Below are 57,671 nucleotides of genomic sequence, written 5' to 3' on the forward strand. Positions count from 1 at the left end.
GAACTTGGCCGCAAGCCGATCGACCTCAGCGAAGTCGAACCTGCCGAACAGCTGGTCAAGCGCTTCGTTACGGGCGCCATGTCGTTCGGCTCCATCTCGCGTGAAGCCCATACGTCCCTGGCGATTGCGATGAATGCGATCGGCGGAAAGTCGAACACAGGTGAAGGCGGCGAAGAGCCGGAGCGTTTCAACCCGCTCCCGGATGGTTCGTCGAACCCGCAGCGCTCTGCGATCAAGCAGGTTGCATCCGGTCGTTTCGGCGTTACCACCGAGTATCTCGTCAACTCCGACATGATCCAGATCAAGGTTGCCCAGGGTGCAAAGCCCGGCGAAGGCGGCCAGCTGCCGGGTCACAAGGTAGACGCGGTCATTGCAAAGGTTCGCCATTCGACCCCGGGCGTCGGCCTGATTTCGCCACCGCCGCACCACGACATCTATTCGATCGAGGATCTGGCGCAGCTGATCTACGATCTGAAGAACGTCAACCCGACTGCCGATATCTCGGTCAAGCTGGTATCAGAAGTAGGCGTTGGTACGGTTGCGGCAGGCGTTGCCAAGGCCCGCGCAGACCATATCACCGTTTCCGGCTACGACGGCGGCACCGGCGCATCGCCGCTGACCTCCATAAAGCACGCCGGTAGCCCCTGGGAAATCGGCCTCGCCGAGACCCAGCAGACACTGGTTCTGAACGGACTTCGTTCGCGCATCGCACTGCAGGTAGACGGCGGTCTTCGCACCGGTCGTGACGTGCTGGTCGGCGCCCTTCTCGGCGCAGACGAGTTCGGCTTCTCGACCGCTCCGCTGATTGCCGCAGGCTGCCTGATGATGCGCAAGTGTCACCTCAACACCTGCCCGGTCGGCATCGCGACCCAGGACCCGGTCCTGCGGAAGCGCTTCAAGGGCACCCCGGAACACGTCATCAACTACTTCTTCTTCGTTGCTGAAGAACTGCGTGAGCTGATGGCTGCCCTGGGTGTTGCCAAGCTCGACGACATCATTGGCCGCTCCGACTTCCTCGACAAGGACGCCGCGATCGACCACTGGAAGGCGTGTGGCCTCGACTTCAGCCGTATCTTCTTCCAGCCGGAGGCAACGCCGGAAGAGACCCGCTGGACTGAACGCCAGGAACATCCGATCGTCGATATCCTCGATCGTCGCCTGATCGCGGCTGCCAAGCCGGCGCTGGACGCCAAGGAACCGACCATCATCGACGAGACCATCTGCTCCGTCGACCGCTCGGTCGGTGCCATGCTCTCCGGTGAGATCGCCAAGCGCTACGGCGCAAAGGCTCTTCCGGACGACACGCTGAAGATCAACCTCAAGGGAACCGCGGGTCAGGCATTCGGTGCATTTGTCGCAAAGGGCGTGACCATCGATCTCGAGGGCGATGCCAACGACTATGTCGGCAAGGGACTGTCGGGTGGTCGGATCATCGTCCGCCCGCCGGCGAACACCCGGATCATTCCGGAAGATTCCATCATCGTCGGTAACACCGTTCTTTACGGCGCGACCACCGGTGAATGTTACTTCCGCGGTGTTGCAGGCGAACGCTTCGCCGTCCGCAACTCCGGTGCTCTTGCCGTTGTTGAAGGCGTCGGCGACCACGGTTGCGAATACATGACCGGAGGCGTCATCGTCGTCATCGGTCAGACCGGACGCAACTTTGCCGCCGGCATGTCTGGCGGTATCGCCTACGTCCTGGACGAGGACGGCACCTTCCGGGACCGCTGTAACCTGGCCATGGTGGATATCGAACCGGTCCAGGAAGAGGACGACCTTCTCGAAAAGCTGCACCACCATGGCGGTGACATCGAGCACAAGGGCCGCGTCGACATCAGCGGCGACATGACCCGTCACGACGATGAACGGCTTCGTCAGCTTCTGACAAAGCACGTTCAGTACACCGGCTCGTCCCGAGCGCAGGCAATTCTGGATGATTGGGCGACCTTCCGTCCGAAATTCGTCAAGGTGATGCCGGTCGAGTACCGTCGTGCGCTGCGCGAAATGGAAGAGAAGCGGCTCGGCATGGTCGCGGCGGAGTAACGCCGAAATCTGGAACTGAACTGGCTCTCGGGCGCTCCGGCGCCCGGTCGCAGCCGACAATGTGACAAGAGATTATTGAGGAGGTCACCTTGGGCAAGGTAACCGGATTTTTGGAAATCGACCGGCAGGAACAGAAGTACGCTCCTGCCTCGGACCGTATTCGCCATTTCCGCGAGTTCACGATTCCGCTTGCGGAGAATGAAATCGAGCGTCAGGCGGCGCGCTGCATGGATTGCGGTATCCCGTTCTGCCATGGACCGACCGGCTGTCCCGTCAACAACCAGATTCCCGACTGGAACGACCTGGTTTATGGCGGTGACTGGGACTTGGCGCTGCGCAACCTGCACTCCACCAACAACTTCCCGGAATTCACGGGCCGCATCTGCCCCGCTCCATGCGAGGAAGCCTGCACCCTGAACCTTGAAGACATTCCGGTGAATATCAAGTCCGTGGAACAGGCTATTGCCGACAAGGGCTGGGCCGAGGGCTGGATCGTACCGGAACCGGCCGCGACCAAGACCGGCAAGGCCGTTGCCATCATCGGTGCCGGCCCGGCGGGCATGGCAGCTGCCCAGCAGCTCGCACGTGCCGGTCACACGGTTCATGTCTATGAGCGCGAGAGCAAGGCCGGTGGCCTGCTGCGCTACGGCATCCCCGATTTCAAGATGGAAAAGCACTACATCGATCGCCGTGTCGAGCAGATGGAAGCTGAAGGTGTAACGTTCCATTACAACGTCAATGTCGGCGTCACCGTCACCATGGACGAGCTGACCGAGCGCCATGACGCCGTAATCCTTTGCGCAGGCGCCGAGCGTCCGCGCGACCCGGGTGTCGGCGGGATGGAACTCGAGGGCTGCCATTGGGCGATGGACTACCTCGTCCAGCAGAACCGCCGCGTCGGTGGCGAACCGGAGCTTGGGCCATATGCAACCGTCGGTCCGATCTGGGCAGCCGGCAAGCACGTTGTCGTCATCGGCGGCGGCGACACCGCTTCTGACTGCGTCGGAACGGCTTTCCGCCAGGGTGCCTTGTCCGTGACTCAGCTCGACATCCGCCCGATTCCGCCTCTCAAGGAAGACAAGATGACCGTCTGGCCGTATTGGCCGACCAAGTTCCGCACGTCTTCCTCGCAGGCTGAAGGCGCGGAGCGCGAATTCTCTGCAGCGACCCTTGCCCTTGTAGGCGAAGATGGGCATGTCACCGGCGTCAAATGCGCCCGCGTTGATGAGAAGCGCCGTCCCATCGAAGGCACCGAGTTCATCCTGCGTGCAGATCTCGTCCTGGCAGCAATCGGCTTCTCAGGCCCGCGCCTCGACACCTACGTTGCCCAGGCTGATGAAAAGCTCGAGCTTGACGGTCGTACGAACGTCAAGGCGAATACCGAGGACTACAAGACGAGTCTCGACAAGGTTTTCGCAGCGGGTGATGTTCGCCGCGGTCAGTCGCTGGTCGTCTGGGCAATCCGTGAAGGCCGCCAGGCGGCCCGTTCTGTCGATGAATTCCTGACGGGAACGACCGACTTGCCGCTCTGAGGCCATCGCAGACCGAAGAAAGAAAAAGGGCTGTCCATCGGACAGCCCTTTTTCTTTCCCAACGTGGCAGTCGCGAATTGAACTGTTCAAGACCCGTCGGCTGGTGATGCAAATCCGGTGTAATCGACGCGCCCGGGGAAAGACTTCAATGGATCGCCTTGCACCAGGAAACGATTGACGGGATCTTCATCCCCTGCTTCGACCACGGGGGCATCGGCCCCAAGAAGTTCGTCTTCCGGGGAGGTCGTCCGCCCTGTCAGGACAATGAAATTAGGATCATCCTCGACACCTTCGAAGGCCAGACCTCCGTAGCCTCCAAGAATACGCGACAACTGCCGTTCGGCGAAGAACGCGACCTTTCGGTATCCGTCCCAGGTAAAGCCGATCTTGTCAGAAGTTCTGAGCCGCTGACGTTTCCCGTCAACATCCGGCCCGAACGAGGAATAATCGCCGGCCTCCGAGAGGAACACTTCCCAAATATCGACAAAGCGGCCACGTTCAGCGTCGGCGACATCGGAAAATAGAGCGTTGAGGCGGGTAAAATCCTGGTTCATCAATTCCGAACCGGTCGGAGCGAGGCCGACCCATAGTAAAGGCTTTCGCTCGCCTCGTACCGCCGCCAGGAGCCTCTCGGCGCGTTGCTGATAAGTTGCCCACCACTGGTCTGTTGCGAATTCGACCGGAGGTTCGCCCGGGAGCGCACTGCCAACGTCATTTGCGCCCATCATCACAACAACGGCCTTGACGTTTCCTCCTCGAATTCGAGCCAGAACCCTGGCCTCCCAGTCGAGCTCGTCGCCACCGATCAAACCAGCATCATCCTCGGTCAAGGCCTCGACCATCACCATCGGTTTGTCTGCAAGAGTGAAGGACAGTCCATCAGAGACACCCCGCGCCATACGATCGCCAACCACCAGAATGACCCCAGCGTCCGGGTCTTTTGGCACCTGCTCGAACCGTGGCGGACTTCCTGCCGGACGGCTGGCCTGCCGCGGTTCGTTCGACTGTCGAGCCGGACGTCGCTTGCGGGTGTCTGCGCCAAACAGCTTCAGAAGTGGTTGAAAAGGGTTGAAACTCTTGGAATTTCCAGGCGCTGGTCGCACGAGATCACTGCCCGACTGCGCATAGGCTACTCCGGACAGATCGTGAGCGAAGCCGGCGAGTACAAGCGCCAGCAGCAACACACCAACCGCCTTCAGGTCAATCGAGTATTTGCGAACGATCCGCACCCAGGCATCCCTTTCAGTGGCTTTCCGGCGCGCCAGTCTAACCGTCGAGTTTGATCCTTGCCAGCAAAACGACCGAGGCGTACCCGTCCGGGATCATGCCCCGTGCCCGCTGATAGGCTCGGATACCTCGTCTCGTGGCTGGGCCGATCAACCCGTCCGGGGTGCCCACATCATATCCGCGCCGGTTCAGTTCGGCCTGAAGCTCAATTGTTTCGCTTCGGGAAAGCGGCATGTATTCGCGTGACCAATCCCCCTCCAGGTCGCCCCCACCGATGATGCGATCTGCAAGATGCCCGACGGCAAGAGCGTAGGCCGTAGCGTTATTGTAGCGCTTGATGACATAGAAATTGCGCAGCATCAGGAACGCCGGTCCTGAAGCGCCTGCAGGCATGACCAAGATCGCGTTGTCATCCTGGCGCGGGAAGTCCCGGCCATTTGCACGGCGAACGCCCTGCCGTGTCCAATCCCGTAGACTGAGCGTCGTTTCCTCGTCAGCGAGACGATAGTCAAAACCGTTGGGAAGGACGACCTCGTATCCCCAGGTCTTGCCGGTTTGCCAGCCATGTTTCTGAAGATAGTTGGCTGTCGATGCCAACGCATCCGGGATGGATGTCCAGATGTCACGGCGCCCGTCGCCATCATAGTCTGCAGCATAGGATTCCCAGCTGGAAGGCATGAACTGGGTATGACCCATCGCACCCGCCCAAGAGCCCTCCATGTCGGCAAACCGGACATGACCAGCCTGTACGATCGATAGCGCCTTGGTCAGTTCCTTTTCCCAAAACGCGGTCCGGCGGGGAGCGGCATAGGCAAGCGTGGCCAGAGCACGAATGACGTTGTGCTTGCCCATGAAGCCACCGTAGTTTGTCTCCATTCCCCAAATGGCGAGGATCGCTTCACGGTCGACGCCATATCGGGCCTCCACACGGCGGAGCACCTGGTCGTATTCCTTGAGGAGTTCCCGTCCCTTTTCGACGCGTGTATCCGAGACGGCACTGTCCAGATAGTCCCATACCGGCTTTACGAATTCGGACTGCTTGGACATGAGACGGATCGTGTCAGGGTCCGGCTCCATTCCTGAAAAAACACCTCGATAAGTTGCCGCGGAAATTCCGGCAGACTTTGCCTTCGGCCAGAAGGAGTCCACGAAGCGGTCAAACCCGGCGTCTGCTTGCACAGCGGCAGGAGACAGCGCTATCCCCGTTGTGATCAATACGCGCGCGATCACTTTACCCAGACTGGCCTTCACCGAAATACCCGTCAAAAGCCCACGCGCTGCATCGATGACAAAAATCATACAAACCTCCTCAGTCAGGTTTCCCGGACTGCCTCGCCACTTAAGTGATAAATGCTATAAGCGGCGACTTCATGTCGGTGACGGAACTAGGCGATCTTCCTAGTGGCGAAATCTCACGCCTGCTTCGATCGTGCTCTGGTCGTAGTCCGAACCGGAACTTTCTCCCTCGAATCTACGATAGGTGTAGCGCGTCTGAAGCGCTGCATTTCGCGTCAAGGCAAATGTCGCTCCCAAGAGCCCGGTCAAGGTTTTCTCCTCGATCGAAGCTCCCTGATAGGTGCGGTAGCTATAGCCCGCCCCCGCCTCGCCCACCAACCGGTCGGTAAATTCATGGGCGATTCGTACGTCGCCAGAATAGATGATCGATCCGGAGGCCCCGTCGATATCGGTGGTCTCGAAGCGGGTCCCCAAACCTCCGGTGACGGTTGTCAGTCGTGTCGGCGACCAAACCAGAGAAGCATCGACCACGACGCCGGAAAGGGCATCCAGCCGTTCATCCTCCAGATCCTCGACACGCCAGCCTGCACCCACCTCGCCGGCAAGTTTCGGGCCCGATGAAATCGCAATGCCACCCCGCATTTGATATCCGTTGGCATCACGTTTCTCGCAAATAGCGTCACTGCAACTGCGATCGTACCGGCGCAGCAACAACGCGCCTTCCGCAAATGGCGAGAAGACGGCTCCCGGATTGGCATCAACCCTGAGCGCTGCCGAATAGAGCGTGTTGTCTCGGCTGCTGGAGGAACTGCCACCGTTGTCCGCAGAATAGATGTTGCGATCCAGACCGCCTCGCAACGTCACTGCAACAATCCCGGCATCTCTCGTAATACCAAGACTTCCCGAAACCTGGTGAATATCATCACTGGAGCCTCCGGCCTCGGCGCTCGATGCGTCTTCCTGGGAAAATGTATAGGCAAGGGCACCGTTCGCCGTGGTGCGGCTGTTGAGGTCCAGCCTCAGCGCTGTCGACGCGGAGACGCTCTGATCATCGTCCGACCTGTCGTCCGGATAGGCGACGTAGCTTCCGCGCAATGCAAAACCGAGTTGATGCCTCGACCAGTCGGATGTCGCGGTTATACTTGGCGCGATTCGATACAACGTCCCGGACGTCCCCCCGACAGATTGAGCTGTGTTATCAGTCCAACCACCGGTTACGGTCAGCTCGGGCAATATCGTAAAGGTGCCGACCCGAATACCGGAGGCCTCATCGAAACGGGTATCGCCAGCAAAAGCCCCGTCGGATGACAACACACTTCCCGCACCTCCAAGTGCACGGACAGCCTGAACCCTGTCGGAAAATGGCCTGACGGGCTCTACACGCCCGGCGGAACCAAGTCCGGTTGAGCCTTCTTCAGCAACAGCTTCATTTGAAAGTCCGCGCAAGGAATAGACGGGTGAGGATGTAGGGTTCCGCCGCGCGTTGGCCGGTTCCTCCGCAACAACAGAGGTATCCTCCGCGTCATATACCCCTCCACGCAAATCATCGCCCAGATCCTGAGACCAAGATGGTACACTCAAGACCGAAAGCGCGCCGGCGAGAAAGAACGTATGGCGAAACATGAGACCCTTGGACGATTTACAGGCATTTGGTTTTAACCTCGCTCTACATGGTTAATTCTTGGTTGATTTTCGCAAACTGCGACGGTCGTGAGACATGGAAACTGTTTTGCGATTGAGGGGCGCATATCAACTTGCACCACGATCCGGACTGGCTTAGACACGGCTCGCTGGGCTGTGATGACAACGGAAAAAAACATGTCGAATAACGAGAACAACGACACGACAGCAGTTGATCACGCTCGCTCCTTCATGACCTCGGCGGAACGAACGTTGGAAACCGAGATTGCCGGACTGAGTGCGCTCCGCGCAGCTCTCCAGAATGGGCTGTCGGAATCCTTCCTACGGGCCGGCACGCTTTTGGCCAGTATTTCCGGTCGTGTTATCGTTACAGGAATCGGCAAGAGCGGTCATATCGGGGTCAAACTTGCCGCCACACTGGCATCCACCGGAACGCCAGCCTTTTTCGTTCATTGCGCAGAAGCCAGCCACGGTGACCTCGGCATGGTGACGGAGAATGATGCCGTCATTGCCTTGTCCTGGTCCGGAGAAACCCAGGAACTGGCGAGTATTGTAGCCTATACGCGTCGCTTCAAGGTGCCGCTCATCGCAATCACCTCACGCGATGACAGCACTCTCGGCAAGGCAGCAGACATAGTCCTGAAAATGCCCGGTGTAACCGAGGCCTGTCCGCATGGGCTAGCGCCGACGACCTCCGCCCTCGTTCAGATGGCGACTGGTGATGCCCTGGCTATTGCCTTGCTGGAGAACCGTGGCTTCACGGCCCAGGACTTCCGGATCTTCCACCCCGGTGGACGGCTTGGCGCTACTTTGAAGTCTGCTCGCGACATCATGCACAAGGGAGACGCCTTGCCGCTGGTCAAGTCAGGAACCTTGATGCGTGAGGCTATTATCGAGATGTCCCAGAAAGGCTTCGGCGTGCTCGGCGTTGTGGATGCCAACGGCATACTCCTGGGCATCATCACCGATGGCGACCTTCGCCGTCACATCAGCACGGACTTTCTCGATCATCCGGTTGAGGACATCATGACACACAATCCCAAAACGATTGCACCTTCATTGATGTCCGGCGCCGTCCTCGAATTCATCAACACATCCAAGATCACTGCCGTTTTCGTTGTCGAGGAAGAAAAGCCCGTCGGGATCATCCATATGCACGACCTGCTTCGGATAGGCGCCGCCTGAACTTCCTACCGGCACTTTCATATCGCAATTCTTTATGAAAGCTGGCAATTCGCCCCTGCCGGTTAGGAATTGATTAGCCTTGTCGCACCTAAGATGAAGCCCGAATTGTGGTGGGCAATGTGCCCGATCGGTCTTGGTGTACGTAATGGATCTGGCAACGCTGGTTGGAATGTTGGGTGCCTTCGGCATCGTGGTAACGGCCATTTTCCTGGGCGGAAGTTTTGGCCAATTCATCGACGTTCCGTCAATGCTGATTGTGATAGGCGGCGGCCTCATGGCGACGCTGATCCGCTTCCAGCTTTCTGACGTTGGGAGTGCGTTTGGCACCGGCTTCAAGGTTGCAATCGCAGGCAAGGGCGCCAGCCCCCGCGACCTGATATCCGAAATCACCAACCTGGGCGAAATCGTTCGCAAATCCGGCCCGCTCGGACTTGAAAATGTCGACGTTTCGGATCCGGTGCTGGCCAAGGGCGTCCAATATATCGCAGACGGCTATGAACTGGAATTCATCAAGGAAGCGATGGAACGCGAACGCGACCTCCAGCTCACACGCCTGTCGGAAGGCAAACGCATTTTCAAGGCTCTCGGCGACTCTGCCCCGGCGTTCGGGATGATCGGAACGCTTGTTGGTCTTGTCCAGATGCTTGCCAACATGGATGACCCTGCTGCCATCGGCCCGTCTATGGCGGTCGCACTTCTGACGACCCTCTATGGCGCGCTGATCTCCAACATCATTTGCATTCCGCTCGTTGAGAAGCTTGACGCAAAGTTCGATGTCGACGAACTGAGCCAGACCCTCATCATCGACGGGGTCCTTCAGATCCGCGAGAACAAGAGTCCGGCCCTGATCAAGGAGATGCTGATCGCGTATCTGCCGGAAAAAGTCCGGGCGGAACTGGCGGAAGCGGCCTAACTCGGGCAATAGCGCAAGGATCGACGGGATGGCCAAGAAGAAACAACAAGGCGGGGGCGGCGCACCGGACTGGCTCGTGACATTCGCCGACTTGATGTCGCTGCTCGTTTGCTTCTTCGTTCTCATCATTTCCTTCTCCATCCAGGACAAGGAAAAGCTTCAGGTTGTTGCTGGATCCATGCGAGAGGCCTTCGGCGTCAAGGAAACGTCGAAACGAACCGGTATCATTGAGATCGAGGGCATCCCGATCCGGGAGTACATGAAGGATATCAGTCAGGTACCACAGGAAGTGGATTCCGACTTTGCCCAGGAGCGTCACGACAACCGCAGCAAACAGGGTCCTGAAGCCAATACCCACGACACGATGGAAGCGGACATCGAGAAGCCGAGGCAGTTTGCCACGGCCGCTGCTTCCCTACGTCAGGCTTGGCAGGAAATGCCGGAAATCACCGAGATCTCCAGCAATATCATTTTGCAGGAAACCGAGGACGGCCTGAATATTCTGCTTGTCGATCAGGACGGGCGGTCAATGTTCAGAGAAGGCTCCAAATACCCTTACGAGACGACGCGCCGCCTTCTGGCAAAAATGGCACCGGTCCTTTCACGCATGCCGAACCGGATCGAAATTACCGGTCATACGACCAGCGGCCGCCAGTCACCTGATCCCTCCTACACAGGATGGGACCTGTCAACGGAACGGGCGAACGTCGCGCGACAGATCCTGAACGAATACGGCGTTCCCGACGATCAGTTCTTTGCAGTTATCGGCAAGGCCGACACCGAGCCGATGTTCCCGAATGATCCGTACCTGGCCGCGAACCGCCGGATCGGGATCCTGCTCAAGGCGGAGGCTCCGCCTATCCCGCCGGGTCACAAACTCTGATTTCGTTTGAAGGCGAACGTCTCATTCAGCCGCTTGGCTGACAACGAGACGCGCGCCCTCCACCTGCGTTACCTGTACGTGGGTTCCCGCTGGTAGATCCGGTCCGGAGACTCTCCAGACAGTGTCATCAATCGAGAGTTTTCCAGTCCCTTCGGAAATCGGATCCTTCAACACGAACGTCCGGCCAATATAGCGACTTCCCCGTTTGTTGAGGCCTGGATCCCCTTCTTCGGACTTCAGCTGAGCCATCAGTTTGCGACCCACGATCAGGCTGACAAACGAGAGGCCAAGAAAGATCACGAGGGAAACCTGCCACGACAGGTCGACGAATAGGGCAAGCGTTCCAACGAGAATTGCCGACACCCCGAACCAGAGGAAAATCGTTCCCGGCGCAAGTATCTCAAGACCGAGCAGAAGTAGTCCAAGAATCCACCAGTTCCAGGGTCCCAGCTCGAATATCAACCGTTCCACGAGGTTCACTGACGGTCTCCTTCGCTACGTCCTGTCGTCGGCACCCGGCCGGAAGGGGAAGCCTCTTTCTCCTTTTCAAAAGCGGCCTTTGCGATCTCGCCGATACCGCTCAGTGATCCGAGCAGTGCTGTCGCTTCCATCGGGAGAATAAGAGTCTTCTGGTTCCGCGATGTCGCCAGCTCCTTGAAAGCCTCAACATATTTATTCGCAACGAAGTAGTTGATGGCCTGGACGTCACCGGCGGCAATCGCCTCACTGACCATTCGCGTTGCCTTGGCCTCTGCTTCGGCCTCGCGCTCCCGCGCCTCCGCATCCCTGAACGCCGACTCCCGCCGGCCTTCGGCCTCGAGGATCAGCGACTGTTTCTCGCCTTCGGCCTTCAGGATTTCCGACTGGCGTTTGCCTTCCGCTTCGAGGATCGCCGCGCGCTTGTCGCGCTCCGCTTTCATCTGCCGTGCCATGGCGTCGACTAGATCCTTCGGCGGATTGATGTCCTTGATCTCGATGCGCGTGATCTTGACGCCCCAAGGCTCTGCTGCAGCATCGACTACGTTCAGAAGCCGGGCATTGATCTCGTCGCGGTTCGACAGAAGTTCATCCAGGTCCATCGACCCCATCACCGAACGGATATTGGTCATGGTCAGATTGAGGATCGCATTCTGCAATCCCAGCACTTCATAGGCGGCCCGGGCAGCGTCCAGCACCTGGTAGAAGGTGATGCCATCCGCCGTCACCGTCGCGTTGTCACGGGTAATGACTTCCTGTGAGGGAACATCCAGAACCTGCTCCATCATGTTCAGCTTGTGGCCGACGCGGTCGATGAAAGGGGTGATGAAGTTCAAGCCTGGCGCCAGTGTCCGCCGATACTTTCCGAAACGCTCAATCGTATAATTGTAGCCCTGCGGGACAGTCTTGACGCCGGCGAATATGACGAGGATGACGAGGATCAGCAGGACGATAAGAACGATATCGAAACCGAGTAATTCTTGAGGCATGAAACGCTCCCGGTTGTTTTCGCAATGCAATTTCACGCAAGTATGCTCCGGTTCGCCGCCCCGCACCAGAGCGTCTCGCCACAAATCGCGTGACTGAAAGCACACCACATCTGAAGGCACGCAGGGGGCACAAAAAAAGGAGGCCTAAGCCTCCCTTTCTAAACTTCGTCAAATCACTCACATCGACATCAGATCCATCCGCCAAGCTCGCGCCGGACGATGTGCTCCAGGACGTCCATCCCCAGGTCGCTGTCATTGAGGCAAGGAATGTGCGTGAAATTCTCGCCGCCATGCTCCTCGAAGATCTCACCGGCCTCGCCCGCGATTTCCTCGAGAGTCTCGAGACAGTCGGATACAAATCCTGGGTTCATTACGGCGATATTCTTCACGCCGTCCTTTGCCAGCTGTTCTACTGTCTTGTCGGTATAGGGCTGCAACCACTCTTCCGGACCGAAGCGCGACTGGAAGGTGAGGCGCAGTTTATCGGTGCCCCATCCGAGCACCTCACGCATCAGACGCGTCGTCTTATGGCAGTGACAATGATAGGGATCGCCGCGACGGAAATAGGATTGCGGGATGCCGTGATAGGAGGTCAGGACGAGCTCCGGCTCGAAGTCGAGTCCTTCAAGATGACGTTCTACGGATCGCGCCAAGGCTGATACGTAGACGGGATCATCGTGGTAGGGCGGAACCGTACGGATTGCTGGCTGCCAACGCATGTCGAGCAGCGCCTTGCACACCTCGTCATTCACCGTAGCGGTCGTCGTGGCGGAATATTGAGGATAGAGCGGAAAGACGAGAAGCCGATCGCAGCCATCGGCCTTGAGAGCTTCGAGGCGCGAACGGATCGACGGATTGCCGTAACGCATCGCCCAGTCGATCTTGAGGCGGCCTCCGCTATCGCCCATGATCTCAGCCAGCTTGTCGGATTGGCTGCGCGTTATCGTACGCAGCGGAGATTCATTCTTCTCGTGGTTCCAGATTTCCTCGTAGGCCTTGCCCGACTTCCCCGGACGGGTCATCAGAACAATACCATAGAGGATCGGATACCAGATGGCCCTCGGCCATTCGATGACGCGCTTGTCCGACAGGAATTCACGAAGATAACGCCGCATGGGCCAATAGTCGGTCCCATCCGGCGTTCCCAGGTTGACCAGCAGAACGCCAACCTTGCCAGTCTTTACGGTTGGGTGGTCGGCGGGAAGGCGAACCTTCCGCATCTCGGCAATCTGATCTTCGGATGCGGTCGGAATATCTTGAACGGTCATGGAGTGTCCGATGAAACCTGTTGAGTCGGATTATTCTGATCAAGCTAGCGCTTGGATATCGCCAGGGAGGCAGTTTTCCTTACGCGTTGTTTCAGCTTTTAGATCATAATTGTTCCAATTCAAACTCGCCACCGCGTCACAACGCCCCGGCGGCGTGAGAACCTCCCTAACCGTAGTCCCTTTCGTCGCTGATGACCTTGCCGTCATTCGGCAGGCTACCGACAGCAACGATCTCGACAGCACCCTTCATCTTGGTCACATCGCGGAGGGCCTGTGCTACCTGGTCCGGCAATGCCGTATCCTCGCGGCGGTCGGTTTCGACAGCCAGAACCATCGCATCGCTTTCGCCGTCACGCCGGACAGACAGGCGAGCCTTGGAGATCCCGTCGAAACGGTCGATGATTTCCGCCACCTGGGCCGGATCTACGAACATGCCTTTGACCTTGGTTCGCTGGTCGGCGCGTCCCATCCAGCCAGCGATACGCATGTTTGTCCGCCCACAGGGAGAGCTTCCTGGAAGCACCGCGGAAAGGTCACCCGTACCAAACCGGATAAGCGGGTAGGTTCTGTTGAAACTGGTCACGACCAGCTCGCCCACCTCTCCCTCTGCAACCGGAACGCCGGTTCCGGGGCGAACGATCTCAACGATGTAATCCTCGTTGACGATCATTCCCTGTCGCGCCGAACTCTCGTATGCGATCACGCCAAGGTCCGCTGTTGCATAGCACTGCAAGACCGAGATGCCCCGATTCTCATATTCCTCCCTGAGAGAGGGGAACAGTGCCCCTCCGGAAGCCAGGGCTCGCTTGATGGAGGAAACATCACGTCCCTGCTCTGCGGCACGATCCAGCAAAACCTTGAGATAGTCTGGCGTTCCGATGAACCCGACCGGTTTGAGGGTCTCGATCGCTTCAACTTGCAGATCGGTATTGCCGACCCCGGCTGGAAAGACGGTACAGCCGAGGGCGCGTGCACCGTGATCCAGGATGAAGCCGCCTGGCGTCAGATGATAGGAGAATGCGTTGAAAACGACGTCGCCCTTGCGGAAACCGGCAGCGTGAAGAGCGCGTGCCCCATTCCAGGGATCATCCCCCTGTGCCTGCGGCTCCCAGATCGGCCCCGGCGACATGAAAACACGTTCCACGCCATTGAGATCACCGGCGAGGAACCCGCCGAAGGGCGGATGCGCCTTCTGCTTTTCCAGCAGCGAAGATTTGCGCAAGATTGGTAGAGCACACAAGGCCGTCCGGCCGGTGACGGATTGCGGATCCACACCAGTCAATTGCTCGTCCCAACCCTTCGACTTGGCAATCGCATGGGCCAGAAATCCCGGCAACTTGGCAAAAAGCTCCGCCTCGCGCTGGTCCGGTGTCACCCGCTCGCGCGCATCAAACATGTCGTCGCTCATGATCCGCCTCCGCTCAGGCCCTCAGGCCAACCAGCGTTTCCTTCTCTTGTAATGCTTGACGTTTCTGAAGGACTTGCGCCCCTCGCCGCCAACTCCGAGATAGAATTCCTTCACGTCCTCGTTCTCACGCAGAGCCTTGGCGTCTCCATCCAGAACAATCCGCCCGGATTCCATGATGTAGCCGTAGGTCGCGTATCTCAGGGCGACGTTGGTGTTCTGTTCCGCGAGAAGGAAAGACACGCCCTCCCGCTCGTTGAGCTGCTTCACGATCTCGAAAATCTCTTCGACAAGCTGCGGCGCCAGTCCCATGGACGGCTCGTCCAGCAGAATCATCTTGGGTCGGCTCATCAACGCCCGGCCGATTGCGCACATCTGCTGCTCGCCACCCGACGTGTAGCCAGCCTGGCTCTGGCGGCGTTCACGAAGGCGCGGAAAATAATTGTAGACCATCTCCAGGTCGGAGCGGATGGCTGCCGCTCCATCCTTGCGCGTATAGGCACCGGTCAGAAGATTTTCCTCGATGGAAAGGTGGCCAAAACAATGGCGTCCTTCCATCACCTGGATGCAGCCCCGGCGCACAAGTTCATTGGGAGAAAGAGCCTGAACCTCATCGCCCTCGAAGACGATCTTGCCCTTGGTCACCTCACCGCGTTCCGCGCCAAGCAGGTTGGAAACCGCTTTGAGCGTCGTCGTCTTGCCCGCTCCGTTTGCACCGAGCAGGGCGACGATGCCGCCGCGTGGAATCGTCAGGGACACGCCCTTGAGGACAAGGATGACGTGATCATAGATCACTTCGATGTTGTTCACCGACAAGATTGTCTCGCCACCCGCTTGCGTCACGGCTGCCTGATCCGGTCTTGTCATCTCTAAGGTCGACATTCTCTCATCACTCCGGAAAGTGCCCCGCCGCATAATGCGGCGGGACTTTTGACCCTTGTGGCCGTGGACCCGGTCAGTTCGGGCAAGCCTCGGTCCGCTCCGGCCACGGAGCGTTCTTCTCGGCGTAGTCCTTCGCAGCTGCTTCGAGAAGCGGGCGCACCAGATCGGTCATCGGCTCGATCCAGTCACTCGCGACGGACCACTTTTCACCGTCCCACTGTTGGATGAACACCGGGTGGCTGCCGGCATGGTCATCACAGGTCACCTTCATCGGGTGGGCGAAGCCGGTCAGGCCGAGTTCAGCGAGACGCTCGTTCGTCAGGTTCAAGGTTTCAAGACCTGCGCGCATGTCTTCACCCGTGATCACTGACTTTCCGGTCAGCTTCTGCGCAGCACGGATACCTTCGGCGATGATGACCGAGTTCAGGACGCCGCGGTTGTAGAGCGTGCCACCAATGGACGCCGGGTCGGTCTGAGTCTTGCCAGGCTCGACGACGTGCTTGAGGATGTCCTGAATCGCCGGGTAGTCGGTGCCGACGCCGGAGAAATTCATGGCCTTGTAGCCCTTGGCATCAGCGCCGCCTGCCGCGGCATCGTCATCGCCGGCAGACCACCAGACACCGATGAACTTCTCCATCGGGTAGCGGATCTTAACTGCTTCCTTGATCGCGGTCGGGTTCATAGCGCCCCAGCCCCACATGATCATGTAGTCCGGACGGTCGCGGCGAACGTTCAGCCACTGCGATGACTGGTTCTGCATTTCCTTGCCGGGAACAGCATACTGCAGCAGTTCGAAGCCAAACTTTTCTGCCATCTGCTCCAGCAGCGGGATCGGCTCTCGGCCGTAACCGGCGTCGAGGAAGATGTACCCGATCTTCTTGCCCTTCAGGTTATCAAGGCCGCCTTCCTGCTCACCGATGTACTTGATCGCAACCGACGCGCCGTCCCAGTAGGTGTCCGGCACGTTGAAGATCCACGGGAAGGTGTTGCCGACCGCGGCAGCCGACAGGCCATAACCCATGGACAGAACCGGGATCTTGTCGACCGAGGCTTTCGGGATCAGCTGAAGCGTGATGCCGGTGGAATACGGATTGTAGACCACAGCGCCCTTGCCCTTGGTGGCTTCGTAGCACTCGACGCCCTTCTGAGCGTTGTAGCCGGTCTCGCATTCTTCGATCAGGATCTTGACGCCACCGATACCGCCGTCACGCTCGTTGAGCATCTGGAGGTAGTCGTTCATGCCGTTGGCGATCGGAATACCCGACCCTGCGTAAGGACCGGTGCGGTACGTCAGCAGCGGAACATAGTTGGCATCCTGCGCGGCAACTTCCGCAACATAGCCGGAAGCACCAATGGCAAGTGCGACGGCCGAACCGAACGCGAATTGCTTGAAGTTCTTCATTTATTTCCTCCCTTACGGCTCCATCCGACAAGGTTTCGAAGCCGCCGGACCGGTTTCACCATTCCTCGCCAGGCAGGTCCGATGCCCGGATGGTGTTTCCAATATGGCCAACCTCAGTAGGGGAACGGCCATACCCGAAGCTTCTGCTTCCCAATCTGCCATAGACGGGCGAACCCATGAGGTTCGACGATCAGGAAGAAAATGATGAGAGCACCGACGATCATGAAAGTCAGATGTTCGACCGTCTCAGCCCCGATTTCGATGCCGATCATGCCCGGAACGAACTTCAGGAACACCGGAAGGATCCAGATGAACGCGGCGCCCATGAACGATCCGGCGATGCTTCCGAGGCCTCCGAGAATCACCATGAACAGGATCTGGAACGAGAGATTGATCGCATAGGAAGACGGTTCGGCCGCATTCAGCCAGAAGAAAACCATCATCGCCCCGGCGACGCCGCAGATGTAGGAAGACACGGCGAAGGCCATGAGCTTTGTCTGCAGGGGCCGGATACCCATCAACTCCGCCGCAATGTCCATATCGCGGATCATCATCCAGGAGCGGCCGATGCGGCCACGCAGGACATTGGCGATCAGGAATGCGATCACGACAGTGATCGACAGAACCACGAAGTAGCGCGCAAGAGGCGTTGCCTCGGCTCCCGAGATCACCACTCCGAACATTTCACGCTTCGGGATCTCGATCGCACCCGAGGCGTTGTAGTTGTAGAGCCACGGAATCCGAATGAAGCACCATTCCAGAAAGAACTGGGCGGCAAGCGTCGTCACAGCGAGATACAGCCCCTTGATCCGCAGGCTCGGCAAGCCGAAAACTGCACCGATCGACGCGGAAAACACACCCGACACCAGCACGAGGAAAACGACATTCACGTCCGGAAAGATGGTCGTCAGCTTATAGGCCGCATAGGCTCCCACACCCATGAATGCCCCCGAGCCGAGCGACAACTGTCCTGCAAATCCGGTCAGGACATTAAGTCCGATCGCCGCCAGGGAGAAGACCAGGAACGGGATCATGATCGAGGTCAGGAAGAAGTCATTTGCCGTAAACGGGATGACCACAAAGGCGGCGAGCAGAATGAGGGCCAGGCCGATCCGGTCCTGCCGGATCGGAAAGAGCGACTGGTCGGCTTCGTAGCTCGTCTTGAATTGGCCAGCTTCGCGATAAAACATGTTGCTTACACCCGCTCGATAATCTTTTCGCCGAAGAGGCCCTGGGGACGGAACAAGAGGAACACGAGGGCGATGATGTAGGCGAGCCAGGATTCGATCCCGCCGCCGACAAGTCCGCCCCAGTAGATCTCGCCGATCTTTTCACCAAAGCCGATGATCAGACCACCGATGATTGCCCCCGGGATCGAGGTGAAGCCTCCGAGGATAAGCACCGGCAGAGCCTTGAACGCCACGATCTCGAGCGCGAAGGAAACGTCCGAGCGAGCCCCCCACATGATGCCTGTCGCGAGGGCAACGAGCCCGGCCGCGAACCACACGATGGCCCAGATCTGGTTGAGCGAGATGCCGACCGACAGCGCGGCCTGGTGGTCGTCGGCCACTGCGCGCAGCGCCCGGCCGATACGCGTCTTGTTGAAGAAGATCCCGAGAGCAGCCACCATGATGATGGCAATGACCGCCGCGGCAACGTCAATGTGCTGGAGAATGACCAGCCCGCGTTCACCGAATTCAAACGCCGTCGACCCCGTCGGAAGCCCAAGCTCCTCGGCAATCATGCGCTTCGGCTCACCGCCAAAGACAAACTCGCCGAAGCCAATGAGGAAATAGGTCAGCCCGATCGTCGCCATCAGCAGGATGATATCGGGCTGGTTGACCAATGGCCGCATCACGACACGTTCGATGCCATACGCCAGGATCCCCATCACGCCGATGGTAAGGATCAGCGCCAGGAACGCTGGAACGCCGTTCTCATGCAGACCGACAAGCGTCAGGCCCGCGAACACCACCATGATGCCCTGCGCGAAGTTGAACACGCCGGATGCCTTGAAGATGAGCACGAAGCCCAGGGCGATCAGAGCGTAAAGAATCCCGGCCACGAAGCCTTCCCACAGCACCTGCAGGAAGAAGTCTGGCATATCGACCATCTGGACGAAGGGATCGACAAAGATATCGTACAACATGACCTTACATTCCCCCGTCAGTGGCTCACGCCGAGATAAGCGTCAATAACGGCCTGGCTGGCCTGCACTTCCTCGGGGGGACCGTCGGCAATCTTTTTGCCATAGTCGAGGACGACGACCCGATCGGACAGATCCATGACCACGCCCATATCGTGCTCGATCAGGGCGATGGTGGTTCCGAACTCCTGGTTTACGTCCAGAATGAAGCGGCTCATGTCCTCTTTTTCTTCGAGGTTCATGCCGGCCATCGGCTCATCGAGCAGCAGGAGATCCGGCTCCATGGCGAGCGCGCGGCCAAGCTCGACGCGCTTTTGCAGACCGTAGGGCAGACGCCCGACCGGGGTCTTGCGGATCGCCTGGATCTCGAGGAAGTCGATGATGTCCTCGACCTTACGGCGATGCTCGATCTCCTCAGTCCGGGCCGGCCCCATCCAGGCCAGCTGCCAGAAGAAGTTCCGGTGCATCTTCAGCGACCGGCCGGACATGATGTTGTCGAGTGTCGTCATTCCCTTGAAGAGGGCAACATTCTGGAACGTACGGGCAATGCCCTGGCTCGCAGCTTCATAGGGCTTCATCTTCCGCCGCACTTTCCCCTGCCAGGTAATCGTGCCTTCCTGTGGGTGATAGAAGCCGTTGATGACATTGAGCATCGACGTCTTGCCTGCCCCGTTCGGCCCAATGATCGCCCGGATCTCTCCCTTCTTGATGTCGAAGGAAATGTCGGTGATGGCCTTCACACCACCGAAGGACAGGGACACGTTATCGACTCTCAGAAGGTCTTCACGTTCCACGGCTGCAGCTCCCCGGGGCAGTTCTTCACTCGTCACGATGGCGTTCATTCGGCGGCCTCCATTCGGCTTGTGTCAGCCGCGTGGGGCGCCATATCCCTGATCTCGACCGTCGCTTCGATCGCCCCGATACGGCCATCCTCGAAGGTCACTTCTGTCCGCACGTGCTTGCTCGTGGATCCGTCGTAAAGGGCTTCGATCAGCGGCGCGTAGCGTTCGGCGATGAACGACCGGCGGACCTTCTGCGTTCTCGTCAGCTCGCCATCATCGGCGTCGAGTTCCTTGTGAAGGATCAGGAACCGCTGGATCTGCGCGCCAGCCATCATCGGCTCGTTGGCCAGGTCGCGATTGACCTGATCGACATGGCTTTCGATCATCCCGTAGACGTCCGGGTGGGCGGCCAGCTCCTGATAGCTTGCGTAGTTGACGTTGTTCCGCTCTGCCCAGGACCCGACAGAGGTCAGGTCGATGTTGATGAACACCGAGACCTTGTCACGTTCATTGCCGAAGGCGACTGCTTCCTTGATGTTCGGGAAGAACTTGAGCTTGTTCTCGATGTATTTCGGAGCGAACAGGGAGCCGTCGGTCAGCTTGCCGACATCCTTGGCGCGGTCGATGATCTTGAGATGACCGTTCTCGGCTATGAAGCCGGCATCGCCCGTGTGGACCCAGCCATCTTCAGTCTTGGTCGAACGGGTGGCCTCATCATTCTTGTAGTAGCCGACAAAGACACCCGGTGAACGATAGAGAACCTCGCCGCTGTCGGCGATACGCAGTTCGACATCCGGAGCAGGCTTTCCGACCGTATCACCGTAGATCTCGCCATCCGGCTGGAGGGTGATATAGACGCTGGCCTCGGTCTGACCGTAGAGCTGCTTCAGATTCAACCCGAGCGCACGGTAAAATCGGAAGATCTCCGGACCGATCGCCTCGCCAGCCGTGTAGCCAACCTTGAGCCGGGTCAGACCCATGCGGTTCTTCAGCGGCCCATAGACGAAGAATTCGCCCAAACGGTAGAGAACCCGGTCTTTCAGCGAGACGCTTTCCCCGTTCAGGATCTTCTCACCGGCACGGCGCGCCACGGCCATGAAATAATCGAACATGCGCTTCTTTGTGCGTCCGGCATCTTCCATCTTCACGAGGATGCCGGTCAGCATGTTCTCGAAGACGCGCGGCGGTGCGAAGAAATATGTCGGCGCGATTTCGAGGCGGTCGACGTCGATCGTGTCCATGCTCTCCGGGCAGTTGACGCAGTAACCCGCGGTAAAAGCCTGGGCGAGCGAAAAGACGTGGTCACCGATCCAGGCCATGGGCAGGTAGGCAAGCACCTCTTCCGTTTCATCGAGACGGTCGAACTTGTTGCCGTTGCGCGCGGAGACAACGAGATTGGCGAAAGACAGCATGACGCCCTTCGGTCGACCCGTCGTGCCGGACGTGTAGAGCATGACCGCGATATCTGAGCCGGTAGCGCCGGCAAACCCGTCGATCCAGATCTGACCGGCACCGGCGTCGGCAGCCAGCACCCGCGCTCCACGCTCCTGCACGCCTTCGAATGAGTGAAGGTGGGTGTGATCGTAGTCGCGAAGTCCGCGGATCTGGTCGTAGACGATCTCGGTAAGGCTCGGTACTTCGTCTGACATGCTCAGGAGCTTGTCGACCTGCTCCTGGTCCTCGACGATCGCAAAGCGAACTTCTGCATGGCCAAGAACGTACGCCATTTCCTCTGCAACCGAGTCCGCGTAGACCGGCACCGGTACCGCGCCAAGCGCCTGCGCAGCAACCATCGACCAATAGAGGCGAGGCCGATTGGCGCCGACGATGGCAACCTTGTCGCCTGATTTCAGACCGAGTTGCTGCAGGCCGAGTGACAGGTTGCGAATCTCATCGTGGACGTTAGACCACGTCCAGCTCTGCCAGATGCCGAAGTCTTTTTCGCGAAAAGCGGTACGACCTCCGAAGTCTCTTGCATTGCGCAGCAAGATCTTCGGAAAGGTGTCCTCGCCGCCTCCCGCAGCGTGGGCCAACCCTGCCATTGCCTGTTCCATCCCTTTTAGGCTCGCCCCGTTTTCGGGGTCGATCTTGTGATCCCATCAAACAACCCATTGGCCGCACCGTTCAAGGCATTTTTGATTTTGGTATCGAACGGTGGGCCGGGTCGATGGGTTCTAGGTCAACGCTAGGGCCCGGCAGTTTCACCAATATGTTTGAATTGTTGCAAAATGTGTCACTCAGTCGAAAGGCTAGATCCGAGCGACTCAAATCCGCTGGTCATCACCCGATGCCCGTCATAGGTTTTGATCATGAACGACACGTCGACCTCCCAATCCCAGATCGATCTTCTACAAGCCGCACTTGATCACGTGAATCAGGGTTTTTCTGTTTTTGATCAAGATCTTAAGCTGCTCGCCTGGAACCGGGGCTTGTGGGAAATGCTCGACTTTCCGCAAACCTTGGCTAAGCGCGGAACACATCTCGAGGAATTCCTGCGGGTCAACGCCGAACGAGGCGAATATGGCCTGGGAGATATCGAGGGCAAGATCAAGCGCAGGCTGGAACGAGCCAAATTATTCGAGCCGCATTATTTCGAACGTGTCCGTCCAAATGGACAGGTCATTGCAGTGAGCGGAACGCCGCTCCCGCAAGGCGGGTTTGTAACAACCTATTCGGATGTGACCGAGAGCCGGCGCAAGCAGGAGAAACTGGAGCGCACGGTTGAAGAACGTACGAGAGCACTACGTCAGAGTGAAGACTGGCTCAGGCTGGTGACAGACAACATTCCGGCGTTGATAGCCTACATGGCGCCTGGTCCGGTCTACCGTTTCGCAAACCGCCGCTATGCGGAGTGGTTCGGGCAGTCCGTCACCTCCATTGTCGGCAAGTCAGGCGCGGAAGTGCTTGGATCGCAGCTGTTCGGCGAGATATCGGACCATATCGAGCATGCTTTCCGCGGCAATGCCGTTTCCTATGAGTATCAGCGTGAGCTGCCGGACGGCAGGACTGTGTCGATGCGTTCCACGGTTATCCCGGACATGACCGTCGACGGCCGAACACTTGGCGTTTTCGTCCTCTCACTCGACGCAACGGAACAAAAGCGCAGCGAAGCAACCCTGATGCAGTCGCAGCGCATGGACGCGGTGGGGAAGCTGACCGGAGGCCTCGCACACGACTTCAACAATCTCCTGACGATCCTGATGGGTAACCTTCTAGGCCTCAGCCGCCTTGATGGCACAATCGGCGCGGAGGCTCTCAAGTCGCGCATCTCGCCCATGCTGAAGGCCACGCAACGAGGTTCGGATCTGACCCAGCGACTGCTAGCCTTCAGCAGGGGGCGCCCGGTCGATCCTAAGGTCATACCGGTGACATCGGTTCTTGAAAACGTGGAAACCCTTCTGCGCGGCTCCTTGTCCTCGGCGATCGATCTGAAGGTCGGCGCTGCCGCTAGACATATCGCCGTACGAATCGATCCGACCCAGATGGAAACCGCGCTTATCAATCTCGCCTTCAACTCGCGCGATGCGATGCCCTCTGGCGGGACGATCGAGATCCAGCTGGAAGAGGTCGATCTCGACGGCCGGTCGGCGGCAGAATTGGGTGTGACGCCGGGCCGTTTTGCACGAGTTGCAGTGGCCGACAATGGAATTGGTATGAATGACGAAACCCGTCTGCGGGTATTCGAACCGTTTTTCACCACCAAGACCTTCGGAACCGGCAGCGGGCTTGGGCTTTCCATGGTCTATGGTTTCGCCCGCCAGTCCAGAGGAGCAGCCCACGTGACATCAGCTCTCGGCAAGGGAACCGAAATCGCGCTGTATCTCCCGTCAGTGACATTGAACAACAGTGATCTTGCGGCACTCGGTGCGGGCAACGACGATGGCGCCCCCCTTCCCCACGGCGATGGCGAGCTGGTTCTGCTCGTGGAAGACAACGCAGACGTCGCAAAGGTACTAGCAGAACAGATCAAGGATCTTGGTTATACGGTGCTCGTCGCCGAGAGCGCCGCCGATGGGCTGGCATTGGCAAGCGATCTTGGAGAAGTACGTGCAGTCATCACCGACATCGTGATGCCCGGCCAAATCAACGGCCTTGCGCTCGCGCGTCAGATAGCTCGTAACCGACCGAATATCGCGATTGCCCTCATGACAGGATATGCGGACTGGGGCAATCTTCAGCCGGATGGTCAGGACATAGGATTTCCCGTATTGACCAAACCGGTGCGAAATGATCGTCTTGCACACACCCTCAGCGAGATCTTGCGCAAAAAAACCGGCGCCCGTGACTGATGACTTCCATGTCCCCAAAAAGACAGCTTGCTTTCATCGTGGATGACGAGGCCGACATCCGGGCCCTTCTGGAAGATGCCATGGAACCCTTCGGCATCTCGACCCGCGGTTTTTCGAACGGCAGGAGCCTGCTCGACGGACTGTCACTGGAAACGCCAGACGTCTGTATTCTCGACCTCGGCCTGCCAGACATCGATGGAATGAGCCTCATCAACGAGATCCGCAGGATTTCGTCGATCCCGATCATTGTTCTCTCCGCAAGAACACACTCGTCCGACCGCGTCATGGGACTGGAGATGGGAGCCGACGATTATGTCGTCAAACCTTTCGATCCAAGAGAAGTAGTTGCCCGTGTTCGCTCGATCTTGCGGCGGTCGGGATTGACTCAGCCTCGGTCGCAAGAAGAACAGAAGGCATATTTCGACGGCTGGGCTTACCTGCCCTCCTCGCATTGCCTTACGTCACCCAACGGAGAGGAAACCTTCCTTTCGACAGGTGAAGCATCGCTGCTTGAAGCCCTCCTGCGTGCGCCGAGACGGGTTCTCAGCCGCGATTATCTCCTGGAACATGGCGGACGCGACGAAAGCCTCGATCGCGCTATCGACGTACGGATCTCTCGTATCCGCAAGAAACTGAGCACCTGCGACCGCCCAAGTCTGATCCGCACGATCTATGGCTCGGGATACATGCTTGCCGCTGCGGTGGATTGGCGTTGAGCTTGCTTCCTGGTCTCTAAACGCAAAAGCGGGGAGAACCATGTTCTCCCCGCTTTCTATTTCGTCTGTCGGGAGATGAGCTCCGCTGGTCCGTTCGACGGACCACGGAGCCATGCCCGTTAGAAGTTGAGCGACACGTCGCGGTGACCGGAGAGGCAACCCGCAACGTCGAGTGCCATGTCGTCCGGCAGACGCGGCAGCTGACGCAGGCCGATATTCCGCTCCACTACGGCTTCATACTCGGCGAGCTTTGGAAGCAATTCCGAAGCACCTTTCGAGCGCCACTCGAGGTCCTCGGCAAGCGCTGCGAGTGACTTGTCGAGCTCTGCAGAAGCTTCGGCCGCATCCGGCGTTTTGCTCCGCATAATCTTGCGCGCTTCACTCAGGCCCTTGCGGATATCACTCGTGCCTTCGACCTCGCCAACGGAGGAGCGGAGTTCTTCGATCCGTGCAACCGCGTCTTCCGGCGAAAGCGTGGCAAGCGCGTCCTTCACAGCGACAATTTCCGCTTCCTTGGCAGCAAGTGCCTCGGCGCCGGAAAGAACCGCACGGACTTCAACCACCGGCTCGTAGGCCTGGTCGACAGTACGCCGATAGGTCTGCCGGGCCTGGTTCTCCGCTTTCTGGATCGCCGCAAACGTGTCATGCACCGCATCCCAGTCGGCTGGGATCTGGGCCAGCAGCTCGTCATGCTGGACCTGCAAGGTATCGATGCGCTTCTGTGCCCGCTCGCCCTGTTCGGCCGTGTAGACGCCTGTCGGTCCGGACCGGCTGACGATGACCTTGAGTTCTTCGATCCGTTCATCGATACGCCGGGCGTCACGCTCAAGCGCACGAACGAACTGATGGACCGGGCGATACTCACCAGACGCCTCTGTGACTGCAGTTTCGGCATCAACGATCGCCGTCATCTGCGGTATCGCGTCACGAGCCTTTTCGAAACCGCCGGCAAGATCCTTCTGCAGACCCTTGGGCAGGTAGCTCACGTCGATGGCTTCTGCCGTCTTGATCGCCGACAGAATGGTGTCGCCGTTCTTCTGGAAATCCTCGTAGACCAGGGTCTCCATGCAGTACTGCAAGCGCGGGTTCTTCGGCGGCGGAGCGGTCTCGGACAGCAGCGACGAACGGTTAGGCAGGTAGTTCACCAGCTGCGGGTAAAGACCCACGATGCCAAGAGCGAGGATTTGCAATGCGATGAATGCAATCACGCCCTTGTACATGTCGATGGTCTTGACCACCGCAGGTGCAACGCCGCGCAGATAGAAAAGAGCGAAGCCGAAGGGTGGTGTCAGGAACGAAGTCTGAATGTTCAGACCGATCATCACACCCAGCCAGACGGCAGTAACGTTCGCCGACGGATCGGCCAGCAGGATCGGTGCCACGATCGGCACCACAACCACGGCAATCTCGATGAAGTCGAGGAAAAAGCCGAGGATGAAAATCACCAGCATGACGATCAGGAACTGTGCCCAGAAGCCACCGGGAAGCCCCTGAAGGAATTCCTTCACCAGCTCTTCGCCGCCGAAAGCCCGGAAGGCAGACGTCAGCATGGCTGCGCCGAGAAGAATGATGAACACGAGAGACGTCGTCTTGGCGGTTTCCACCATGACGCCTCGCAGCGTTTCCTCAAGTTTCAGCGTGCGCCAGCCACTCCAGAGAACAGCAATCGCCAACAGCGACACCGCGATGAGAGCAAGGACGAGACCGAGCATGTCTTCGCTGGTGTAAATACGCTTGATGTTGATTTCGCCCATGAAGCCGATGACCACGGCCAGACCCAGCAGGGCGAGAATGGCGATAATCGCAGGAGTATAGGCCCCCCGTTCACCCTCGCGCAGGCGATATCCGGCCATGATCATTGCGCCGACAGCGCCGATTGCACCTGCCTGGTTGACGGTTGCGACACCGGCGATGATCGAGCCGAGCACGAGGAAGATCAGGGCAAGCGGCGGAACCAGCGTAACGAAAACCTTGACCGCGAACTGACGGTTGAAGGAGCCGGATTCATGTACGGCCGGGGCTGCTTTCGGATTCACAAGAGCGAAGCCGAGGATAAACAGCATGTAAAGTCCGACGAGGACCAGACCCGGCAGGAACGCACCGAGGAACATTTCACCGGCGCTGGTCGAAACGATGGCAAAGTCAGAGGGCATCGACAGTTCGCCGGTGCTGGACTTGTAGAGCGCCTGGCGGATCGAGCCGGCCTGATCGACCGCACTTGCGAGCTGGTCGGCCAGAATGATGAGGACGATTGACGGAGGGATGATCTGGCCAAGGGTACCCGAGGCAGCGATCGTACCGGTCGCAAGCGGAACCGAGTAGTTGTTGCGCAGCATTGCCGGCAGGGAAATAAGACCCATCGCCACGACTGTCGCACCCACGATACCCGTCGTTGCCGCGAGAAGCGCGCCCACGAAGACAACCGAGATACCAAGGCCGCCAGGCACAGGTCCGAAGAGCCGCGCCATGGTCACCAGCAGGTCTTCAGCAATCTTGGAGCGCTGAAGCATGATGCCCATGAAGACAAACAAGGGGATCGCGATCAGCGTATCTCGCTCGGCCTCCCAGTAGATGCCGCGAAAGTTCGTCACCCCCGCACTCAACCACTGACCAGGACCACCGTGAGCAAAGAAGGCATCCGTGCCTGAAGAGAAAAGGTAGCCGGACGCTGCTGCAATGCCGATCGTGAGGATTGCGGATCCAGGCAATGCAAAGGCCACCGGAAAACCGGAGCCCAGAGCAAAGGCCATCAGGATCACAAGAATAGCTAGAAAGAAGAGTTCCATATCAAGCGGTCTCTGATGGTTTTACTGTACCGTGTGGACGTCGTGATCGCGCCCACCCGGCTCGCCGCGCACATCGGCAACGGCATCAAGGAAATAGCTGACAAACTGGATCAGCATCGACACGGCAAACACGCCAAGGAAGCCCGCCATGAGATATTTGACGTAAAGACCGAAGCCGGCCTGTGTCGTTTCATAGCTGAGGATCGGGCTGTTGATGATGTTCTGCTTTCCACCCATGCCGATGAGCAGGATCGTCCAGCAGAGCGTCATGCCGAGAAGCAAGGTTCCGATCATATTCACGCGGCCCTTGGTCCGGCGGGAAAATGCGGCATAGAACACGTCAACACGCACGTGACCTTCCTCCACCAGCGTATAGGCGCTGGCGAACAGGAAAAGCGCCGCGTACCAGAAACGTACGAGGTCGGCGAGGAACGCCTGTTCGTAGGAGAAGACAAAACGCCCGATCACGATGATGAGTTCTGCGGCGACAACAAGCAGCGCAAGCCAGGTGAACCCGAGCGTACGGCTGAAGAATGCGATGACGAAGCTGAGCGCGATCAATGGCATGTGGACGTAGGCGCCACGCAGTTGCGACTTGCCGAGATCGTTCGCAAGTTCGGCGCCGACAACCGCCGGCAGCAGTTCTTCGACACGCAGGAACGAGATGACGGCATCTACCAGCCCCACAATCAGAACCGCGAAGAAAACCGCCCGGATCAGATAGGCATTGATATCGCTGATACGCTTGCTGTCGTCGCGAAGTGTGGTTGATCCACTGCGTCCGACGTAGGCAATCGCAATGAGAACAAACGCTGCGTAGATCGCAAGTTGGCCCCAGGACCAAACGGCAGACTCAGTGCCGTTGGCTGCGCCACCGAAAATTGGCGCGACGCCCGGCAAATCCTGCCAATAGGTCAGATAGTTGTTCAGAACGAAAGCTGCCAGAACGGCAAGCATGATCCAACCGAAGTGGCGAAATAGAGAACCATTTCCGGCGGCTCCACCCCCAGTGGAGCCACTAGCGGAAGCGTCCTGTTGAACACTGTCCAGGGCCGTCATCTTGGCGATGCCTTTTATTTTCTTAAGCTGATGGAAAAAAGGGACGGGCCTTTACCCGTCCCTTCAGATCCGACCGCGTCGGGATTACTTGGAAATTCCAAGCACCCGGTTACGCTTGATCGAGTAGGAGATGTCGGAAATCGACATCCAGCTACCGATGTCCTGACGAGCAGACACAACAGCTTCGAAGATCTTCTTCGAGAGCGGCGAGTGGTCCATGGCTTCTTCCAGAACTTCCTGAGCGGCTTCACCGAACGCGTCATAGACTTCGTCGGAGAATTCCTTCAGCTCGACGCCGTGTTCGTTGATCAGCTTGTTCAGGTAGACGCCGTTGTTGGCGTTGGTTTCAGCCATCGTAGCGGCGTTTTCTTCCGCACAAGCTGCCTTGATGATTTCCTGATCGGTCTTGGACAGCGAGTTCCAGAAGGTTGCGTTCATGCCCAGAGCGAGCTGTGCGCCCGGCTCGTGCATGCCCGGGAAGTAGTAGTACTTCGCGGCTTCGTAGAACTTCATGAAGTAGTCGTTGAACGGACCAACCCACTCGGTAGCGTCGATAGCACCGGAAACAAGGTTTTCGTAGATCTGGCCGCCCGGCAGGGACACCGGAGACGCGCCGAGCTTGGCCATGACGTCGCCGCCCTGACCCGGAATACGCATCTTCAGACCCTTGAGGTCGTCAGCGGTTTCGATTTCCTTGTTGAACCAGCCGCCCATCTGAACGCCGGTGTTACCCATGGCGAAGTTCTTCAGGCCGAATTCGCCAGCAAGTTCGTCCCACAGCTCCTGGCCGCCGCCGTACTTAATCCAGGCGTCCATTTCGGTGTAGGTGAGGCCGAACGGAATAGCAGTGAAAGCAGCCCAACCCGGGTGCTTGCCCTTCCAGTAGTAGTCGGCGCCGATGTAGGCCTGAGCGTTACCGGAAGCAACTTCGTCGAAAGAGTCGAAAGCGCCAACGCGTTCGCCAGCAGCGAAGTACTGAACGTTGATGCGGCCTTCAGTCAGTTCGGCGATGCGAGCAGCAAGGCGCTGAGCCGGAATTCCGAGGCCCGGGAAGTCCCGCGGCCAGGTCGAAACGATCACCATGTCGGTGGTCGACTGAGCGATGGCCGGTGCTGCGAGAGTGGACGCAGCAACTGCTCCACCAGCGCCGAGACCAGCCTTTTTGATAAACGAACGACGATCCATAAACATATCCTCCCAAATCGGACATCTATCCAATCGGCGCTTACACTTACACCGATCTGGCGCTATGTCTAGGTGAAGCGTGGAGCCTCGCGCTATTCGTGGTTCTGCGCATCAATTCAGTAATACTACCGAGTCACAATAAGACTCCCGCCAAAAACGTCCTCGCGACGCAACAAATGGTAGAAGCCGGTGACCTTCAGAACCAAATTGATGCTGATCACCATCCTGCCTCTGGTCGTGCTATCAGCACTCATCGGCGGCGCGACCTACTATCAGGCCGGCAAGCTGATTGAGGCAGAGACCAAATCCGTCGAGCAGCGGATCCTGAATGCAAAGCAGCAGGAAATTCGCCACTACATCAGCCTGGCGCTCAACTCGATAGCGCGTCACTATGGTGAAGAGCCCGGAGGACGTGAAGCCGCAAAGCAGGAAGCCAAGCGCATCCTGAACAACATGACCTTCGGCCCCGATGGCTATTTCTTTGTCTACTCGATGGACGGAACGAACATCGTGCACCCCAAGCTGGCGCACCTCATAGGCAAGCGGCTTTGGGACCTGCAGTATCCGGAAAGCGATCTCGGCATTCGTGCGCTTATGGAAGCGGCAAGACGGGGGGGCGGCTTCCAGGAATACATCTGGCACAAGCCGAGTACGGGTCTGGTCGAGAAAAAGCTCTCTTACGGCATCATGTTACCAAAGTGGGGATGGATGCTGGGGACCGGCCTTTACATCGACGACATCGCCAAGGAGGTGGAAGAAATCCGGACAGACATCACTGTCTCGGTTCGCGAAACTCTGGCCGTGATTTTCGCAATTACGTCGGCAGCAATCATCGTTGCCGGAACAGTAATCGCAGGCGTACGCCTTTCTGAGCAACGCTTTGCAGATACGAAGCTGAAGGAGCTGACCAACCGGATCTTCGAGGCACAGGAGCATGAACGCAAACGCGTTTCAACTGAGCTCCACGACAGTATTTCGCAGCTCCTTGTGTCGGTACGCTACGGCGTCGAAATGATACACTCGGAGGCCCATCGAGGCTCGGACTTGCGTGGCTACGCGGAGAAATCACTCGGCATTCTGGATGATGCGATATCGGAGGTGCGGCGTATCTCACGCGACCTGCGGCCCAGCGTTCTTGATGACATGGGTCTTGCGAGCGCCTTGATAAGCCTAGGCAAGGAGTTCCAGACCCAATCCGGCATAAAGGTTGATGTTTCCGCCCAGAAGTGTCACGACCGGTTGTCGGATGCCGCCAAGACGGCCCTCTACAGACTGGTGCAGGAAGCGCTCACCAACGTCGCTCGCCATTCGCAAGCGAGCGAAGTCGACATCAGTCTCACCGTTGGCCATGACACGTTGAGGCTGACGATCGAAGACAACGGTACCGGACTACCGACTCCTTTGCCCCGGGGCGGAGGACTGGGGATACGCAACATGCGCGAGCGCATGGAAACACACAATGGTTTCTTGCACCTGTCGAACATGGCAAAAGGTGGCGTCAGAATCCTGGTAACAATGCCTCTGGACCAGGCATCGCACAGGGCAGCATAACGGTGGTTCGACACGAGAATGGTTGACCAGAACAAGACGACGTCATCGGCTTCCCAGATCCGGATCCTGCTCGCAGATGATCACGAGTTGGTTCGCGACGGCATTCGCGCACGTCTCGCGAAGACCGATTTTCTCGAGGTGGTTGGCGAAGCGACAAACGGCAAGGACGCCATAGAGCTTGCGGAGCAACTTCGCCCGGACATCGTGCTGATGGACGTTTCAATGCCGGTGATGAATGGCCTCGATGCAGCGAGCGAGCTTCGCAAGCGCCTGCCGCAAACGGGAATTCTCGTTCTGTCGATCTATGACAACCCGGAGTATGTGCGCGGCGTCGTGCAAGCCGGGGCTCGCGGCTATATCCTGAAGGACATCTGCGCCAAGGACATGATTACGGCCATCACGAGCGTGGCCAATGGAGGATATTATTTTTCCTCCGCAGTCGGCCCGACACTCGTAGGCAAGGCCACCCCAACGCGTGTGGAAGATCCTTACGGATTGACCGACCGCGAGCGGGAAGTCCTGACTGCGATTGCCAAAGGGCTTCCGAACAAGGAAATTGCTCGCAGTCTGGGCATCAGTGTGCGTACGGTCGAGTCGCATCGCCTGAACCTGCGCGAAAAGGTAGGCAGTCGAAACGCTGCCCAACTTTACAAGATCGCCCAGGAGCTCGGCCTGCTTAACTGAGAAACCCCCGTCAACCATCGTTCCAGCATTCTTCCGGATCGCCCCAAATGACCAAACCGCTCATTCTCGTAACCGCCGATGTGAAGCCGGTCGACGGCTACAATTGGCACGCAGCGCCTTCGACCTATCTGAAGGCCATCCTTAATGGCGCTGATGCCCTGCCGGTCATCCTGCCTTCTCTTGGCGCAGACATTGATCTTGATGCGGTCCTGGACAGAGTCGATGGCGTTCTTGCGACAGGGTCGCGGTCCAATGTGAACCCGCAGCTTTACGGAGAAGAAGCGACGGAGGCGAACGGGCCGTACGATGCGGACCGCGACGCGACGACGCTGCCGCTTCTGCGGCGCGCTGTCGAGCGGGGCATCCCCGTCTTTGCCATCTGCCGGGGCATGCAGGAACTCAACGTTGCCTTTGGCGGCACACTGTTGACCGAAATCCAGGAGATGGAGGGCCGGGCGGATCACCGTGCGCCTGACGCAGAACATCAGGACGAGCGCTTCCGAATTGCACACCCAGTCGACGTCGCGCCAGACAGCCAGCTCGGCAAGGTCGTGGGCGACGCCCCGATCGAGGTAAACTCGTTACATCGTCAGGCACTTGGAGTGCTCGGCACTGACTTGAAGATCGAAGCTCAGGCGGCGGACGGAACAATCGAGGCTGTTTCAGTCGCATCCGCACCTGGCTACGTTGTCGCGACGCAGTGGCATCCGGAATACTGGGTCTCCAGCGATACGCCCTCGAAAAAGCTGTTCGAGGCCTTCGGTCAGGCTGCCCGCGACTATGCCGCCGCGCGCAAAGGCTGAAGCAGAATAGGCTGATCCCGCCTTTGACCTAGCCCCACCCAAGAGTGGCGATCAAAAGCGAAAGACCGAGCAGGAAGACGATCAAAGCTCCGGCAATCTCGATTGTGCGGTGAACTTTCACCGCCCAATCGGATCCTTCGCCGAAGAGCCGCACCGCAAGCCCCTTCGCACCGACAGCCAGACCCGCAAGGACGGCAACCGTAATGCCGGTTCCCAGCGCCATTGCGAAGGTCGATGCAATACCGGCCAGCAGCATGCCCTGCGCCAGGGCAAATACCAGCACGATCAGGGCTCCTGAACACGGACGCAGCCCGACAGCCAGAACAATGGAAGCCGCCCGTCCGACAGTCATTGTCCCCCTCACCATCTCCGGCGTGGGCGCATGGGCATGGCCACAGGTGGTGCAGACACCGTCCGATCCGACATGATGATGGGCCGCGTGAGAATGCCCGTGGCCGTGACCATGATCGTGGTGATGATGAGAGTGACCGTGCTCACCAGCGACCAGAGGCCTGACGGCCTTCACCCATAACAGGTAGGCACCCAACAAAGTAACCAGAGCATAGGAGCCGATCTCGAACCATCGGGCCGTATCCTGGATCGCGATGGACGTCAGCTTCAGAACGATAGCGGCGACCCCGACGATCAGGACCGCAGTCACCGCCTGCGCGAACGCAGAAAGGAACGAAAGGGAAATACCCTTTTTCAGCGTTTCATTGTTGGCAACAACATATGACGAAATGATCGCCTTGCCGTGCCCCGGCCCCGCTGCGTGAAAGATGCCATAGGCAAAGGACAAGCCGACGAGGAGCCAACCTGCATTGGGGTTGGCCTTGAACGCGCGCATGGCAGAGATCAGCCGCTGATAGAAATCCTGCTGCAGCCGGGCAATTGTTCCGAACCATTGATCCAGCAGGTCTGGTTCTGCCGCCAAAGAGGTGACGCCGGCATCAGGCGCGCGACCCGGTTCTTGAACCGTTGTGGTTTCCGGCGCGGCTGCTGCAACTTCTGTGTCGGCAGTCTGCGCAGTCGTAACCGCCGCTTCCCCACCTTCGCAAGTGACAATCATCTGGTTGATCTGCGACGCTGCAGCGGACTGCAACTCCGGAGGAAGGTCCCGCTGATCGGGCCCAATCTGCGCAAGTGCAAAGGCTGTCGCGTCATCGAGCTTCGGCGGCTCGCGGCGCTCGACCCTGCAGGCACCCGGACCATTTTCCACGGCAGTCGCATTCGATGAGGCGGCAAACCGGAAGTCGACGTAATAGGTCGGGTCATAGACATCGAGCGTGATGGCATTTGCGACGTCGGATGGATCTTTCAGCGGCAGGACGAAATTCAGCTCGAGCAGTGTGACAGATTCCGGCATCGATCCGCCATTCATGCGGACGTCTTCCTGCATGGCTTCGATGTCTTCCGGCTTGATTGCCCAATACTCGCTGATCGGAACGTCTACGACTTCAAGATAGTAGCCTTCCGGCGGAACGTTGAAATCCAGCTCGACACGGCCGTTGTCGCCAAAGGTGAAATAGCCGAACTCACCCATACTCTCGATATTGACCTTGGCAAGCTCCGCTAGTTCATCACGGCTGTAGACGCCATCACCATTGACGTCAAAACCCTGGATCGCGAACGAAGTGAAGGCATCATCGAAGCGGAAGACATGCCGAACCGACTTGGCAAGCCCGTCGTCACCAAAGACGAGCGTTGTACGAGCTTCCACGAAGACATGTGGATGCCCCGAAACTGGCGTGATCGCCCCGCTTGCCAGGACCACGATTAGGCATACCAGGGACACAATACGGCGCATGTGGGTCGACTTCCCGCGGGACAGAGATGATCAGACCTCTTCCTTGGCCTGCGAAGACGGCAGGATCAAGACATGCGCATCCCGCAAGCGCAAAACAAACTCGGAAAATTCTCATCAGCAAATGGCGAATTCTGCGAAAATTATGACGGACTTTCATGCATTGATCGAAACAAAGGAAACTCATTTCCGATAAATGCCGGAGAATTATTCTTGCAGAAAATCACTCAAGGCACACGGTTATGAACGCCCCTTTTGCCACTCCCATTTCCCGTTCCGCCGTCTTCGACGATGTCGAATTCAGCGATCATGAGAATGTCGTATTCGTATCTGACCGCAAGACCGGTCTGAAGGCTGTCATCGCCATCCACGATACCACACTCGGACCTTCACTCGGAGGGTGCCGGATATGGCCTTATGCCAATGCAGCGGAAGCGCTGACGGATGCGCTCCGCCTGTCCAGGGGGATGACCTACAAGAATGCGCTCGCAGGCCTTGATCTTGGCGGCGGAAAGGCCGTCATCATTGCGGACCCGCGCAAGGATAAGACGCCCGAACTGATGGAGGCCTTCGGCGCCCATGTCGAACGCCTGTCGGGCAACTACATCACCGCGGAAGACGTTGGAGTGTCGACGGAAGACATGGAGGCCGTTGCGCGCAAGACGGCACATGTCCGGGGAACAACGGCAACCGGCTTGGGTGACCCCTCCCCCTATACCTCCCTTGGGGTGTTCGAAGGCATCAAGGCCGCCAGCCGGCATGTCTTCGGCACCGCGGATCTGACCGGCCGGACGGTTTCGGTTCAGGGTCTTGGACATGTCGGCTTCGGCCTGTGTGAGCTGCTTCATGCAGCTGGCGCAAAGCTTCTCGTCTCAGACATTCATGTGCCTGCTGTTCTGAAAGCAATGGAGGCATTCGGAGCGACGGCGGTTGACCCGGCAGAAGCACACATGGTTCCGGCAGACATTTTTGCCCCCTGCGCCCTCGGCGGCATACTGAATGAGCGAACTGTTCCGCAAATCTCTGCACGCGTTGTGGCCGGAGCAGCAAACAATCAGCTGCTCACGGCCCACGACGGTATTGCTTTGAAAGACCGCAGCATACTCTATGCCCCGGACTACGCCATCAATGCAGGCGGCGTTATCTCGATCGCCCTTGCCACTCCCGGCTGTCAGGCCGATAGAGTTCGCGAGAAGACGGTCGCGATCGGAGAAACCCTGTCGCGTATCTTCGAGCGGGCCGATAGGGAACGCAAAACACCGGAGCAGATCGCCGATACAATGGCCGAAGAAAGACTTGGCCGCTGACAGGCAGGGAAGCCAACGCAGATCAGCCGGGGCAAGCATCCCCGGCTTTTTTGCGCTCGGCAAACCAGGCGACCAGGAAGTCTACAAAGGCTCTGACCTTACCCGTCAGATGCCGGCGATGCGGATAGACGGCATAGATGCCGCGATTATCAGGCTCGAACTCGTCCAGCACCGTCACAAGACCACCGTTGTGAATATCCTGTGCAACGAAGATTTGAGGTGTCCGAAGAAAGCCCAGATTGCACAGGGCCGCGTCACGCCCCGCCGAAGCGCTGTTGACTTCGACAGGCCCTTTGACCGTTACCGAGAGACGCTGGTCCTTGTCCACGAACCCCCAGTTCTGCTTGAACCGGTAATTCGTATCCACGATGCAGGGCCGGGACGCGAGCTCGGATGGCGTCTTTGGCGCACCGTATTTGGCGATCACTGCGGGCGTTGCGCACACAACCGTCCGAAAGGGAGCGATCTTACGGGCGATGAGGCTGGAATCCTCCATATCCGTCACACGAATAGCAACGTCGAAACCCTCATCCACTACGTCAACGAAACGGTCCTCCAGACGCAGATCCAGAACCACATCCGGATGCTCGACCAGGAATTCCATCATCGCGCGGTTGATGAGACCGTCTCCCATGGAGCGCGGGGCTGAAACCCGAAGTCGCCCCCGGATGGCCTGCTGGGACGACTGAACAGAGGCCTGCAGATCCTCGATACGCTGCAGGATTTCATTGGCTTCCTTGTAGTAGGCTTCACCGACTTCCGTCAGTGATACCTGCCGCGTGGTCCGGTTCAACAGGCGCGCCCCGAGTTCGTCTTCAAGCTCGCCGATGTATTTCGACACCAGGGCCTTCGAACGCCCCATTTCACGGGCCGCAGCAGAAAACCCCTTGCTGTCGACGACCTGAATGAAGCATCTCATCCGGGTTATGGCGTCCATGTTGCCTCCCTGGTCCGTCCACGCTGCCGCAGACTTTCAACTCTGAACGTTGAAGATTCACGCACCAATTGCAAGTCCGCCACTTAGGCGACGGCGGCACCGCCATCAGCACGCGGATCATGAGCGCCTTCAAGACCACCGCGAGCGTTCCGGACGATCATCCCGGCGTGCCCCATGGTATCCGAGTAGTCTTCATCGATCTGGACCACCTCGTGGCCGGCACGTTCCAGATCGCGAACAAGATCCGGATCGAACCGCTTCTCCAGGCGCAGGGCCGTCGTATCGTCGCCCCAGGTCCGGCCGAGCAGCCAACGCGGAGCATCGATCGCCTCACCCACTGGCATCCCGTTCAGTACATGCCGCGTGAAGATCGCAGCCTGGGTTTGCGGCTGGCCCTCGCCTCCCATCGTACCGTAGGTCACGGATCGGCCATCGCCCAAACGAGCCATCGCCGGATTGAGGGTATGGAACGGCTGGCGGCCCGGCTCGAGCGCATTCAGAGCCTCCGGATGCAGCGAAAAGCTCGCCCCACGGTTCTGCCAGGTGATCCCGGTCTTCGGAAGGACGCACCCGGAGCCAAATTCCCAATAGATCGACTGAATGAAGGAAACCGAAACACCTTTGGCGTCGACCGCTCCCATCCAGATGGTGTCTCCCGGTTTAGCCACATGGGGCCATTCCAGAGCGCGGCGCATGTCGACCATGGCGGCCTGCTCGTCCAGCCATTCCGGCGTCAGGAAATTGCGTGGTGGCTCCGGCAACCTCATCGGGTCAGTCACGATCCGGTCCCGGACGAGGAACGCTCGCTTTGTGGATTCCACGAGGCCATGAACCAGGTCGAAGCCCTCGCGTCCGTTGGTCTTCAGGCGATCGTAAAGCCCGAGAATGATCAGAGAGGCAAGGCCCTGCGTCGGAGGCGGCGCATTGAAGACGGCCCCGCACTTCAGCTCTACCTTGAGGGCGTCCTTGAAACGGGCCTCGAATTTCTCCAGATCGGCCCGGGTGACCGGAGATCCGATACGCTCCAGATCATCAGCGATGGCTGCGGCCACATCACCGCGATAGAATTCCTCGAAGCCTTCGTGTGCGAGATGGCTCAACGTGTCGGCAAGGCGCTCCTGCCTGAGCGTCGCGCCGACCTCGGGTGCCTTTCCATCGACAAGATAAACGTCTGCAAATCCGGGCTGCTTTTCGAGTTCTGCAAACTTTTCCTCTGTCAACGCTGCCTGTGACCGGGTGACGGTGATACCGTCCTTGGCGTAGCGGACGGCAGTGGACAACAACTCGGAATTTGGAATTCGGCCGGCACCGATCGCAACGGCAGCCTCCTTCGCTTTTGCCCAACCGCCGATCGTCCCGGCAACAGTGACGGCAGCCATCGGGCCGCGCGTCGGGATGGCGCCGTATCCGGCATTGTTATAGGCCTCGATGGTTGCGTTCGCCCCTGCCGAACCACAAGCCATGAGCGCTTTCGGATCCTTGCCGGGTTCGGCGATGAGCCAGAAGCCATCACCGCCGATGCTGTTCATGTGCGGATACACCACCGCTATCGTTGCAGCGGCGGCAATCATCGCCTCGATGGCCGAACCGCCTTCTGCAAGGATGTCTGCACCGGCCTGCGCTGCTGCCGTATGAGGGGCGACAACCATTCCGCCCGAAGAAGTGATGGTATCCATTTGTCCACGCGTCCGAACGTTACTGCAGCGAGACGATGCCTGCCTCACCTTCCTCTGTCCCGAATACCAGACGCACGCCTTGGTCGTCCCATGCCATGGAGGAAACAGGACCTTTGCCGGAACGGCGAAGGAGAACCTCGGCATTGTCTTCGAAGCGGCACATCAGGATCATGCCGTCCTGATACCCGATCGCTGCGACCTCTTCCTTGGGATGGCAGGCTACATACGTGACAAGGCTGTCGCCCCGTGCTCCAAGTTGAAGCGGGTTCTGCCCCATTGGCCCGGTCTTGCCGAAGAACGGCCAGACGATCGCGGCATTGGCCCCCGAAGTGGCAAGGTAGCGCCCCTTGACCGACCAGCTCCACGACTTCACCTTTGACGGATATCCCGTCATGCGCATGTCCTGCATGTCCGACAGACGCCAGCCATGCAGCGCATTTTCCTGCATCGATGTGACGAGATATTTCCCATCGGGCGAATAGCAGGTCGCCAGATGCGCGCCCTTCCAGGAGAGTTCCTGAGGCTTGCCCTGTGCCGTCACCCACCAGATGGTCGCGCCATCGTATCTTCCGACAGCGAGCTTCATTCCCTTGGGGGCAAAAGCGAGACCACCGACCGCACGTTCATGGGCGAACTCCTTCTCGGTACCGTCTTTCAACCGCACCCAGGCAGTACGTCCCGAAGCAAAGGCCACCGCATCGCTCGGCCCGCAAGCGATCAGGTCGATCCACTTGCGCGGGCGTTCTGCAAGGGTCTCCGCCTCGCCATCGGCATTGGTCCGTCGAATGAGGCCATCATCGCCTGATGTGACCAGACCCTTCCCGTCCTGTGTCAGCTCAGCAGCCAGGAGACCACTCTTGTGCACCTGAACCCGGCGTTCACTTCCCTCGGTGAACAGCACAGAACCGTCGCCCAGCGCGAAGAAGGGAATATCTTTCAGAAAGCCGGCACGGATGACAAAGGCATCCGCATCGACTGGAGCAAGTGTCGGCACGCAGCGCCCCCTTAGTTTGCGGCGCAGGCCTGGAAGCTCTGCTTCAGGACATCCCAGTTCAGATCGCGGCCGATGAAGACGAGTCGGCTCTCACGAGGCTCGTCATCCTTCCAGTCACGCTGGTGATCGCCCTCCACAATCATGTGCACTCCCTGAATGACATAGCGTTGCGGATCGCCCTTGAAGGCAATGATACCCTTGAGGCGCAGGATGTTCGGGCCCTGTACCTGGGTCACCTGATTGATCCAGGGGAAGAACATTTCCGGGTCGAGATCGCCCGCCTTCAGCGAGATGCTCTTAACAGAGTGTGGGTTGTCGTGATGATGGTGGTCGTGATCGTGGTCACAATCCGGGCCACAAGCGTGATCGTGATCATGATGATCGTGGCCATGGTGATGACCGTGATGGTGATCGTGGTCATGATCGCAATCAGGTCCGCACTCATGTGCGTGGTGACCATGCGCGAGAAAATGGGGGTCCAGTGACAGAATGCGGTCAAGATCGAACGCCCCGCGATCAAGCACCGACTTCAGGTCGATTGCACAACGCTCCGTGTGATGACGCACTGCATAGGGGTTGATCGAGCGAATGCGTGCTTCGACGACTTCAAGCTCTTCTTTTGAAACAAGATCGGTCTTGTTGATCAGAACGACGTCTGCGAAGGCGATCTGGTCCTCCGCCTCTTCGGTGTCCTCCAGGCGCTGGAGAACGTGGCGCGCATCGACAACCGTAATAACGGCATCGAGTTTTGAGGCCGCGCGCACATCATCGTCCATGAAGAAGGTCTGGGCGACCGGCGCCGGGTCTGCAACTCCGGTGGTTTCCACGATTATGGCGTCGAAGGCCCCCTTGCGCTTCATCAGGTTCTGGACCGTACGGATGAGGTCGCCGCGAACAGTGCAACAAATGCAACCGTTGTTCATCTCGAATATTTCTTCGTCGGATTCCACGAGAAGATCGTTGTCGATCCCGACTTCGCCGAACTCATTGACGATAACGGCATACTTCTGGCCGTGGTTCTCGGTCAGGATGCGGTTCAGCAGGGTGGTTTTCCCGGAGCCCAAATAGCCGGTCAGAACAGTGACCGGAATCTGGTTGGTAGCGGTGTCTTGGGACGCAGACATGGAATTCTCCAGCGCGGAATGAAATTAAATCCGGCGCGTTCGCCGGACTGAGTCCCGGCGAATATAAGCAGTCTTTTTAAGAAACGGGAGAGGGCAGAAACGACGAGCGGGAGAGATCCTCCCAAACGTCCGGTTCAAGGGGGCCCTCTGGAGGCTGGGTCAGACCGCTCCAAAAGGAACAAGTCGCTTCGAGCGCTCATCCCACAGCGCAAGGTTCGCGCACTTCAGGCTTTCCCAGATTGTCATACGATTGATGGTGGCAAGTTCCGGCCTTGCTGCCATGCATTCCTGCAGACGGTAATTCGGGATCTGGCTGCAGAGATGATGAATGTGATGGAGCCCGATGTTGCCCGTGAACCAGTCCAGAACCTTCGGCAAATCATAATAGGACGACCCAAGCACGGCAGCCGTCTTGCGGTCCCACTCCGGCTCACTGGACCAGTGCGTTTCCTCGAACTGATGCTGGATGTAGAACAGCCAAACACCGGCTGCGGACGCAACAAGCACCATGGGCGCCGCGAGCAACAGGAAGTCGGTCCAGCCCAGGAAGTAGATCAGCGTTCCGTAGACAACCAGCATCGCCGCGTCGAGAAGCAGAACACTCAGAGCCATCTCCCGAGACGGCCGCTGCACCACGAGCGGAAGACGCTGGATGACGAGGAAATGCAGGACCCCACCGACGGTGGTGAGAAAGAACGGATTTCTATAGATGCGGTAACCGATGCGCTGGATCAGCGGCAGAGCCTTGTACTCTTCAACGGTGAGCGTCGTGATGTCTCCGATGCCGCGCCTATCGAGATTGGCAGACGACGCATGGTGCAGGGCATGAGACCGACGCCAGTAGGCATAGGGGGTCAGTGTCAGAATACTGACCAGTCGGCCAGTAATGTCGTTCACCTTCTTGGAGGCAAAAAACGATCCGTGGCCGCAATCGTGCTGGATGATGAAGAACCTGACCAGCAACCCGCCCGCTGGGACCGCCAGAACGAGCGTGAGCCAATAGCTCACGTCCAGGCTGAAATACATCGCCGTCAATAAAGCCAGGAATGGCACCACCGTCGTGATGATCTGGCTGGTGGCACGCCATGCGACAGGCGTCTTGAACCGCTCGCAGTGCGCCGCAAGCTCCCGGATTTGTTCGTTCAGCAAGATCAGTCCCGCTTTTTGATTGTCGATTTTTTGCGGGACAAGCCCATTTCCAACATCTGGTGACAGAGCAGCGCCGCTAGGTCAACGTATCTTCTGTCGCATGTTGAAATAACAATGAAGTGGTTTTTCCGTCATGGGACCACAACTGTGCTGATACTCCGGGGAGCGTCCTCTATGGTCAATCCATGGAAAACGGACAATCCAGCGTAGGATGTATCACTCTTGAGCTTGCTGTTTGAAGAACTCGACTATCGCCCGACACCGATTGGCGCCCTTTCGCTCAGACGCAGGAAGGACCCGATCTCCCACCAAGAATACCATGAGATCATCCTGGGTGACGCCTTTCTCATGTCCAGCCGGTTCACTGTCGCGGAAGAGGAATTGTCGACCCTAGGCTTGGCCGCCGTCACAGGCGAAAACCTCGACATTGCTGTCGGAGGCCTGGGGCTTGGATACACTGCACGCGCGGCGTTGAAAGACACTCGCGTGTCCTCTCTTCTCGTTGTGGACGCTCTCGAGCCCGTCATCGACTGGCACAGGGACGGCCTTTTGCCCGTTGGCCGACAACTCACCTCCGACGCACGTTGCAGGTTCCAGCTTGGCGACTTTTTTGCGCTGGTCGCATCTGATGACGGCTTGGACCTCGAGCAACCGGGGCGCAAATTCGACGCCATTCTCGTCGACATCGACCATTCTCCAGACAATGTACTGGATCCGCAAAACCTGGCTTTCTATGCGCCTTCGGGCCTGGAAAGAATGGCGAGGCACCTGAAACCGGGAGGCGTGTTCGCACTGTGGTCGAACGACCCGCCGGCAACAGACTTCGAAGACGCGTTGACGAGGGTCTTTGCGGCAACGGACAGCCACGTCATTCCCTTCAAGAGCCCGCTGAACGACGTGGAGGAAACCAATACAATCTACGTCGGGCGCATTTAGACAAACCCCGTGGCAGCCATCGCATTCACCTCTTCGGAAAAACAGTTTCGCCTGACCGTCTTTTCACGTGTTGAGGATTTCAGCTAAAGCTGTCCGGACGACAGAGAAAAATGGTTCGTCGGGAGGAGCCACTAGAATGCTGAAGACCATTGCCGGATTTGACCGTATTGGCGAAGAAAACGCTTTCGCGGTGCTCGCACGCGCGACGAAATTGGCATCCGAAGGCCGCGACATAATCAATCTTGGCATCGGTCAGCCCGACTTCCGCACCCCCGAGCATATCGTCGAAGCGGCGATCAAGGCGCTTCGCGATGGCCACCACGGCTACACCCCGGCCACAGGCATTCTGCCGCTGCGCGAGGCCGTCAGCGCAGATGTCGAGAAGCGGACCGGATACGCTCCGAACCCGGACAACGTCATGATCGTCCCGGGTGGCAAGGTCACCATGTTCATGGCGATCCTGATGTTCGGTGAGCCAGGTGCAGAAATTCTCTATCCGGATCCCGGGTTCCCGATCTACCGGTCGATGATCGAGTTCACCGGAGCGAGCCCGGTCCCGATTCCGATCCGCGAGGAAAACGAGTTTGCCTTCTCCGCGGAGGAGACCCTGTCGCTGATTACCGACAAGACCCGCCTCATCATCGTCAATTCGCCTGCAAACCCCTGTGGCGGCGTGACCCCGCGGGAGGAAGTCGAGAAGCTGGTTGCCGGCCTCGAAAAGCACCCGAACGTCGCGATCATGTCTGACGAGATTTACGGCCAAATGACCTATGACGGCATGGAGCACGTCTCCCTGCTCGGCTTCGAGAGCATTCGCGATCGTCTTATTCTGCTTGACGGCTGGTCGAAGACCTACGCCATGACGGGCTGGCGCATGGGCTATTCCATCTGGCCGGACGCCCTGATGGACAAGGCCCGTAAGCTCGCGGTCAACGCATGGTCCTGCGTCAACGCACCTTCTCAGTTCGCAGGCCTCGCCGCCCTGACCGGACCGCAGGACGCTGTGCACGACATGGTCCGCGAATTCGATAGACGCCGCAAGGTCGTCGTAGATGGCCTGAACGCGCTTCCGAATGTGACTTGCCGCACGCCGTTGGGGGCCTTCTATGCCTTCCCGAATATCAAGGCGACCGGTTGGAAGGCAAAACCCCTTGCCTCCGCTCTGCTTGAAGATGCTGGCATTGCCGTCATCGGTGGACCGGATTTCGGTATCCTTGGCGAAGGCTACATTCGCCTCAGCTACGCGAACTCCACCGAAAACATCCAGCGAGCCCTCGGCCGCATGAAAGACTTCCTGGAAAAGAACGCGAAATAGGTTTGTCGCCCGTCACCTTACAGGCGGCGGGCAGTCCTCGCGATATGGCTGTCAGAAATCAGGATTTCTGCGGCGTTTCGGGAACCGAAGTGACCGCGCGCCCGCTCCTGAACCAGCTGACAAGGTTGTCCACGACCAGCTGCCCCATGGCATCGCGAGTATGCACCGATGCCGAACCGACATGCGGCAACACCACGACGTTTTCGAGATCGAGCAGGGCTTGCGGCACGTTCGGCTCATGTTCGAAGACATCGAGGCCGGCTGCATGAATGGTTCCGTCCGCAAGCGCCTCTGCGAGTGCAGCTTCGTCCACGACGGTACCTCGACCGATGTTGATGACAATGCCGCTCGGCCCCAGAGCCTTCAACACCTCCGCATTGACGATATGATGCGTGTCCTCTCCACCAGGCGCGACGATCATCAAGGTGTCACAGGCAGTCGCAAGGTCCAGCAAAGTGGCATGATAGGGAAACGCGATACCCTTCTGCTTGCTGCGCCCGTGATAGTGGATCTCAAGCCCGAAGGCTTCTGCGCGTTTCGCGATGGCCTTCCCGATCCTGCCCAGGCCCAGAACACCGAGTTTGCGACCACTGAGCGTCGCCTTGGACAACGGAAATGCGCCCTTGGCCTTCCAAGATCCGTCCCGCACCCACCGTTCTGCCGCTGAGAGTTCGCGCACCGTCATGATCAACAAGCCGATGGCCGTGTCGGCGACTTCGTCGGTCAGAACATCCGGCGTATTCGTCACCATGATGCCGCGCGCGCTGCAATCATGCGCATCGATGTTGTCGTAGCCAACGCCGAAATTTGCGACGATCTCGAGATTCGGAAATTGATCGAGAAAGGCCGCATCGACCTTCTGGCCTAGAACGGCCGCACCTCGAATGGTCTGCGACAACTCGGCCATGACTGCGAACGGATCGGCTGCTTCGTAAGGTTTGTGAACATTGAAATGCTCTGCGAGCCCACGCATGACCACATCGCGCATGACCCGCGGGACGATAATATCCGGCTTGCTCATAACTCGCCTCGGTGAACGAAAATCCAGGATTCAATCCCACCGATCAGATCGGAATTTCCGCGTATTTGCAAGGCATTGGCTATCGCGGTCTGAATTTTCCTCCTGAGAATCTTGTTACCATCGCAACCAATATTGACCAAGGGTCAGCCTTCCTCCAATGTGACGGCATTGGATTTTTGGGAGGAAATCATGAAGTTGTTTCAATGGGCCGCATCCGCGGCGCTAGCTGTTGGTCTGGGGGCTACCTCGCTCTGCGGTCCGGTTGCCGCCGCCGAAACCACCTTGCGCATTTCGCTGCAGCTACCACTCACGAGCCATCTCGGCCAGAATCTCTCGTTGTTCAAGGAGGAAGTGGAAAAAACCTCGAACGGCGATATCGCCGTCGAGATTTACGACAGCGCCCAGCTCTATAAGGACAAGGAAGTTCCGGCGGCTGTCGGCTCAGGCGCCATCGAGATGGGCGTTGCATCGCTCACCCGGTATGTCGGCGACATACCGGCAGTCGACATTTTCTACCAGCCGTTCCTGTTCGATTCAGAAGACAAGGTTCGTGCAGCGGTTGCCAAGGATTCCCCGGTTCGAGGACCGTTGGATGAGGCTATCAAGGACACAGGCGCGACCGTTCTCTGGTGGCAGGCATATGGTGGCGCCATCATGCTGTCCAAGGGTGGTCCGTTGAAGACCCCTGCCGACATGGCCGGCAAAAAAGTACGCGTGTTCGGCAAGACGCTTGGCGACTTCGTTCAGGCATCGGGCGGCGCTCCGACACTAATCTCCGGCTCAGAACAGTATCTCGCTTATCAGCGCGGAACGGTCGACGTCGGCATGACAGGCGTTTCCGGCGTCAAGTCACGCAAACTTTGGGAAGTCATGGATACCATCACCGTGACAAACCACGCAGACATCGAATTCATTGTCGTGGTCAACACCAAGTTCTGGGAAGGACTGCCGGACGCACACAAGCAGCTGATCGAGGCTGCGGCGGCAAAGGCAGAGGCCGATGTTCGTGATCGCATGTCACAAATCGAAGCCGCCGCTTACGCGGCCGCCGAGGAAAACGGCATGACGATCTACAATCCGACCGCCGAAGAAATCACCGCCTGGAAAGCTGGTGCGCAGCCGGTCTATGATGCGTACATCGAAAAATCCGGCGAGCTGGGCGCTCAGGTGCTCAAGGCAGCGCAGGGCCTTTGATCAGGCTTTCCTGACGTCATGCAACGTCACGCCCGGCCTTTCGAGGCTGGGCGTGACAGGTTGAAGCCTCCACAGGTACCCAAAGCAAATTCGGTATCGATCACAAAGCCACTGGCACTGTGCTTACACAGTGCGTCAGCTGACTGCGTTCGGCAGGCTGGTTGTCTTTGTCCTCACCGCTCTTTGCCTGGGATACGAAAATCCGTGAAGCGAACCGCGATGAAACCTTTCCATACTCTCGTCCAAGCGATGGCTTGGGTGTCCGCGGCGCTTTTTGTGGCGTCGGGCGTCATGCTCACCTACGAGGTGGTTGCACGGCATTTCTTCGTCGCCCCAACGATTTGGGCTGCGGAGCTATCGCAGCTTACCCTCATCTGGGGATCGTTGCTCGGGATGGCCTGGCTGCTCAGAACCCGCCGGCATATTGCCGTCGATGCACTGGTTGAGCTTCTCTCCGCACGACAGAAACGCGTCACCGAAACAATTTCCATGCTGGTGGTGGGCGCATTTTCTGCAGCGGTGACGTGGAAAGGCTGGGAGATCTTCTACGAGTCATTCGAGCGTGGTCGCACCACCGGGTCGATGCTCGACCTGCCGACCTGGGTCGCGGAGCTGGCTGTGCCGTTCGGCTTCGCCGTGCTGTTCGTCCAGGCCGTGATTGAAGCCTTCAACGCCATATCCGGACGCCAAATCCAAGGTCCGTCGCACGGAGCCCACGAATGAGCACACTACTGATCCTGGTTGCGCTGTTCGCACTGCTGCTCCTGCGCGTTCCAGTTGCTTTCGCCCTCGGCGGTCTTGGCCTCACGCTGCTGGTTGCGGGTGGGTTTTCGCCGCTCATGGCGCCCCAGGCGATTCTGTCGACCCTTGACGGCTTCATCCTGCTTGCCGTCCCCCTGTTCCTGCTGATGTCGAATGTCCTGCTCAAGGGGGGTGTCGGAAAGGACCTGTTCGCCGCCGTGCATGCATGGGTTGGTCATTGGCCGGGTGGCCTCGCGGTCGCAACGATCCTTTCATGCGCCATTTTCGCAGCGATTTCCGGTTCGTCCGTTGCCACAGCTGCAACGATCGGCACCGTCGCCATTCCGGAAATGATCAAGCGTGGCTATGAGAGGAAATTCGTCTACGGCCTGCTCGCCGCCGGGGGTACACTTGGCATTCTCATTCCCCCATCGATCCCGATGATCGTCTACGGCTTCGTCACCGAACAATCAGTGATCGCCCTGTTCCTGGCAGGTATCGGTCCCGGGATTCTGCTCGTGGTGCTCTTCATTGCGTTTGCCATGATCTACGCGCGATGGTTTGGAGGCTACACGCCGGAAGCCCCATCGACATGGGCCGAACGCAAGGAGGCAACCCTGCGTGCAACACCGAGCATTCTGCTGGCCCTCATTGTGATCGGATCAATTTACACCGGCGCTGCAACTCCGACAGAAGCGGCCGCGATCGGCTTTGCTGCAGCGCTCATCATCACCGCCGGCATCCTCAGAAGCCTGACATGGAAAGGGTTTCTCGACGCCGCATTTGAGACGATGGTCACCACCATCGCCATCCTCCTGATCATCGCTGGGGCGAAGGTCTTCGGCAAGGCAATTACGCTATACCGAATTCCGCAGGATATTTCGGTCTTCATCGGTCAGACAATCGATAGCCCGTTCTCGTTCATCATCGTCGTCTCGCTCGTACTGCTGTTGATGGGACTTGTCTTCGAGGCCCTGTCCATGGTGCTCATCATGACACCCGTCCTGCTGCCGGCGGCCACCGCCATGGGCTTCGATCCTGTTTGGTTCGGTGTCTACATGGTCATTCTGGTGGAATGCGCCCTGATCACCCCACCGGTCGGGCTGAATCTCTACGTAATCCAGTCGGTCGCTCGAACGAACCTGGCCGTTGTTTCGAAGGGTGTCTTACCCTTCCTGGTCATCATGCTGGCGAGCGTCATCATGCTTTACGCATGGCCCGACATTGCACTCTACGTGCCCTTCAAACTCTAGGATAAATGATGTCTCAAGCCGATAAATTGCGTCAGCTGCTCGCGCAGGACAAATTGCATGTCATGCCCTGCTGCTTCGACGCACTGTCCGCCAAGTTAATCGAACAGGCTGGTTTCGACCTGACTTTCATGTCGGGTTTCGCCACATCCGCGTCCCGCATCGGCGCTCCCGACCTCGGGCTCATGTCCTATGGTGAGGTTCTGGACCAGGCACGCAACATCGTGGAAGGAACTTCCATTCCCCTGATTGCCGACGGAGACACCGGCTACGGCAACGCTATGAATGTCAAACGCACCGTGGCTGGTTTCGCAAAAGCCGGAGCGGCCTGTGTCATGATCGAAGACCAACTCGCGCCCAAACGCTGCGGCCATACGCCGGGCAAGGCCGTCGTTTCACGCGATGAGGCTTTCGATCGAATCCGTGCAGCGGTCGATGCCCGTGAGGAGGGCGCCGATATCCTGATCATGGCAAGGACGGATGCACGGCATGATCATGGATTGGGCGAAGCGATCGAGAGGGCGGCCCGGTTCAAGGAACTCGGCGCCGACATCTTGTTCGTCGAGGCTCCCAAGACCAGGGAAGAGATGATCCAGATTTGCCGTGAGTTGCCGGGCCCGAAGATGGCGAATATCGTCGAAGGAGGGGAGACCCCCGAGCTCAGCCATCAGGAACTCCACAACATCGGGTATGCGATCGCCGCCTACCCACTTACGCTATTGGCCGCAGCGATGAAGGCGATGTGCGACGCGCTGGCTGCATTAAAGGATGACGAGCCGCGGACACATCTTCTCTCCAATTTTGGCGAACTGCGGGAAAAGATCGGCTTCGAAACCTACTATGCCGCTTCCGAGCGCTATTCCACGTCCCGGAGATACTGACAAATATAACAATAGAAAATACGTAGATTTTCAAATGCGCATTGAAATAAAATGGGAATTTGCGGATTGAAATTTGCAAGTATCAATTTGTTTATTGTTTCCGCCTCAAATGTAGGAGAACTACGTAGAGGAATATCGTAGATGAGTGTACCTAGCCTCATTTCCGGCATCCAATTGGATTTGGAAAAAACATTCGGCGCGATGGCAGAATGCGTTGTGATCGCGCGTCCTGACCGCCGCATTCTGTTTGTAAACAGCGCCGCCGAATTGATGTATGGCTACACAAAGCAGGAGCTCATCGGGCAAACTGCTGAACACATCTATGTCAACGAGGATGATTACAAGGCAGCGGGAGAACGGCACGCTGCATCGGCGCGTCGCGGCGATAGCCGGCGCTATGCCGTCGATTTTCGACGGAAAAACGGGGCGATATTTACCTGCGAAGTCGTCAGCACGCCGCTGTTCGACGCAAGATCCGAGCATGTTGGCTTTCTGTTCATTGGCCGGGACATCACGGATCGCCTGGCCCTTGAGGCCATGGCAGATGAGGCATCGCAGACACTCGAAGATGCCATTGAAGCCGTTTCTGAAGGTTTCGCTCTGTACGATAGCGACGACAATCTCGTGATCTGCAACGAGAACTACAAAAAGATCTATCACGAGTCGGCGTCGGCGATGATCCCCGGCAGTTCGTTCCGCGACATTCTGAGGTTCGGACTCGAAAACAATCAGTACGAAACCGGCTTCCTGAGCAACGAGCAATGGCTGAACCTACGTATCGAACGCCATCAGGTGGCCGATGGAGAGCCGATAGAACAGCGCCTGGCGGATGGCCGCTGGCTCAGGATCTCGGAACGCCGCACCCGCTCCAACGGTATCGCCGGAATTCGCGCCGACATAACCGAACTCAAGAACGCCCAACATGAAGCGCGCGAGGCTTATTCCAACCTCGCCATCCTTACAGACAGTCTTTCGTCCGCAATCATTGAGGTCGATCTGAACGGCACATGCATTTTCATCAATGAGTATGGCTCGAGGTGGTTCGCCTGCGGTTCGGAGCAACTGGTCGGGACAACCCTCGCTGATCGGCTGCCAGCCAAGATGCTTTCGGTCACAGCTGAGGTCTACAAGGAAGCGCTGAAAGGCCAGCGGGCAGGTTGCGAAACCATGGGCGTTTTCCCTGACGGCATTCGCAGGGACGTACATCTGGAGTACATTCCGAAGTTCAATGAAATTGGCGACGTCAGTGGCCTGATCATCTTTGCAAACGACATTACCGAGCGCAAAAAGGTCGAGCGCACACTCGCTGAACTCTATTCGGTCACGTCAACGCGGGAACTCAGTAGTGCGCAGAAGATCCAGCAGATCCTCAGGATTGGCTGCGAGCACTTCGATCTCCCGTTCGGCATCATCAGTCGCATCGTCGGCCAGAATTTCACTATCAAATGGGTAGAGTGCCCGAACGGCGAACTCGACCGCGGTGCCAGCTTTCCGCTTGCCGATACCTATTGCAGCAACACGCTTAAGGTAAATCAGCCGGTTGCAATAGCTCACACGGCAGAGTCAGAACTCGCACTCCATCCCTGCTACAAGACATTCGCATTGGAAACATATGTGGGTGCGCCATTGCTGGTGGACGGAGAAATCTACGGCACAATCAATTTCACTGGTACCGAGCCCCGTAAGCGCGCCTTTACAAAAACCGACATGGAGATCATCCGTCAGTTTGCCGACTGGGTCGGTAACGAGATTGCTCGTGAACAGGACCACAAGGCCTTGATGGATGCAAAGGTTCGGCTTGAAAGGATCGCCAGCGTCGATGACCTGACCGGAATTCTCAATCGCCGTGCATTCATGGAAAGGGCCAACACCGAAGTGGCGCGTTTTCGTCGCACCAAGTCGACGTTCACCGTCGCCTTGCTGGACATCGACCACTTCAAGTCTATCAACGACACCTATGGCCATGGTGTCGGCGACGAAGTTCTTATGCGTTTCTCCGACATAATTGGCGGAGCGCTGCGCGCAGTGGATGTATTCGGCCGCATCGGCGGTGAAGAGTTCTGCATCATCCTAGACAGCACGGTGCCCGACGACGCCATGCTCGTGTGCGAACGGCTTCGAGTGAAGATCGAGGAAAACTGCAAGCTGCCGCAAATGCAAAACAAGGTGACTTGCAGCATGGGGCTCTCAACGGTCATGCCCGACGACCTGGAATTCTCGGGTATCATGCAGAGGGCAGACATCGCTCTCTACCAGGCCAAGGCAAACGGTCGAAACCAGTGCTGTCTTTTCAAGCCCGAATTGGCACGGGCCGTAGGTTGACCGAACCTGAGCGGTCATCCCCTGGCAACGGGGCGGAGGCTATTCGACCAACCGGGGGCCCAGACGAACTCCTTGCGGGGGCGAACTCTCGCGCACGCGCAATTCGGGTTCAATCAGGATCGGTCTGTTCGGAACTCGTTCGCCGGCCACCTGACGCAAAAGCGTAAGTGCAGCCAGCCGGCCGATCTTGTCGGCATGATTGTTTACGGTCGTAAGCGCCGGCGTGCGGCTGGCAGCCCCGTCGATGTCATCGTATCCGGTAATCGCCATATCCGGCCCTGGCTCGATCTGCATGCGCCGCAATGCGGGCATCATTCCCAGTGCGACAAGGTCATTGAAGCACATCAGTGCCGTGGGCCGGTCTTCAGCGTTGACGATCTGCGGAACGGCCTTCTTCCCATCCGACTGCGTCATCAATTCCGGGATGTCGAGTTGGCTGGACGGTGAGATCCCCGCTTCTTCCAGAGCCCTGCTCCAGCCTGCATGGCGATCGCGTCCGGCGGAACTCCCCCTCCGTCCACCGACCATCGCAATCTTCTTGTGTCCCTGCTCGATGAGGTGCTTGGTAACGGCGTAACTGCCGGCGAGATCATCGCCGCGCACGCAAGGAGCCCAAACCCCCTTCAACTCACGACACATGAGAGTGACCGGGATTCCCTGATCGACGAGGCGGTTGATCTCTTCCGCGGTCGTGCCAACCGAGGGACATAGAATCAAGCCGTCGGCCCTGTGCTGCAGAAGCGTATTGATGAACGCACGTTGACGCTTCACGTCGTCACGATGATTGCAGATGAAAATCATCTGCCCGTTCTCTTCAAGAACATCCTCGAGCGACGAAAACACCTCTGCGAAGTAGGGATTGAGGATGTCGTGAACGGCGACGCCGACAATCTGGCTCTTTGCGGTACGCAGCGAAGCCGCCGACCTGTTGTAGATATACCCGATCTCTTCAGCGGTCTTCTTCACCTTCTCGCGCGTATCTTCGGCCACGAGCGGGCTATCGCGCAGGGCAAGTGACACGGTCGCCGTGGAGATGCCAAGCTTCTCTGCGATATGACCGAGCGTCAGCCTTTTGCCAGTCGGGAACGGGCTGGAACCGGCAGCGCCGGAGAGCGCATCATTCTGACCTCCCGGCCCCGGGTCGCCGGATGCCTTTTTGTCAGAACCTTTGTCGTCGGTCATATAGGTGTCTCAAGCGTGCGGCGGGCGCAATTGAAGATGCGGAAGTGTATACCACGTTCCGCATTCGTGTCCTCTTAACGCCGCGCGGCCGATTCGTCGAATTCCTCTCGCAGGTTAACGACAACACGTCGATTTTGCGACTTGCACGTAATATCGTCGCAATCGGTCACCGGCCGTTCGATACCGTATCCCTTTACCCACATGCGCTTTCGCTCAATCCCCTGTGCCACAAGCGCTGACATCACCGCGTCGCCGCGCCGGGTCGAAAGCTGTTTATTTTCCGCCTCAGTGCCCGGATCATCAGCATGGCCCTGGATCTTGACCAACCAGCTTCGGTTTTTTCTGAGCCACTCAGCCTGACGAACGATGGTCATCTGCGCTTCGTCGGTGATCGCAGCTGATCCTTCCTCGAAGAAAATACGCCGACCAACGTTCAGCATGAACTCTTCCTCGGAACCGGGTTTCATGTCGACGAAACCTGCTGCGGTGGCGTTGGTCACATCCGGAGTTGTCAGGTTATCAATGCCAGTGCAGGCGGCAAGTTGCGCGCCAGCGAGCAAGGCCAGTACCGTTAGGAAACGGCTCAAAACGTTCGAGATTGTCAAGATTGCCCCCTGAGAAGGAAACGGCCTCTTGGCCGCCTCCATCATTTTCACTGCCGCGCCGCTACCCGGCGTTTGCCCCCAGATGCTCGAGCACCAAGACCTTGGTTCCCTTTGGGCATCGTTGATAGAGGTCGATGACATCCTCAGGGAACATGCGGATGCACCCGCTGGAAACGTCCCGGCCAATACTCCAAGGCTCAAGCGTCCCGTGCAACCGGTAACCGAGATCGGCCCCGTCACGATAGAGGTAGAGTGCCCTCGGTCCGAGCGGGTTGTCCGCCGATCCACCTTCGACCAGTCGCGGAAGATCGGGCTGGCGCTGAAGCATTTCCGGCGGCGGCACCCAGCGGGGCCAGAGCGCCTTGCGATCGATGCGCGCACGACCGAACCACTGGAAGCCTTCCCGTCCCACGCCTACGCCGTAGCGAAGTGCCGTGTTGTTCTCCCAGACCACGTAAAGAAAATGGTTCCGCGTATCGACGACCACGGTGCCCGGCGGCTCCGGACTGAAATACTTGACCATCTGCTTGCGCCAGACGGGGTCGATCTTGTCGAAATTGGTGACCCGATACCGGAAGCCATTGTCCTCACGGTATCCTGTGAAATAGGCGTTGGCCGCGGCATTGGAAAATGCCGGTGTTCCCATCATGACGGAGGCGGCTATAGTTCCGCCACCAAGGAGAACCTCGCGTCTCGACAAAGACATTGCGCACCTCCCGAAATACTGGCACCCGGAAATCCATGAATTGGATGCCGAAGCTATTAAGCCTGCATTTCCGCCCTAACGTCAACCGCGTGGCCGCAACCAGCAGCCTACGTCTTATCCTTGCGTAGCTGCTCGCGATACAGAATGTAGAGACCTGAAGCAACGACGATGGACGCTCCCAGGATGGTCGTCGCAGTCGGGACATCGTTGAACACGAGATATCCCAAGCTTACCATCCAGACGATCTGAACATAGATGAAAGGCGCCAGAACCGGAGCAGGGGCCAACCGATGGGCCTGGATGAAGATCCAGTGCCCGATGCAACCATAGACGCCGGTCGACAAGAGCAGGCCCCATTCAAAAAGATCTCCGGGCGCTACCCAGACGGTCAAACCGGCCGGTGCCATGGCAAGCGAGGCAACGACCGCCGAGATCAGGAGCATGCTGGCGGAGGAATCCGTGGCAGCAAGAACGCGGGTCATCAAGGCATAGACCGCATAGAGCAGCATCGCCATCACGGAATAGATAGCCGCCCAGTGGATCTGCCCGGTTCCCGGTTGGGTCACCACAAGCACCCCGCAGAAGCCGACGATAATCGCGGCCCAGCGCCGCCATCCGACCCATTCTCCGAGAATCGGTCCCGCAAGCGCCGTTACCACGAAGGGCGCCGCAAAGAGGATCGACATGGTTTCGGCCAGCTGTAGATGCTGTACGGCGAGAAAATTGCCGATCGTCGTGCCAAGCAATGCGAGTGCGCGGACGACCTGGAACACCGGCCGTCCCGTCTTGAACAATCCCGGGTTCTTCCAGACTTTGAACAAAACCAGCGCAAGGATGACATGGGTCACGAAGCGAACCCAAACGATCTGAAGCGGAGGCAATGTCTGACTGAGATACTTCGCCGTGGCGTCCAGCCCGGAGAAACACAGACATGCCAGGAGGATCAGGCCGATGGCCTTCAAAGGCGCCTGTTCCGTGGGGACTTTCCCTGAGTGCACTTCAACGGGACCAATGGCAGAGCCGCCGGGCACCTTGATATTGTCCTGACCGGTCATTTCTTATGAGCTTTTCTGGATAAAACGCGGCTCGACATGGCCACGAGATTTCTCATAGGTTAGCGGCTAAGACAGAAGCAAGAAAGGGCGCTTTCCGCGCTCCCGGTACGTTCGCAAGAACCTATCCCATGTCCTGTAGTCAGAGGATCGGGTTTCATCATCATGCAGGCAGCAAAGGTCGATACACCTGTCGGCATCGTTTGGATCGAGCAAAGTGGTGAGACGTTGGTCCGTGTCGGTTGGGGCGGAGAACCGACGGCATGCCAGACGCCGCTTCTTGACGAAGCCTGCCGGCAAATGAAAGCGTATTTCGACAGGCGCCTAAGGGTCTTCGATCTGCCGCTTGCGCCCAGTGGAAGCGATTTTCATCAGTCGGTGTTCAGGGAGATGTCTGCAATACCTTACGGGGAGACCGTAACCTACGGCGAAATTGCCGCGAAGCTCGATACCTTTGGCCAACCGGTAGGTCAGGCCTGTGGGGCTAATCCCATCCCGATCATTATCCCATGTCACCGCGTCTTGTCCGCGAAGGGATTGGGCGGCTATTCCGGTGACGGAGGTCTCGAAACGAAGATCTCCCTCCTGAAGCTGGAAGGCGGCTATCCGTTTCTGGTTTGAGGAAGTGATACGGGCAGCATCCTCGTCAGAGGAACGCGGATGCCACGACATAGGCCACAAAGCCTACCAGCCCCCAGAAAACCGCTGCCTTCCAAATCGTAGCGCCCAGAACTGTGTCCTGTTCGGCGCTCGTTTGTTGTGCTCTGCCACGTTTCCGGCCAAAAGCCCGGCTCGAGATCGCACTGAACCGCCGTCGAAGTTCCGCGGCACGACGGGCTCCTCGTTCGTCATCCAGCTGTCGGCGTTTCATCATTCATTCCGCAATCACAGTGGTACTCTGAACCACCATACTATATGCGGGCTATGCAAACGAGGAGGCCACGACAGGCGAGCTACGCCGGCTCCAGCAACCGTTCTGGTGAATCGTGCTCGGCATCGGTCTCTGAAAGAGCCTCGCCCTCCTCGTCCTCGTCCGCATCACCGGTTTGGGAAAGGTTGCGCTCCACCTGGCGCAGGAGCTTGCGCAGCTTCTTCCGCTCCTTGTCGTCAAGCCCGCTCATGGCTTCGCGCTCGAGGCGTTTCCAGGCACGATCGACACTTTGGATCAATTCCCGCCCGTCGGCAGTGAGATAGACTCTGGCAAGGCGCCCGTCAGTATCCGAAACCTGCCTGCGGACATAACCCTGGGAAGATAGACGAGTGACCATCTTTGTGACCGTCGGCGGCTGAACCCCCAGCGCCAATGCAAGCTGGCTCATGGTTTTTCCATCACCATCGGCGAGGACTTTCAGTACAAGTTCCTGCCCCGGATGCAGGCCGATGCGCATGAGATGGCCACCGGAGCGAGCCCTTTGAGCCTTCGCCGCCTGCAACAATCTGAAGGTTGTGCTCTTCTTGTAGTTGAACGCCATCTACCGCCCCTTTGCCTGAAGCAACCAACCGCTTCCCGGAGCGGTTTCGGGCGCACCATAACGGCGCTATTTAACCGTCAAATGACAGTTCCGCTGGAGTGTTCCTTAACCGGCAAAGGCAGACAGTTTCCGCTGAACATCCGTCAGATACCGGTCCCGGCTCTCAGGCGTCGAAGTATCCATCTTGTAGTGTGCCAGGTAGAGCGTCCGGCACCTCGGAGCACACAACGCCCGCAGCCCCCTAAGGATCGTTTTGCGGCCAGGTTCTCCCACCAGCTTGGACAACCACCATGACGCGCCGCAGGTGGTCACGACAGCGATCGCCCGGATATGCTGCATCTTGGGCCGCGAACCGGCTTCCGTTGTGGGCATCGAAAAGGTCACATGGGGTAACCAGACCCGGTCGAGCCAGCCTTTCAGCATTGCCGGCAAACCGTACCACCAGGTCGGATAGACGAAGACGAGCATTTCGCACCAGACAATGTCCTCGACATATTCGGCGACCGGAGCGACGTTGTCACCTTCATCATGATAGCCCCGCCGCTCGTCTGCATGCATGACCGGGTTGAAACCCTCCTCGTAGAGATCCCGCAGTCTGACCTCGTGCCCCTGTTCCTTCAGTGTCTGGAGGACGGTTTGAACAACGCCGAAGTTGAAGCTTTCACGGCACGGATGACTGAAGATGACGAGCACCCGCATCAAAACGCCTCCATCGCTGACCTGACCTTGTCGAGAAACTGGCGCCGCTCATCAACGCTGCGTCGGTTCATGTCGTAAAGGGCGTGATAGCCCACCGGCGCCGCAGGCTTTATGACAGCCCGTAGCACTCGGGTTGCAATCTTTCGCGGCGGATCCCCAACCAGAAACGCGCGTAGCCGAGTCCCTCCGTATGTGGTCACCACGGCGAGCTTGCGGATGT

At 58.3% G+C, this 57,671-nt stretch carries 49 protein-coding genes (2 of these 49 cut by a window edge); 19 read left to right on the forward strand and 30 right to left on the reverse strand.

What is annotated here, in order from left to right; all coding sequences use genetic code 11:
• On the forward strand, positions 1-2,043 hold the final stretch of the coding sequence (gltB, locus tag ACN0SY_RS10825; RefSeq protein WP_417687127.1) for a glutamate synthase large subunit. The gene continues 2,694 nt to the left of window position 1, outside the view; only the last 2,043 of its 4,737 coding nucleotides appear in the window; the start codon falls outside the window, past its left edge; its stop codon occupies positions 2,041-2,043.
• An 89-nt stretch (positions 2,044-2,132) separates the two neighbouring features.
• Positions 2,133-3,575 (forward strand): glutamate synthase subunit beta, encoded by a 1,443-nt coding sequence (locus tag ACN0SY_RS10830; RefSeq protein ID WP_417687128.1) that lies wholly within the window; start codon positions 2,133-2,135, stop codon positions 3,573-3,575.
• 86 nt (positions 3,576-3,661) lie between these two features.
• Here ACN0SY_RS10830 and ACN0SY_RS10835 read toward each other — a convergent pair whose 3' ends face one another.
• The 3 genes from ACN0SY_RS10835 to ACN0SY_RS10845 form a co-directional block, all read right to left on the reverse strand.
• On the reverse strand, positions 3,662-4,804 hold the full coding sequence (locus tag ACN0SY_RS10835) for a GDSL-type esterase/lipase family protein (protein ID WP_417687129.1): 1,143 nt from the start codon (positions 4,802-4,804) through the stop codon (positions 3,662-3,664).
• Positions 4,805-4,841: 37 nt separating this feature from the next.
• Positions 4,842-6,101 (reverse strand): lytic murein transglycosylase, encoded by a 1,260-nt coding sequence (locus tag ACN0SY_RS10840; protein WP_417687130.1) that lies wholly within the window; start codon positions 6,099-6,101, stop codon positions 4,842-4,844.
• A 99-nt stretch (positions 6,102-6,200) separates the two neighbouring features.
• A complete protein-coding gene (locus ACN0SY_RS10845; RefSeq protein WP_417687131.1) occupies positions 6,201-7,661 on the reverse strand; it encodes an outer membrane beta-barrel protein in 1,461 nt (486 codons plus the stop codon).
• Positions 7,662-7,856: 195 nt separating this feature from the next.
• On the opposite strand from ACN0SY_RS10845, the gene ACN0SY_RS10850 reads away from it, so the two are divergent.
• From ACN0SY_RS10850 to ACN0SY_RS10860, 3 genes are all read left to right on the forward strand, one after another.
• Positions 7,857-8,864, forward strand: coding sequence for a KpsF/GutQ family sugar-phosphate isomerase (locus ACN0SY_RS10850; protein WP_417687132.1), 1,008 nt, complete (start codon positions 7,857-7,859; stop codon positions 8,862-8,864).
• A gap of 145 nt (positions 8,865-9,009) precedes the next feature.
• Positions 9,010-9,777 carry a motility protein A gene (locus tag ACN0SY_RS10855; protein WP_417687133.1) on the forward strand — a complete coding sequence of 256 codons (768 nt, stop codon included), beginning with the start codon at positions 9,010-9,012 and terminating at the stop codon, positions 9,775-9,777.
• Positions 9,778-9,805: 28 nt separating this feature from the next.
• Positions 9,806-10,660 (forward strand): OmpA/MotB family protein, encoded by an 855-nt coding sequence (locus tag ACN0SY_RS10860; RefSeq protein ID WP_417687134.1) that lies wholly within the window; start codon positions 9,806-9,808, stop codon positions 10,658-10,660.
• A gap of 21 nt (positions 10,661-10,681) precedes the next feature.
• On the opposite strand, the gene ACN0SY_RS10865 is transcribed toward ACN0SY_RS10860, so the two are convergent.
• From ACN0SY_RS10865 to ACN0SY_RS10910, 10 genes are all read right to left on the reverse strand, one after another.
• Positions 10,682-11,140 carry an NfeD family protein gene (locus tag ACN0SY_RS10865; RefSeq protein ID WP_417687135.1) on the reverse strand — a complete coding sequence of 153 codons (459 nt, stop codon included), beginning with the start codon at positions 11,138-11,140 and terminating at the stop codon, positions 10,682-10,684.
• Positions 11,137-12,126, reverse strand: a complete 990-nt coding sequence (locus ACN0SY_RS10870; RefSeq protein ID WP_417687136.1) for an SPFH domain-containing protein — start codon at positions 12,124-12,126, stop codon at positions 11,137-11,139. The genes ACN0SY_RS10865 and ACN0SY_RS10870 overlap by 4 nt, the downstream gene beginning before the upstream one ends.
• 188 nt (positions 12,127-12,314) lie before the next feature.
• The gene (gene hemH, locus ACN0SY_RS10875; protein ID WP_417687137.1) at positions 12,315-13,394 is read right to left on the reverse strand and encodes a ferrochelatase; all 1,080 of its coding nucleotides are present in this window, start codon (positions 13,392-13,394) and stop codon (positions 12,315-12,317) included.
• Positions 13,395-13,560: 166 nt separating this feature from the next.
• A complete protein-coding gene (locus ACN0SY_RS10880) occupies positions 13,561-14,802 on the reverse strand; it encodes a phenylacetate--CoA ligase family protein (RefSeq protein WP_417687138.1) in 1,242 nt (413 codons plus the stop codon).
• A 21-nt stretch (positions 14,803-14,823) separates the two neighbouring features.
• Positions 14,824-15,681, reverse strand: coding sequence for an ABC transporter ATP-binding protein (locus ACN0SY_RS10885; RefSeq protein WP_417687139.1), 858 nt, complete (start codon positions 15,679-15,681; stop codon positions 14,824-14,826).
• A gap of 73 nt (positions 15,682-15,754) precedes the next feature.
• Positions 15,755-17,083 (reverse strand): ABC transporter substrate-binding protein, encoded by a 1,329-nt coding sequence (locus ACN0SY_RS10890; RefSeq protein WP_417687140.1) that lies wholly within the window; start codon positions 17,081-17,083, stop codon positions 15,755-15,757.
• A gap of 113 nt (positions 17,084-17,196) precedes the next feature.
• Positions 17,197-18,273, reverse strand: a complete 1,077-nt coding sequence (locus ACN0SY_RS10895; RefSeq protein WP_417687141.1) for a branched-chain amino acid ABC transporter permease — start codon at positions 18,271-18,273, stop codon at positions 17,197-17,199.
• Between the two features lie 5 nt (positions 18,274-18,278).
• On the reverse strand, positions 18,279-19,232 hold the full coding sequence (locus tag ACN0SY_RS10900) for a branched-chain amino acid ABC transporter permease (RefSeq protein ID WP_417687142.1): 954 nt from the start codon (positions 19,230-19,232) through the stop codon (positions 18,279-18,281).
• 17 nt (positions 19,233-19,249) lie between these two features.
• Complete coding sequence (locus tag ACN0SY_RS10905) at positions 19,250-20,071, reverse strand: ABC transporter ATP-binding protein (RefSeq protein WP_417687143.1); 822 nt, start codon at positions 20,069-20,071, stop codon at positions 19,250-19,252.
• Positions 20,068-22,053: an AMP-binding protein gene (locus tag ACN0SY_RS10910; protein ID WP_417687144.1), complete on the reverse strand. Its 1,986-nt coding sequence runs from the start codon at positions 22,051-22,053 to the stop codon at positions 20,068-20,070. The genes ACN0SY_RS10905 and ACN0SY_RS10910 overlap by 4 nt, the downstream gene beginning before the upstream one ends.
• 267 nt (positions 22,054-22,320) lie before the next feature.
• Here ACN0SY_RS10910 and ACN0SY_RS10915 point away from each other — a divergent pair, with 267 nt between their 5' ends.
• Both ACN0SY_RS10915 and ACN0SY_RS10920 read left to right on the forward strand, forming a co-directional pair.
• On the forward strand, positions 22,321-24,300 hold the full coding sequence (locus tag ACN0SY_RS10915; protein ID WP_417687145.1) for a PAS-domain containing protein: 1,980 nt from the start codon (positions 22,321-22,323) through the stop codon (positions 24,298-24,300).
• An 8-nt stretch (positions 24,301-24,308) separates the two neighbouring features.
• Positions 24,309-25,016, forward strand: coding sequence for a response regulator transcription factor (locus tag ACN0SY_RS10920; RefSeq protein WP_417687146.1), 708 nt, complete (start codon positions 24,309-24,311; stop codon positions 25,014-25,016).
• A gap of 119 nt (positions 25,017-25,135) precedes the next feature.
• Here ACN0SY_RS10920 and ACN0SY_RS10925 read toward each other — a convergent pair whose 3' ends face one another.
• The 3 genes from ACN0SY_RS10925 to ACN0SY_RS10935 form a co-directional block, all read right to left on the reverse strand.
• On the reverse strand, positions 25,136-27,802 hold the full coding sequence (locus tag ACN0SY_RS10925) for a TRAP transporter large permease subunit (protein WP_417687147.1): 2,667 nt from the start codon (positions 27,800-27,802) through the stop codon (positions 25,136-25,138).
• Between the two features lie 21 nt (positions 27,803-27,823).
• The gene (locus tag ACN0SY_RS10930) at positions 27,824-28,759 is read right to left on the reverse strand and encodes a TRAP transporter small permease subunit (protein ID WP_417687148.1); all 936 of its coding nucleotides are present in this window, start codon (positions 28,757-28,759) and stop codon (positions 27,824-27,826) included.
• Between the two features lie 186 nt (positions 28,760-28,945).
• Positions 28,946-30,046, reverse strand: coding sequence for a TRAP transporter substrate-binding protein (locus ACN0SY_RS10935; protein ID WP_417687149.1), 1,101 nt, complete (start codon positions 30,044-30,046; stop codon positions 28,946-28,948).
• A gap of 210 nt (positions 30,047-30,256) precedes the next feature.
• Here ACN0SY_RS10935 and ACN0SY_RS10940 point away from each other — a divergent pair, with 210 nt between their 5' ends.
• Genes ACN0SY_RS10940 through ACN0SY_RS10950 form a run of 3 tightly spaced genes read left to right on the forward strand, consistent with a single transcriptional unit; the run spans position 30,257 to position 33,084 of the window.
• Positions 30,257-31,597: a cache domain-containing protein gene (locus tag ACN0SY_RS10940; RefSeq protein ID WP_417687150.1), complete on the forward strand. Its 1,341-nt coding sequence runs from the start codon at positions 30,257-30,259 to the stop codon at positions 31,595-31,597.
• 18 nt (positions 31,598-31,615) lie between these two features.
• Entirely contained in the window at positions 31,616-32,281 is a 666-nt protein-coding gene (locus tag ACN0SY_RS10945; protein ID WP_417687151.1) for a response regulator, read from the forward strand.
• Positions 32,282-32,328: 47 nt separating this feature from the next.
• Positions 32,329-33,084: a gamma-glutamyl-gamma-aminobutyrate hydrolase family protein gene (locus tag ACN0SY_RS10950; RefSeq protein WP_417687152.1), complete on the forward strand. Its 756-nt coding sequence runs from the start codon at positions 32,329-32,331 to the stop codon at positions 33,082-33,084.
• Between the two features lie 28 nt (positions 33,085-33,112).
• Here ACN0SY_RS10950 and ACN0SY_RS10955 read toward each other — a convergent pair whose 3' ends face one another.
• On the reverse strand, positions 33,113-34,891 hold the full coding sequence (locus ACN0SY_RS10955; RefSeq protein ID WP_417687153.1) for a DUF1007 family protein: 1,779 nt from the start codon (positions 34,889-34,891) through the stop codon (positions 33,113-33,115).
• Positions 34,892-35,130: 239 nt separating this feature from the next.
• Here ACN0SY_RS10955 and ACN0SY_RS10960 point away from each other — a divergent pair, with 239 nt between their 5' ends.
• A complete protein-coding gene (locus ACN0SY_RS10960) occupies positions 35,131-36,195 on the forward strand; it encodes a Glu/Leu/Phe/Val dehydrogenase dimerization domain-containing protein (RefSeq protein ID WP_417687154.1) in 1,065 nt (354 codons plus the stop codon).
• Between the two features lie 22 nt (positions 36,196-36,217).
• Here the strand turns inward: ACN0SY_RS10960 and ACN0SY_RS10965 are convergent, their stop codons facing one another.
• The 5 genes from ACN0SY_RS10965 to ACN0SY_RS10985 form a co-directional block, all read right to left on the reverse strand.
• On the reverse strand, positions 36,218-37,132 hold the full coding sequence (locus ACN0SY_RS10965) for a LysR family transcriptional regulator (RefSeq protein ID WP_417687155.1): 915 nt from the start codon (positions 37,130-37,132) through the stop codon (positions 36,218-36,220).
• 83 nt (positions 37,133-37,215) lie between these two features.
• Complete coding sequence (locus ACN0SY_RS10970; protein WP_417687156.1) at positions 37,216-38,808, reverse strand: gamma-glutamyltransferase family protein; 1,593 nt, start codon at positions 38,806-38,808, stop codon at positions 37,216-37,218.
• 19 nt (positions 38,809-38,827) lie between these two features.
• Complete coding sequence (locus tag ACN0SY_RS10975; RefSeq protein ID WP_417687157.1) at positions 38,828-39,802, reverse strand: WD40 repeat domain-containing protein; 975 nt, start codon at positions 39,800-39,802, stop codon at positions 38,828-38,830.
• 11 nt (positions 39,803-39,813) lie between these two features.
• Positions 39,814-40,926 carry a CobW family GTP-binding protein gene (locus tag ACN0SY_RS10980; RefSeq protein WP_417687158.1) on the reverse strand — a complete coding sequence of 371 codons (1,113 nt, stop codon included), beginning with the start codon at positions 40,924-40,926 and terminating at the stop codon, positions 39,814-39,816.
• A gap of 159 nt (positions 40,927-41,085) precedes the next feature.
• A complete protein-coding gene (locus tag ACN0SY_RS10985) occupies positions 41,086-42,075 on the reverse strand; it encodes a fatty acid desaturase (RefSeq protein ID WP_417687159.1) in 990 nt (329 codons plus the stop codon).
• A 222-nt stretch (positions 42,076-42,297) separates the two neighbouring features.
• Here ACN0SY_RS10985 and ACN0SY_RS10990 point away from each other — a divergent pair, with 222 nt between their 5' ends.
• The gene (locus ACN0SY_RS10990; RefSeq protein WP_417687160.1) at positions 42,298-43,011 is read left to right on the forward strand and encodes a spermidine synthase; all 714 of its coding nucleotides are present in this window, start codon (positions 42,298-42,300) and stop codon (positions 43,009-43,011) included.
• A gap of 136 nt (positions 43,012-43,147) precedes the next feature.
• Positions 43,148-44,326 carry a pyridoxal phosphate-dependent aminotransferase gene (locus ACN0SY_RS10995; RefSeq protein ID WP_417687161.1) on the forward strand — a complete coding sequence of 393 codons (1,179 nt, stop codon included), beginning with the start codon at positions 43,148-43,150 and terminating at the stop codon, positions 44,324-44,326.
• 58 nt (positions 44,327-44,384) lie between these two features.
• Here the strand turns inward: ACN0SY_RS10995 and ACN0SY_RS11000 are convergent, their stop codons facing one another.
• The gene (locus ACN0SY_RS11000) at positions 44,385-45,347 is read right to left on the reverse strand and encodes a 2-hydroxyacid dehydrogenase (RefSeq protein ID WP_417687162.1); all 963 of its coding nucleotides are present in this window, start codon (positions 45,345-45,347) and stop codon (positions 44,385-44,387) included.
• 189 nt (positions 45,348-45,536) lie between these two features.
• Between ACN0SY_RS11000 and dctP the strand changes: the two genes are divergently transcribed.
• The 5 genes from dctP to ACN0SY_RS11025 all read left to right on the forward strand — a co-directional run bounded on the left by dctP (position 45,537) and on the right by ACN0SY_RS11025 (position 51,735).
• Complete coding sequence (gene dctP / locus ACN0SY_RS11005; RefSeq protein WP_417687163.1) at positions 45,537-46,541, forward strand: TRAP transporter substrate-binding protein DctP; 1,005 nt, start codon at positions 45,537-45,539, stop codon at positions 46,539-46,541.
• A gap of 204 nt (positions 46,542-46,745) precedes the next feature.
• Entirely contained in the window at positions 46,746-47,264 is a 519-nt protein-coding gene (locus ACN0SY_RS11010; RefSeq protein WP_417687164.1) for a TRAP transporter small permease, read from the forward strand.
• On the forward strand, positions 47,261-48,535 hold the full coding sequence (locus tag ACN0SY_RS11015) for a TRAP transporter large permease (RefSeq protein WP_417687165.1): 1,275 nt from the start codon (positions 47,261-47,263) through the stop codon (positions 48,533-48,535). The genes ACN0SY_RS11010 and ACN0SY_RS11015 overlap by 4 nt, the downstream gene beginning before the upstream one ends.
• An 8-nt stretch (positions 48,536-48,543) precedes the next feature.
• Positions 48,544-49,413 (forward strand): isocitrate lyase/PEP mutase family protein, encoded by an 870-nt coding sequence (locus ACN0SY_RS11020; RefSeq protein ID WP_417687166.1) that lies wholly within the window; start codon positions 48,544-48,546, stop codon positions 49,411-49,413.
• 201 nt (positions 49,414-49,614) lie between these two features.
• A complete protein-coding gene (locus ACN0SY_RS11025) occupies positions 49,615-51,735 on the forward strand; it encodes a diguanylate cyclase (RefSeq protein ID WP_417687167.1) in 2,121 nt (706 codons plus the stop codon).
• 39 nt (positions 51,736-51,774) lie between these two features.
• Here the strand turns inward: ACN0SY_RS11025 and ACN0SY_RS11030 are convergent, their stop codons facing one another.
• The 4 genes from ACN0SY_RS11030 to ACN0SY_RS11045 all read right to left on the reverse strand — a co-directional run bounded on the left by ACN0SY_RS11030 (position 51,775) and on the right by ACN0SY_RS11045 (position 55,283).
• Positions 51,775-52,917: a LacI family DNA-binding transcriptional regulator gene (locus ACN0SY_RS11030; RefSeq protein WP_417687168.1), complete on the reverse strand. Its 1,143-nt coding sequence runs from the start codon at positions 52,915-52,917 to the stop codon at positions 51,775-51,777.
• Between the two features lie 74 nt (positions 52,918-52,991).
• Positions 52,992-53,567, reverse strand: coding sequence for an OmpA family protein (locus tag ACN0SY_RS11035; protein WP_417687169.1), 576 nt, complete (start codon positions 53,565-53,567; stop codon positions 52,992-52,994).
• Between the two features lie 16 nt (positions 53,568-53,583).
• The gene (locus tag ACN0SY_RS11040) at positions 53,584-54,228 is read right to left on the reverse strand and encodes a L,D-transpeptidase (RefSeq protein WP_417687170.1); all 645 of its coding nucleotides are present in this window, start codon (positions 54,226-54,228) and stop codon (positions 53,584-53,586) included.
• Between the two features lie 107 nt (positions 54,229-54,335).
• Positions 54,336-55,283 carry a DMT family transporter gene (locus tag ACN0SY_RS11045; protein WP_417687171.1) on the reverse strand — a complete coding sequence of 316 codons (948 nt, stop codon included), beginning with the start codon at positions 55,281-55,283 and terminating at the stop codon, positions 54,336-54,338.
• Between the two features lie 162 nt (positions 55,284-55,445).
• Between ACN0SY_RS11045 and ACN0SY_RS11050 the strand changes: the two genes are divergently transcribed.
• A complete protein-coding gene (locus tag ACN0SY_RS11050) occupies positions 55,446-55,901 on the forward strand; it encodes a methylated-DNA--[protein]-cysteine S-methyltransferase (RefSeq protein WP_417687172.1) in 456 nt (151 codons plus the stop codon).
• Between the two features lie 332 nt (positions 55,902-56,233).
• Here ACN0SY_RS11050 and ACN0SY_RS11055 read toward each other — a convergent pair whose 3' ends face one another.
• From ACN0SY_RS11055 to ACN0SY_RS11065, 3 genes are all read right to left on the reverse strand, one after another.
• On the reverse strand, positions 56,234-56,752 hold the full coding sequence (locus tag ACN0SY_RS11055) for a MarR family winged helix-turn-helix transcriptional regulator (protein WP_417687173.1): 519 nt from the start codon (positions 56,750-56,752) through the stop codon (positions 56,234-56,236).
• Between the two features lie 105 nt (positions 56,753-56,857).
• A complete protein-coding gene (locus ACN0SY_RS11060; RefSeq protein WP_417687174.1) occupies positions 56,858-57,451 on the reverse strand; it encodes an NAD(P)H-dependent oxidoreductase in 594 nt (197 codons plus the stop codon).
• Positions 57,451-57,671, reverse strand: partial view of an NAD(P)H-dependent oxidoreductase gene (locus ACN0SY_RS11065; RefSeq protein ID WP_417687175.1) — the 3' portion only. The gene runs 361 nt beyond the window's last position; only the last 221 of its 582 coding nucleotides appear in the window; its start codon lies off the right edge, out of view; it ends in the stop codon at positions 57,451-57,453. Before ACN0SY_RS11065 ends, ACN0SY_RS11060 begins: the two co-directional genes overlap by 1 nt.

Origin of the sequence: Roseibium sp. (assembly GCF_048261595.1) — a bacterium.
In the GTDB taxonomy this organism is placed as follows: domain Bacteria; phylum Pseudomonadota; class Alphaproteobacteria; order Rhizobiales; family Stappiaceae; genus Roseibium.

What these genes read in the sequence shown, in the direction of transcription:
- ACN0SY_RS10970 (WP_417687156.1), bottom strand. Translation starts at nt 38,808, where the DNA reads ATGGATACCATCACTTCTTCGGGCGGAATGGTTGTCGCCCCTCATACG.
- ACN0SY_RS10845 (WP_417687131.1), bottom strand. Translation starts at nt 7,661, where the DNA reads ATGTTTCGCCATACGTTCTTTCTCGCCGGCGCGCTTTCGGTCTTGAGT.
- ACN0SY_RS10840 (WP_417687130.1), bottom strand. Translation starts at nt 6,101, where the DNA reads ATGATTTTTGTCATCGATGCAGCGCGTGGGCTTTTGACGGGTATTTCG.
- ACN0SY_RS10915 (WP_417687145.1), top strand. Translation starts at nt 22,321, where the DNA reads ATGAACGACACGTCGACCTCCCAATCCCAGATCGATCTTCTACAAGCC.
- hemH (WP_417687137.1), bottom strand. Translation starts at nt 13,394, where the DNA reads ATGACCGTTCAAGATATTCCGACCGCATCCGAAGATCAGATTGCCGAG.
- ACN0SY_RS11020 (WP_417687166.1), top strand. Translation starts at nt 48,544, where the DNA reads ATGTCTCAAGCCGATAAATTGCGTCAGCTGCTCGCGCAGGACAAATTG.
- ACN0SY_RS10925 (WP_417687147.1), bottom strand. Translation starts at nt 27,802, where the DNA reads ATGGAACTCTTCTTTCTAGCTATTCTTGTGATCCTGATGGCCTTTGCT.
- ACN0SY_RS10965 (WP_417687155.1), bottom strand. Translation starts at nt 37,132, where the DNA reads ATGGACGCCATAACCCGGATGAGATGCTTCATTCAGGTCGTCGACAGC.
- ACN0SY_RS10960 (WP_417687154.1), top strand. Translation starts at nt 35,131, where the DNA reads ATGAACGCCCCTTTTGCCACTCCCATTTCCCGTTCCGCCGTCTTCGAC.
- ACN0SY_RS11030 (WP_417687168.1), bottom strand. Translation starts at nt 52,917, where the DNA reads ATGACCGACGACAAAGGTTCTGACAAAAAGGCATCCGGCGACCCGGGG.
- ACN0SY_RS10980 (WP_417687158.1), bottom strand. Translation starts at nt 40,926, where the DNA reads ATGTCTGCGTCCCAAGACACCGCTACCAACCAGATTCCGGTCACTGTT.
- ACN0SY_RS11040 (WP_417687170.1), bottom strand. Translation starts at nt 54,228, where the DNA reads ATGTCTTTGTCGAGACGCGAGGTTCTCCTTGGTGGCGGAACTATAGCC.
- ACN0SY_RS10950 (WP_417687152.1), top strand. Translation starts at nt 32,329, where the DNA reads ATGACCAAACCGCTCATTCTCGTAACCGCCGATGTGAAGCCGGTCGAC.
- ACN0SY_RS10860 (WP_417687134.1), top strand. Translation starts at nt 9,806, where the DNA reads ATGGCCAAGAAGAAACAACAAGGCGGGGGCGGCGCACCGGACTGGCTC.
- ACN0SY_RS10940 (WP_417687150.1), top strand. Translation starts at nt 30,257, where the DNA reads ATGCTGATCACCATCCTGCCTCTGGTCGTGCTATCAGCACTCATCGGC.
- ACN0SY_RS10890 (WP_417687140.1), bottom strand. Translation starts at nt 17,083, where the DNA reads ATGAAGAACTTCAAGCAATTCGCGTTCGGTTCGGCCGTCGCACTTGCC.
- ACN0SY_RS10895 (WP_417687141.1), bottom strand. Translation starts at nt 18,273, where the DNA reads ATGTTTTATCGCGAAGCTGGCCAATTCAAGACGAGCTACGAAGCCGAC.
- ACN0SY_RS10910 (WP_417687144.1), bottom strand. Translation starts at nt 22,053, where the DNA reads ATGGCAGGGTTGGCCCACGCTGCGGGAGGCGGCGAGGACACCTTTCCG.
- ACN0SY_RS11045 (WP_417687171.1), bottom strand. Translation starts at nt 55,283, where the DNA reads ATGACCGGTCAGGACAATATCAAGGTGCCCGGCGGCTCTGCCATTGGT.
- ACN0SY_RS10955 (WP_417687153.1), bottom strand. Translation starts at nt 34,891, where the DNA reads ATGCGCCGTATTGTGTCCCTGGTATGCCTAATCGTGGTCCTGGCAAGC.
- ACN0SY_RS11025 (WP_417687167.1), top strand. Translation starts at nt 49,615, where the DNA reads ATGGCAGAATGCGTTGTGATCGCGCGTCCTGACCGCCGCATTCTGTTT.
- ACN0SY_RS11000 (WP_417687162.1), bottom strand. Translation starts at nt 45,347, where the DNA reads ATGAGCAAGCCGGATATTATCGTCCCGCGGGTCATGCGCGATGTGGTC.
- dctP (WP_417687163.1), top strand. Translation starts at nt 45,537, where the DNA reads ATGAAGTTGTTTCAATGGGCCGCATCCGCGGCGCTAGCTGTTGGTCTG.
- ACN0SY_RS10935 (WP_417687149.1), bottom strand. Translation starts at nt 30,046, where the DNA reads ATGGATCGTCGTTCGTTTATCAAAAAGGCTGGTCTCGGCGCTGGTGGA.
- ACN0SY_RS10855 (WP_417687133.1), top strand. Translation starts at nt 9,010, where the DNA reads ATGGATCTGGCAACGCTGGTTGGAATGTTGGGTGCCTTCGGCATCGTG.
- ACN0SY_RS10905 (WP_417687143.1), bottom strand. Translation starts at nt 20,071, where the DNA reads ATGAACGCCATCGTGACGAGTGAAGAACTGCCCCGGGGAGCTGCAGCC.
- ACN0SY_RS11055 (WP_417687173.1), bottom strand. Translation starts at nt 56,752, where the DNA reads ATGGCGTTCAACTACAAGAAGAGCACAACCTTCAGATTGTTGCAGGCG.
- ACN0SY_RS10995 (WP_417687161.1), top strand. Translation starts at nt 43,148, where the DNA reads ATGCTGAAGACCATTGCCGGATTTGACCGTATTGGCGAAGAAAACGCT.
- ACN0SY_RS10930 (WP_417687148.1), bottom strand. Translation starts at nt 28,759, where the DNA reads ATGCTTGCCGTTCTGGCAGCTTTCGTTCTGAACAACTATCTGACCTAT.
- ACN0SY_RS10850 (WP_417687132.1), top strand. Translation starts at nt 7,857, where the DNA reads ATGTCGAATAACGAGAACAACGACACGACAGCAGTTGATCACGCTCGC.
- ACN0SY_RS11015 (WP_417687165.1), top strand. Translation starts at nt 47,261, where the DNA reads ATGAGCACACTACTGATCCTGGTTGCGCTGTTCGCACTGCTGCTCCTG.
- ACN0SY_RS11060 (WP_417687174.1), bottom strand. Translation starts at nt 57,451, where the DNA reads ATGCGGGTGCTCGTCATCTTCAGTCATCCGTGCCGTGAAAGCTTCAAC.
- ACN0SY_RS10870 (WP_417687136.1), bottom strand. Translation starts at nt 12,126, where the DNA reads ATGCCTCAAGAATTACTCGGTTTCGATATCGTTCTTATCGTCCTGCTG.
- ACN0SY_RS10920 (WP_417687146.1), top strand. Translation starts at nt 24,309, where the DNA reads ATGTCCCCAAAAAGACAGCTTGCTTTCATCGTGGATGACGAGGCCGAC.
- ACN0SY_RS11050 (WP_417687172.1), top strand. Translation starts at nt 55,446, where the DNA reads ATGCAGGCAGCAAAGGTCGATACACCTGTCGGCATCGTTTGGATCGAG.
- ACN0SY_RS10880 (WP_417687138.1), bottom strand. Translation starts at nt 14,802, where the DNA reads ATGAGCGACGACATGTTTGATGCGCGCGAGCGGGTGACACCGGACCAG.
- ACN0SY_RS10945 (WP_417687151.1), top strand. Translation starts at nt 31,616, where the DNA reads ATGGTTGACCAGAACAAGACGACGTCATCGGCTTCCCAGATCCGGATC.
- ACN0SY_RS11035 (WP_417687169.1), bottom strand. Translation starts at nt 53,567, where the DNA reads ATGATGGAGGCGGCCAAGAGGCCGTTTCCTTCTCAGGGGGCAATCTTG.
- ACN0SY_RS10885 (WP_417687139.1), bottom strand. Translation starts at nt 15,681, where the DNA reads ATGTCGACCTTAGAGATGACAAGACCGGATCAGGCAGCCGTGACGCAA.
- ACN0SY_RS10900 (WP_417687142.1), bottom strand. Translation starts at nt 19,232, where the DNA reads ATGTTGTACGATATCTTTGTCGATCCCTTCGTCCAGATGGTCGATATG.